The sequence below is a fragment of the Photorhabdus sp. S10-54 genome (assembly GCF_963878145.1).
GTDB lineage: Bacteria > Pseudomonadota > Gammaproteobacteria > Enterobacterales > Enterobacteriaceae > Photorhabdus > Photorhabdus kayaii.
Window position 1 is genome coordinate 117,784 of sequence record NZ_CAWNXG010000005.1, and the last position, 57,671, is coordinate 175,454.

General features: G+C 43.0%; 46 protein-coding genes (2 of these 46 only partly in view). 21 read left to right on the top strand and 25 right to left on the bottom strand.

Annotation, left to right across the window (positions count from 1 at the left end; genetic code table 11):
* The 16 genes from AACQ83_RS04565 to AACQ83_RS04640 form a co-directional block, all read right to left on the bottom strand.
* Window positions 1-93 carry the beginning of a DUF4255 domain-containing protein gene (locus AACQ83_RS04565; RefSeq protein ID WP_112876569.1) on the bottom strand. The gene continues 810 nt to the left of window position 1, outside the view, so the window shows 93 of its 903 coding nt (coding positions 1-93); its start codon is at window positions 91-93; the stop codon falls past the left edge of the window.
* Between the two features lie 24 nt (window positions 94-117).
* Complete coding sequence (locus AACQ83_RS04570; protein ID WP_112876568.1) at window positions 118-2,217, bottom strand: ATP-binding protein; 2,100 nt, start codon at window positions 2,215-2,217, stop codon at window positions 118-120.
* A 9-nt stretch (window positions 2,218-2,226) separates the two neighbouring features.
* Window positions 2,227-3,792, bottom strand: coding sequence for a contractile injection system tape measure protein (locus AACQ83_RS04575; RefSeq protein ID WP_112876567.1), 1,566 nt, complete (start codon window positions 3,790-3,792; stop codon window positions 2,227-2,229).
* 63 nt (window positions 3,793-3,855) lie between these two features.
* On the bottom strand, window positions 3,856-4,806 hold the full coding sequence (locus AACQ83_RS04580) for a phage tail protein (RefSeq protein WP_112876566.1): 951 nt from the start codon (window positions 4,804-4,806) through the stop codon (window positions 3,856-3,858).
* 89 nt (window positions 4,807-4,895) lie between these two features.
* Window positions 4,896-7,745: a hypothetical protein gene (locus tag AACQ83_RS04585; protein WP_112876565.1), complete on the bottom strand. Its 2,850-nt coding sequence runs from the start codon at window positions 7,743-7,745 to the stop codon at window positions 4,896-4,898.
* Window positions 7,738-10,473, bottom strand: a complete 2,736-nt coding sequence (locus AACQ83_RS04590; RefSeq protein ID WP_112876564.1) for a hypothetical protein — start codon at window positions 10,471-10,473, stop codon at window positions 7,738-7,740. The genes AACQ83_RS04585 and AACQ83_RS04590 overlap by 8 nt, the downstream gene beginning before the upstream one ends.
* An 85-nt stretch (window positions 10,474-10,558) precedes the next feature.
* A complete protein-coding gene (locus tag AACQ83_RS04595) occupies window positions 10,559-10,975 on the bottom strand; it encodes a hypothetical protein (protein WP_112876563.1) in 417 nt (138 codons plus the stop codon).
* Window positions 10,972-11,415, bottom strand: coding sequence for a GPW/gp25 family protein (locus AACQ83_RS04600; protein ID WP_112876562.1), 444 nt, complete (start codon window positions 11,413-11,415; stop codon window positions 10,972-10,974). The genes AACQ83_RS04595 and AACQ83_RS04600 overlap by 4 nt, the downstream gene beginning before the upstream one ends.
* Window positions 11,416-11,427: 12 nt before the next feature.
* Complete coding sequence (locus AACQ83_RS04605) at window positions 11,428-13,029, bottom strand: phage baseplate assembly protein V (protein ID WP_112876561.1); 1,602 nt, start codon at window positions 13,027-13,029, stop codon at window positions 11,428-11,430.
* Entirely contained in the window at window positions 13,026-13,709 is a 684-nt protein-coding gene (locus tag AACQ83_RS04610) for a CIS tube protein (RefSeq protein WP_112876560.1), read from the bottom strand. Before AACQ83_RS04610 ends, AACQ83_RS04605 begins: the two co-directional genes overlap by 4 nt.
* Entirely contained in the window at window positions 13,696-13,875 is a 180-nt protein-coding gene (locus AACQ83_RS04615; RefSeq protein WP_112876559.1) for a DUF5908 family protein, read from the bottom strand. The genes AACQ83_RS04610 and AACQ83_RS04615 overlap by 14 nt, the downstream gene beginning before the upstream one ends.
* Window positions 13,872-14,330, bottom strand: a complete 459-nt coding sequence (locus tag AACQ83_RS04620) for a phage tail protein (protein ID WP_112876558.1) — start codon at window positions 14,328-14,330, stop codon at window positions 13,872-13,874. The genes AACQ83_RS04615 and AACQ83_RS04620 overlap by 4 nt, the downstream gene beginning before the upstream one ends.
* A 13-nt stretch (window positions 14,331-14,343) precedes the next feature.
* Window positions 14,344-15,534, bottom strand: coding sequence for a phage tail sheath family protein (locus tag AACQ83_RS04625; RefSeq protein WP_112876664.1), 1,191 nt, complete (start codon window positions 15,532-15,534; stop codon window positions 14,344-14,346).
* 61 nt (window positions 15,535-15,595) lie between these two features.
* Window positions 15,596-16,975: a phage tail sheath family protein gene (locus AACQ83_RS04630; RefSeq protein ID WP_112876557.1), complete on the bottom strand. Its 1,380-nt coding sequence runs from the start codon at window positions 16,973-16,975 to the stop codon at window positions 15,596-15,598.
* An 11-nt stretch (window positions 16,976-16,986) separates the two neighbouring features.
* Window positions 16,987-18,051, bottom strand: coding sequence for a phage tail sheath family protein (locus AACQ83_RS04635; protein WP_112876556.1), 1,065 nt, complete (start codon window positions 18,049-18,051; stop codon window positions 16,987-16,989).
* 104 nt (window positions 18,052-18,155) lie between these two features.
* Complete coding sequence (locus AACQ83_RS04640; protein WP_112876555.1) at window positions 18,156-18,605, bottom strand: phage tail protein; 450 nt, start codon at window positions 18,603-18,605, stop codon at window positions 18,156-18,158.
* Between the two features lie 957 nt (window positions 18,606-19,562).
* Between AACQ83_RS04640 and AACQ83_RS04645 the strand changes: the two genes are divergently transcribed.
* From AACQ83_RS04645 to trbB, 11 genes are all read left to right on the top strand, one after another.
* The gene (locus AACQ83_RS04645; protein ID WP_112876554.1) at window positions 19,563-20,135 is read left to right on the top strand and encodes a type 4 pilus major pilin; all 573 of its coding nucleotides are present in this window, start codon (window positions 19,563-19,565) and stop codon (window positions 20,133-20,135) included.
* A gap of 165 nt (window positions 20,136-20,300) precedes the next feature.
* On the top strand, window positions 20,301-21,116 hold the full coding sequence (locus AACQ83_RS04650) for a prepilin peptidase (protein ID WP_112876553.1): 816 nt from the start codon (window positions 20,301-20,303) through the stop codon (window positions 21,114-21,116).
* Between the two features lie 109 nt (window positions 21,117-21,225).
* Entirely contained in the window at window positions 21,226-22,812 is a 1,587-nt protein-coding gene (pilV, locus tag AACQ83_RS04655; RefSeq protein WP_112876552.1) for a shufflon system plasmid conjugative transfer pilus tip adhesin PilV, read from the top strand.
* Between the two features lie 67 nt (window positions 22,813-22,879).
* Window positions 22,880-23,404: a hypothetical protein gene (locus tag AACQ83_RS04660; protein WP_112876551.1), complete on the top strand. Its 525-nt coding sequence runs from the start codon at window positions 22,880-22,882 to the stop codon at window positions 23,402-23,404.
* An 87-nt stretch (window positions 23,405-23,491) separates the two neighbouring features.
* A complete protein-coding gene (locus AACQ83_RS04665) occupies window positions 23,492-23,833 on the top strand; it encodes a toxin co-regulated pilus biosynthesis Q family protein (RefSeq protein ID WP_112876550.1) in 342 nt (113 codons plus the stop codon).
* Window positions 23,834-23,837: 4 nt separating this feature from the next.
* Window positions 23,838-25,457 carry a PilN family type IVB pilus formation outer membrane protein gene (pilN, locus tag AACQ83_RS04670; protein ID WP_112876549.1) on the top strand — a complete coding sequence of 540 codons (1,620 nt, stop codon included), beginning with the start codon at window positions 23,838-23,840 and terminating at the stop codon, window positions 25,455-25,457.
* 3 nt (window positions 25,458-25,460) lie between these two features.
* Window positions 25,461-26,762 carry a type 4b pilus protein PilO2 gene (pilO2, locus tag AACQ83_RS04675; RefSeq protein WP_112876548.1) on the top strand — a complete coding sequence of 434 codons (1,302 nt, stop codon included), beginning with the start codon at window positions 25,461-25,463 and terminating at the stop codon, window positions 26,760-26,762.
* The gene (gene pilP, locus AACQ83_RS04680; RefSeq protein WP_112876547.1) at window positions 26,749-27,291 is read left to right on the top strand and encodes a type IV pilus biogenesis protein PilP; all 543 of its coding nucleotides are present in this window, start codon (window positions 26,749-26,751) and stop codon (window positions 27,289-27,291) included. Before pilO2 ends, pilP begins: the two co-directional genes overlap by 14 nt.
* Before the next feature lie 22 nt (window positions 27,292-27,313).
* On the top strand, window positions 27,314-28,870 hold the full coding sequence (locus tag AACQ83_RS04685) for a GspE/PulE family protein (protein WP_112876546.1): 1,557 nt from the start codon (window positions 27,314-27,316) through the stop codon (window positions 28,868-28,870).
* A gap of 6 nt (window positions 28,871-28,876) precedes the next feature.
* The gene (locus tag AACQ83_RS04690; protein WP_112876545.1) at window positions 28,877-29,974 is read left to right on the top strand and encodes a type II secretion system F family protein; all 1,098 of its coding nucleotides are present in this window, start codon (window positions 28,877-28,879) and stop codon (window positions 29,972-29,974) included.
* A gap of 22 nt (window positions 29,975-29,996) precedes the next feature.
* On the top strand, window positions 29,997-31,127 hold the full coding sequence (gene trbB / locus AACQ83_RS04695) for a P-type conjugative transfer ATPase TrbB (protein WP_112876544.1): 1,131 nt from the start codon (window positions 29,997-29,999) through the stop codon (window positions 31,125-31,127).
* A gap of 679 nt (window positions 31,128-31,806) precedes the next feature.
* Here trbB and AACQ83_RS04700 read toward each other — a convergent pair.
* Window positions 31,807-33,120 (bottom strand): FAD-dependent oxidoreductase, encoded by a 1,314-nt coding sequence (locus tag AACQ83_RS04700; RefSeq protein ID WP_112876543.1) that lies wholly within the window; start codon window positions 33,118-33,120, stop codon window positions 31,807-31,809.
* 160 nt (window positions 33,121-33,280) lie between these two features.
* Here AACQ83_RS04700 and AACQ83_RS04705 point away from each other — a divergent pair, with 160 nt between their 5' ends.
* From AACQ83_RS04705 to AACQ83_RS04720, 4 genes are all read left to right on the top strand, one after another.
* A complete protein-coding gene (locus AACQ83_RS04705; RefSeq protein WP_112876542.1) occupies window positions 33,281-33,955 on the top strand; it encodes a TetR/AcrR family transcriptional regulator in 675 nt (224 codons plus the stop codon).
* 316 nt (window positions 33,956-34,271) lie between these two features.
* Window positions 34,272-35,996, top strand: coding sequence for a L,D-transpeptidase (ldtD, locus tag AACQ83_RS04710; protein WP_112876541.1), 1,725 nt, complete (start codon window positions 34,272-34,274; stop codon window positions 35,994-35,996).
* Window positions 35,997-36,074: 78 nt separating this feature from the next.
* Window positions 36,075-36,623, top strand: coding sequence for a YcbK family protein (locus AACQ83_RS04715; protein WP_112876540.1), 549 nt, complete (start codon window positions 36,075-36,077; stop codon window positions 36,621-36,623).
* 45 nt (window positions 36,624-36,668) lie between these two features.
* Window positions 36,669-37,316, top strand: coding sequence for an MBL fold metallo-hydrolase (locus AACQ83_RS04720; RefSeq protein WP_112876539.1), 648 nt, complete (start codon window positions 36,669-36,671; stop codon window positions 37,314-37,316).
* A gap of 307 nt (window positions 37,317-37,623) precedes the next feature.
* Here the strand turns inward: AACQ83_RS04720 and AACQ83_RS04730 are convergent, their stop codons facing one another.
* The 5 genes from AACQ83_RS04730 to pncB all read right to left on the bottom strand — a co-directional run bounded on the left by AACQ83_RS04730 (window position 37,624) and on the right by pncB (window position 45,031).
* Entirely contained in the window at window positions 37,624-38,814 is a 1,191-nt protein-coding gene (locus tag AACQ83_RS04730; RefSeq protein WP_112876538.1) for an amino acid aminotransferase, read from the bottom strand.
* 234 nt (window positions 38,815-39,048) lie between these two features.
* Window positions 39,049-40,224, bottom strand: coding sequence for a porin OmpC (ompC, locus tag AACQ83_RS04735; RefSeq protein WP_275658138.1), 1,176 nt, complete (start codon window positions 40,222-40,224; stop codon window positions 39,049-39,051).
* Window positions 40,225-40,728: 504 nt separating this feature from the next.
* Window positions 40,729-41,874 (bottom strand): porin, encoded by a 1,146-nt coding sequence (locus AACQ83_RS04740; protein WP_112876537.1) that lies wholly within the window; start codon window positions 41,872-41,874, stop codon window positions 40,729-40,731.
* Between the two features lie 337 nt (window positions 41,875-42,211).
* A complete protein-coding gene (gene asnS / locus AACQ83_RS04745; protein WP_112876536.1) occupies window positions 42,212-43,612 on the bottom strand; it encodes an asparagine--tRNA ligase in 1,401 nt (466 codons plus the stop codon).
* A gap of 204 nt (window positions 43,613-43,816) precedes the next feature.
* Complete coding sequence (gene pncB / locus AACQ83_RS04750) at window positions 43,817-45,031, bottom strand: nicotinate phosphoribosyltransferase (protein WP_112876535.1); 1,215 nt, start codon at window positions 45,029-45,031, stop codon at window positions 43,817-43,819.
* Between the two features lie 346 nt (window positions 45,032-45,377).
* Here pncB and pepN point away from each other — a divergent pair, with 346 nt between their 5' ends.
* The 4 genes from pepN to AACQ83_RS04770 all read left to right on the top strand — a co-directional run bounded on the left by pepN (window position 45,378) and on the right by AACQ83_RS04770 (window position 50,608).
* A complete protein-coding gene (gene pepN / locus AACQ83_RS04755) occupies window positions 45,378-47,990 on the top strand; it encodes an aminopeptidase N (protein ID WP_112876534.1) in 2,613 nt (870 codons plus the stop codon).
* Window positions 47,991-48,224: 234 nt separating this feature from the next.
* The gene (locus AACQ83_RS04760) at window positions 48,225-48,494 is read left to right on the top strand and encodes a DUF1640 domain-containing protein (RefSeq protein WP_112876533.1); all 270 of its coding nucleotides are present in this window, start codon (window positions 48,225-48,227) and stop codon (window positions 48,492-48,494) included.
* A 366-nt stretch (window positions 48,495-48,860) separates the two neighbouring features.
* Window positions 48,861-49,871: a quinone-dependent dihydroorotate dehydrogenase gene (gene pyrD / locus AACQ83_RS04765; RefSeq protein ID WP_112876532.1), complete on the top strand. Its 1,011-nt coding sequence runs from the start codon at window positions 48,861-48,863 to the stop codon at window positions 49,869-49,871.
* A gap of 191 nt (window positions 49,872-50,062) precedes the next feature.
* Window positions 50,063-50,608 carry a cell division protein ZapC gene (locus tag AACQ83_RS04770; RefSeq protein WP_112876531.1) on the top strand — a complete coding sequence of 182 codons (546 nt, stop codon included), beginning with the start codon at window positions 50,063-50,065 and terminating at the stop codon, window positions 50,606-50,608.
* Between the two features lie 352 nt (window positions 50,609-50,960).
* Here the strand turns inward: AACQ83_RS04770 and AACQ83_RS04775 are convergent, their stop codons facing one another.
* The 3 genes from AACQ83_RS04775 to AACQ83_RS04785 form a co-directional block, all read right to left on the bottom strand.
* Window positions 50,961-52,256 (bottom strand): glycosyltransferase, encoded by a 1,296-nt coding sequence (locus AACQ83_RS04775; protein ID WP_112876530.1) that lies wholly within the window; start codon window positions 52,254-52,256, stop codon window positions 50,961-50,963.
* Between the two features lie 224 nt (window positions 52,257-52,480).
* Window positions 52,481-53,779, bottom strand: a complete 1,299-nt coding sequence (locus tag AACQ83_RS04780) for a glycosyltransferase (protein WP_112876529.1) — start codon at window positions 53,777-53,779, stop codon at window positions 52,481-52,483.
* Window positions 53,780-54,023: 244 nt separating this feature from the next.
* A complete protein-coding gene (locus tag AACQ83_RS04785; RefSeq protein WP_112876528.1) occupies window positions 54,024-55,142 on the bottom strand; it encodes a YcbX family protein in 1,119 nt (372 codons plus the stop codon).
* Between the two features lie 102 nt (window positions 55,143-55,244).
* On the opposite strand from AACQ83_RS04785, the gene rlmKL reads away from it, so the two are divergent.
* Entirely contained in the window at window positions 55,245-57,362 is a 2,118-nt protein-coding gene (gene rlmKL, locus AACQ83_RS04790) for a bifunctional 23S rRNA (guanine(2069)-N(7))-methyltransferase RlmK/23S rRNA (guanine(2445)-N(2))-methyltransferase RlmL (RefSeq protein ID WP_112876527.1), read from the top strand.
* A 5-nt stretch (window positions 57,363-57,367) separates the two neighbouring features.
* Window positions 57,368-57,671, top strand: partial view of an ABC transporter ATP-binding protein gene (locus AACQ83_RS04795; protein ID WP_112876526.1) — the start only. 1,613 nt of this gene lie beyond the right edge of the window; the window shows 304 of its 1,917 coding nt (coding positions 1-304); the start codon lies at window positions 57,368-57,370; its stop codon lies beyond the right edge, outside the window.

Genomic DNA, 57,671 nt, shown 5'->3' on the forward strand with positions numbered 1-57,671 from the left:
ATTCTCTTTAGTATTTAAATACAGGGATAAAATAGTATTTAATGCCTTGTTAATTTCAATAATAGCATTGTCGGAAGCAATTATTGTTGTCATATTATCTCCAATTTTATGAAATGGTTAAAATACCAATCTGCCAGTTTTGTTTAATTCAAGTATCACAGCCCGTTCTATATGTTCATTTTCAATTTTATCACAGTTATCATCTGCTGATAATATTGATGATAATAAGGCAATGTTTCTGATATTCGCTCCTGTTAGGTCAGTTCGTTTAGCCAGATGGTCAAAATTAATTTCGTCGGATAATTTAAGTTGTTTCGGCCAAATGATTTGCCACATTTTTTTACGTAATGTTTCGTCGGGATAAGTAAAACGGGTAATAAAGGTAAAACGGCGATTAAACGCGTTATCCAAATGGCTGCGATTATTGGTGGCTAAAATGACTAATCCCGGATAATCTTCTAATCGTTGTAACAGATAAGAAACTTCAATATTGGCATGTCTGTCTTGGGCATCTTTAGTTTCACTGCGCTTACCAAATAAGGCATCAGCTTCGTCAAAAAATAGCACCCCAGAATCGGCTTCGGCTAAATCGAAAATATGCGCGATATTCTTTTCCGTTTCGCCAATATATTTATTCACCACGGTAGAGAGATCGACTTTAATCAGATCGACACCAAGCTGTTCGGCAATCACTTCTGCGGCCATTGTTTTTCCGGTTCCTGATTCGCCGTAAAATAGTGCGCTAATACCGGTACCATAACCTATTTTTTCCTGAAAGCCGGTCGCCAGAATTTGGTCACGGTAATGAATGGCGGCGATAATTTCTTTTAATTGCTGCGCTAAGGCATCTGAAATCACTAAATCTTTAAAGCTGCGTTTGGGGGTGATTCGTTGGGCTAATTTGCCAAAATTCTGTTGAGCGCGGAAATTTAATGCTTTACGTAGATCGGTTTCTTCTAATTGGCCTGTTGGTTGCCGGAGTATTTGATATTGATATGCTTCTTTAATAATGAGTGGTAATGTTTCTGCTGTAAATGAAAAACGCTGACATAGCTGAGTCATATTGATTTTCTGAGTGATATTATCCGGTAAATTTGCTTGCAGCATGGTTTTTCTATCCGCCACAGTGAGTGCTGGCATATTAATTTGTACCATTGGTAGATGTTTAATCCACATTAATGAATCTTGTGGTTCTGCCAGACAAATTACGCGTAATTTAGGTTGATTGAGTAGGGTGGATAATTCGTTATGCCATATTTTCTTTTCTTGCGTCAATAAAGAGAAGCTGCGGATTAATAAACAAGCATCGTGTAGACGGACTTCCCGTATTGCATTTGCCAGCAAGTTAGCTATTTCAGTTGGGTTCTCGTCATCTGGCAGACGGGCTAAATCAAGAGTTAACGTATTGATATCATGAGAAGCCATAATATTGATTACTGCTAATTCTTTGGCACTGTCCTGTTTTCCTCTAAGTATTACCAGTGGAAGAATCTCGTTGGTTTCATTCAATAATATCTTTTCCAGTGAATCATAAAGAATTGGTGGGTACCAATTTTGCGAGGCAGGAATGCTCCAATAAGCACAAGTTGTTAGAGGAGGTAAAATAACCCGCTGGCCTGATAAAAAATGCCAGATAGCACTGTGGGTTAAAAATTGCGTTTGTAACCAGACCGATTCTTGGTAGTTATTGAGCTGTAATAGGTGGCTGTTAATTAACGGTGTTTGTGGTAACAAGCTGTTTTGCAGTAATTGCCAATCACTTTGGCGTTGGCTAAATAATTCAATTGCTAAAGCAAAACTAGGCCACTGTTTTTTACTATTGCCATTTAGAGCAGAAAATAGTGAATGATAACGACTGTCAAAATGGGGCAATAAACCTAACAACAAGGTATCACGTTCAAATTCAGTGAGTTCAAAACGTTCGACCAGGAGTGATATTGGATCAAAGGCAGGGGGTTCCTCGGTTGTTTCTGAGCAGTGAATAGTCTTATCTGCTTTAGGTAGCCAGTGAGGAACACCGAATGGTTCTGCCAGACGTTGTTCTATTTCATCTTCGGCAAGTAAAAAACTCTCCGGCAATGAATCGTATCTGTCTCTTTTCTGGTAATAATAGTGCTGCAATCGCAGGTCAATCCGTTCCAGATGGGAATAAAGCCAGCGGAATTCAGGGGTTATAGGTTGAAGTTCACCGTGATTATTTGTTAGCAGGTAATCCATATAAACCTTTTAAATGTTTTGCCAGTCAATCCTTAAAGGGCGATCTAGCCAGGAGAATTTGGCGATATTTAATGGCCACGGCCAATCGGTTAATAGTATGTCAAATGGTTGTTGTTGTATCGTAATATTGATTTCCTGTTCATTGATTCGCAATTCACCCGGACGTTGTAAGAATAATTGTCGAACGTCATTGCGGCTTAGTTTTTTCCAGGCAGGAAGTTGGGTGATAATAGCATCCAGCCATTGTGTGGTTATTAATTGTTTTTCTGGTTTAATAGAGATTGATTCACTATTTTCATCAGCCATTAACCCACATAGAACGTTATTCAGCATTTTTCGTTCTGTCGGTGTTTCTTCGTTTTCCCAAATCAGGTAATTAAGGAAATTGACGGCACTAAACTGGGCCTGGCGATGGATAAATTTTTTCTCCTTAAGTAGGTCAAACTGATTAAATAGTGTGGACAGCACCGGCCATAGAATTAATATACCGGCATTATTGACTTGGCACGGTTCAGGTAATAAAACGGTTTTGGCGTGTGGCAGGTTAATTGTTTGAAGCGGGTTATTGTTATTGACTCCTGTAATGAAAGTGTTATCTGGCGCAGATTCTGCGTCAGATCTGTTTTTATTTAATTTATTTTTATTTAATTTATTTGAAATGAAGTATTCTGATAAGTACGAGTATTCATTAACTGATAAATATTTTTTACAGAGTTGTGAAACAGGAATAGTTTGCCAAAGATGTTTTAACCAACTATTTAATGGAAGTGGGTGAGTGATAATTTGGTGAAATAATTCAATAATAGGTGTTGCATTGAGTTTACCGTTATTCAGTTCAGTTGTGATGCGTGATATGACTTTCACATCAAGTTTAGGTATTTCCTGTGTATTGTGTCGTTGCATGTATCCCAATGCATTGAGTATCAATTGCCCGGGAGAGATAAACTCCTCCCGGTATTGTGGTCTGTTTGCTCTTTCAGATAATCTGTAATTGATGGCGTTTAATAAAGTGGATTGTTTGATTGCCAAGAGTTGTTTTAGGCTCGGTTCAGATAAACAGCTTTTTGCCAATAATAATGCTAGCTTGCTCTTTATCTGAATTATTTGGTTAGTTAAATGTTTAATATCACTATTTTTACTATTTATTATTGCCTCCATTTTATCTAATGTCGAGTCTTTTTGATATAAAGTGTGAATAAATTCCTCTGCATTGATTGGGCTATAATCGCCAAATAAAATAGGGTTGTGGATAATTTCATTTGGTATAGGTTCATTCAAACTAATTTTTTCTTGATGATTTATTTGATATTGATTTAGCGCTTTATTTAAAGCCATATTAAGCTGGCGTGGAAACACTGAATTGAAGTTATGTAAGCTTATTTCACCAAGATCTAAAGTCAATGTTTCTAGATATATATCCTGATTAATAGGATGTTGAGTAAAGAATGTATTGAATAAGCTATTTATATTGGCTTGATTAAGTAGGGAGCTATGCAATACTGTTTTAGCCACCTGTTGATTGTTAGCTTCAATAGTAATGGCAATCCGATTTAACAGATTTAGCTCCTGAGTCATATTAGTCTCGCTTTTGTCATTAGTAAATGATAGATAATTTAAATCTGTCTGTGAGAAATGACGTTAAATCTTCATAATAAATGCCAGAATATAATAAGGGGGGATAATATTAGCACTCGCATCAACATCATGGGTGTGTTCATTACCATCACCAACATTAGAGGTGTAGAAGTAATAAGAATAATTGTCTGCTTCTACAAAAAGGCTTCTGCCTTTGTTTGTTATATAGCTTGTAAAATCGTAAGAATTAGGGTTATTGTCAAGTCGTCTGGGGGTCATAGTATCATAAGGTTGAGTTGCATCATATCTTGCTCCTTCTCGGCTAAAGTAACCCGTTCCTCCTATATGATTATGTTCTGGTATTTGATCCAGGGACAGTTTTGTACCTTTTATGGTGATTGTAAGTTCTTTATTAGTAGTACTTATTTTAAATTGCTTATTACTAGCAAAAAGACCAGAAGCTTTTTTTCCATTATTTTTATTAATATCGGAAACTTTACCGCCTAAAATAAACCGATCGATTAAATCTGGTGTGTCATTCTTACCATCACACAGCGCCCAACCATCAGGAATATCACTACCAGAAAACATCACAATTATCCCTTTGGGGAGTACATTATTGGAATCAATACTGACACCGCTTGAATCAACAATGATTCCGCTACCTGCTTTGACTGAAACACCATTATTATCAACGTTAATCCCATCGTAAGGTTTAATTGCTAACGCTTTTTTATCAAAATGCAGTCCGCCAGTTGAATTAACAACTGTCTGTAAAGTTCCATTATCCGTCAAACTTAAACCATCACCAGGTTCTCCTGATTGTCCGGGGGCTTGCCCGGTTGCTTTGCGGCCAATGTCAGCAATATCAATCAGGTCAGAATAATCGGTTTGTAGGGGAATACTGCCTTCTTTAAAACGGCTTTTTAGATCATTTGTTGAAGGACCGGTTGATTTAATATTAGCATTTTCTAAATTGTTTTCTGAATTAGATGGGTTATCTTTATTTGCCATTTTATCACCTTGTATATAATATCAAATAATTCTATTTTTCTTGATTTCTCATTCGCAGGTTAAATCTGAAAATTTTAAAATGTCAGTATTTAAATATTTTTACTAGAATAGGGTACATATAATAATTGATTGCTGATAATGACTTCTGTATTCCATTCAGTTCCAGATTCACCAATTACCTCAATACGCTGCTGTGCGGTAGCGATTCGCATACTACCAATACCTGTTACCGCGGAAGGTACTCTTCCCAAGGTTAAGGTTTCTAAAATGTTATATGCCTCGTCTCCTAAAGGAGCGCCATTATTTTGCCAACGTTTATAGGTACTGGCAAAGTTATTAAAATGTTCCAGTGACAGCCAGTGAATAATCATGGAAAGATGGGCGGGAAACTCAGCTAAAATTTCGGTTTTCACCCAAGATTCCAATTTATAAGGATCAACACCTTCATTCTCAATGAGTTGGCGATTAATCACTACACTGACCACGAATGAAAAGCGATCGGCTAAAGCATATTTTTCGCTGGAGAAATACCAACGATAGCGCCATGCTTCTGCCTCTGGTGGAAAATTACCTGATGAGTCTTTATTGCGTTTAATGAGTATCTTTCCTTGAATGCGATCAAATTTAACGACTGTTGCCTTGAGTTCATAATTAGCTTCTTGGGTTGGTTTGGATGGGGTAATGACATATTTCAGTGTAATTTCATCTTCTTCTTCGATCATCGCTGGAAAGGGGCTTTGAGTGCTGGAAGTGATCCAGCGTTCATCTTCAACATCACTTTGATAGGTTTGATCGGTATAAACCAGTTGATAATCCATATCTTCCAGCCATACCGGGCTATTTAGCCAGCGCAGTTTATCTTGCTCAAATGCCTGTTGTACTCTGCTCAGATTGCGCTCCAGTTCGCTGCTGTTACTGATACTAAGAGAGAAGGTATCTTCTGTGACATCTGTAATCATTTGACCACGCAATACGAGTTTGTTATCACCTTCATAGACAATGAGATTTATTACCTGTCCTTGCAGTAACCGGCCTGCTGTACCTTGCTGGGTAATTTTTAACTGATCGCCTTCAATCGTTAGCGAATCAGGTTTTTGCTCGGTATCAAATGCTTTATCAGGTTTTACCGGTAAGAGTTGGCGATGTTCAATCAGATAGAAAGGCAAGTTAGCCAGATTAGGTGTTTCACTAAAACACTCTCCGCCCAGACCTAGCCGGGCAGCGATACGTTTCTGGAGTGCTGACACCTTATCGATACGAATATTGTTACGTTGATAGGCCAGTTCAGGTTGTTGAGCCAGGTATCCCCGTTGAGTAGATAAGAAATCCAGTAAATCTAGGGTAAGTGGCCGGGCTGCGCGCTGAGTACCAAAATAACCCAACAGATAATCTACAATTGTCAGCTCTTTTGCATAGTTTTTGGTTTGAATAACACTTTCATGAGAGATTTGTGAATCATTGTTGAGTTTTGCTATCAAATCAGGTTCTATGTTTTGATGGACTTGCTGATTGACCGTATTGGCTTTAAAAGGCCACTGAATACCGTAGACGTTATTTCCCCGTTGTTTAAATGCTAATAGTTTTGGCAACAAATCGAGTTCGGCGCAGCCATTAGCCAACATCTGTTCAAACGGCAGCATAAATTGGTGTAATTGTACTTGTTGTTGGCTATTGGCATAGGTCTGTAATCCATAGCAAGCAGGTAATTTATTGCTTACCGGATAGTAATCCAGGACTTTTCGATGTTTTCCCCAATTTAATAATTCCGGCTGTGTATTAATTAGCGGATCGGCAACGATTTTTTCCTCTATTTGTTGTTTGGAAACGATAATATTAATTCCACCTTTGGCGGTAATGGTGAGTGGGCTGTCTGATGAGGTAATTAATGCCAGTGGATCGCTGCCCCATAATCTGGGGTAATATCCCTGGGCGATTTCCCAGGACCAATTATCGTTCGGTAACGGAGAAATTATTTCATCGTGCTGAGTGAGGGCTAATTGGGTGACGTTTTGTACTCCTTTAATCGCCAGTAATTGGTTAACCAAATGGCTTAAATTTAATACGGTAGCGCTGGTGTAATCTTTGGCTTGCGGTAATGTCGGTATCCAGCCGTGATGTAAATAGGGGCCGGCAAATATCTCTTCGTTACTGTAACCCTGATCTTTTATGGTCTGCGTGGTATAACGTTCGGGCTTTGCCTGCACCATATTTTCCGCTGTCATATAAACTTGAGCAAATATGCCAGCGATATCGTTGACATCATCATCAAGTTCAATGTCAATTTGTAGAGGAAAATCGGTGGGTTGTAGCCAGATAATATGGCTGACGGATTCCCCCAAGTTACGATTATTTTTCAGGAAAGTCTGCAAACTTTTCTGAGCGGCAGCTTTGTTATTTTCAGTTTCCCGACTGGGGAGTAAATAGAGCCAATAATTTCCTCTTAACGTTAACCGTTCGCTATTCGGGGTTGAAGTAAAACTGTATTCACGTTTTTCTTTGTTATACCAGTATTCATAACGTTGATTTTCAGGTTCGCGAATAAGCTGTACATCGTTAAAGAAAAAATAACTTGTGCTTTTTTCACTAACGGCGTCGCTACTATGCAGGTCCAGCAAAGCCCGGCGATAATCCTCCGCGGTAATCGGTCCACAGGTCAGCATTTGCTGTGGTCCAAACTCTTGCGGGAAAATACCGTCACTGGGAGGCTGTTCCTCTTTTTTCGGGGTAAGCAGATCCCTGAGTGGCAGTGAATGACGATAGGCCAGATCGGAAGCACCATAGCAGCACGCTTCTAGTAAGGTGATTCCGGGATCACTTTCGCTGGTATTGCTCCAACATTGGCCCGATTGCTGCTCAATAACCGCTTTGGCCTGCGAGAGTAAGGTGTCAAAGGTAATGTCGTCTTTCACAATGGGGAATAGCGCATCCTGATTATTCATGATCAACTCCTTGGTTTGGGGAAGTGTCATCAGGCCAGACTAGAATCAGCACCTCGTTATCGGCAGCCTCGATACTTTTACCCACGGCATTTTCACCCACGGTACTGGCACCCACGGCATTGGTGAAGCGGTTGGCTACTGTCATGCTTAAGTCAGTGACGCGTTCTACCAGAGGGGATTGTTGGATGGTGGCTAACAAGGGGTAGTAGTCAATGCGATTGCCGGTTGTGACGCCAATAGCGGTATTTTCTCCCCACGGCATGTATTTTCGGCTTAGTTCTTGTTGTAGCTGATGATGACCGTAGTCAGGGTTAACGCCCGGGGCAAACACCAGTTGATAGTGGATCTGGACATCAATGTAGGTGGGATTGCTAATTTCAATGGTTGTCCAAGGGCTGCTGAGTCGAGCTAACCAATCGACCATCTCTGTCAATCGAGCCGGGTTTAGCGTTGGCCGTAATGCATCACCGTTATCTTTATAACGGCTGTCAGGGATCACAATCAGTCGTTGTATTTCCGGTGCCGGAATTTGGGTTAATTCATTGACGGAGGGGTATTGGACATCAAATAAGCTGACAAAATGATCTTTCAGTAAGGTGGCAATATTTCCCCAGCTAAGTACCCGGTTACGGTGGGACAAGCGGGCAGGGATGCGTGTCAGGAAGGATTGTTCGGTTTCTTGTGGACGACCGTTCCAGGAGGCCCAGGGTTGTGTGACGCTACTGATTGCAACAGATGCGTTGACCGGTTGTTTAATGCTGTTGGCGGTTAATCCGTTGATAAAGTGATCTTGTTCAATGGTTTCTGTCTTGATTAAGGTGGCAGTGGTGGTGTTATATAGCAGGCCCTTAATACGTGGGTAATCCTGAGAATCAGTCTGATCAGTTATCACTGCTTTTAGCCAGTATCGTCCCGTCGGCATCAGGGCGGCCTGATTTGAAGCATCTTGTGGCAATAAGGTGCGCCAGATACCCCGGTCAAATAGGTGATGAGTTTTATCATCAACTAATTTATCCAATTTGCTCCAGTTATTGCTAGTGTTGAGGTAAAACCAGGATAAATTGAGCGCCTTAAAACCGACTAATTGCCAATAGAGAGATAAAGTTTGCCCCGGCAATACACCCGTAAAGCCTAAGTAGAATGCTTCGTGAATGAGTGTTGGCGTTTCTGTGTTTGCATTCCCCCAACCAAAAGGAGTCAGAGGATAGATGGTGAATTGCTCGGGTTTAATTTTGGCACAGAATTGAATCTGCAAGGCACTGATTTGTGGAGTATAGGGGACGTTTTTGCCGGTAGGATTTTGCCAATATTGGGCATGCATAAAATCTTGTCCCGCCAATTCTATGCGTACTGACGCAGGCCAGTCATTGGGGGATGGGCTGTCTGCGAGAGGGTACTCCATTTTCGGTAAGGTAAATTTCAGGCTTTGCCCTTGCGGTTCTTTATCTCCACTAAATAATGGTTGAGCCTCATTAAGTTTTTCTCTCGTTTGAGGTGTAACTAAATAGCCTTGGACTTTAAACGCGCTATTATCAGGTTCAGGAGTGTACCCTTTATACCATGCTTTAAAACTCATTGTGGGCAAGCCAATCCATTGAGGAGTCAGGGAAAGCGTTGCATTTTCGGAACCATACCATTCTGGAGCGATCAGATTAAAACCGGAGCCTAGCAATGGCGATTGACCAAAGGGGAAGCTGGTGGTATCCGTTTGTTCAATACCACTGTCAGAGTCATAGTGCACATTACGGTTGCCGTTAATATTGATCTCAATGCCGGTAATTTTGGGCAACATGGGCTTCTGAGTAGTGCCTAATGTTAATACCGGTGAGTCGAATGTCATGCCATCAAGGTTATCTGGCGGGCTGATAGGATCGTCAGTGGATGATAATTTAAGCTCAATATTCTTTTTGTCGATAAGTTTTACCGACAACGATAACCAGTGATCTTCTGCACTGATTTTAGCGGTGAGGTATTCAGCTTGACCTTCCCAATCGTTTTCCAGCGTCAATGTGATATGACGTTCTCCAGCGGACATAGCAAGTAAAGATGAGGTGATCAGATAACCGGATAGCACCGGCACATCATTGGCTGTTGGGCTAAAAAGTTGAATGCCATTTTCAGGTAATGCAATGTTATCCGAAAGGTTAAAAGGTATTGCCGATTGCCAGCCGTTGTCACCGTTTTTTCGATACCAACGTAAGTCGGTTAGCTCCCCTTGATTCGCCAATAAATCTATGTCTGACGCATATTGTAACGGGTTTCCGGCGCTATCCTGTCCGGCATCAAACAGGGTGCCTTGTGGTACCAGAAATTCCGCGTTATTCGTGTTCAGGGTAATGCCGATGGCAACACTATCCGCTTGCGCACTTCTGGGTTTTAGGCCCAATAATTGCCGATAGTAAAGATCACGATGACGGGCCGGGAAGGTATTCAATAATCGGTTGGTTGTTTCTAATAGTTTTAAAAAAGCCAGTACAAAAACTTGGTGTGCGGGTAAAAGTCCATCCGCTTTGTTAGCGTGTTGGTAAATATCAGCTAGTTGCTGAGGACTATTTTCTTGAATAAAGTAAAAACTATCCCAGAACTGTTTTTTCTCTTGATCGAAAGGGATGATTGCGGTGTATTCTTTAAGCCAGTTTAAAATATCCAGCGTACTTCTTTCATCAAGTTTAAATTCAGTATCTGGCACAATAGCAGAGAGTTTATTGTCTAACTCGGCCTGTCCCATATTTATTACCACCTGTTATTTGAATATATTCCTGATAGTTTTTCAGGAGATCGTTGTTATTTAAAAATAAAGTTGAAGCGGTTATTTATCCGGCACTGACAGTATATTGACTGGCAATAAAACGGCCTTTTCCCATACTCGGCGTTGTCACATCGGGGCCACTCGATGGATTATTTGCCGGTTGCGTCGGGGTGAAACGGGCAGTAAATTGTTGCCCGACAATAATCACTGTGGCGGGAGTGCGGCAAAAGTTTACCTGCTGGTTGGTATCTAATTGAGCAATGGTGACTATGCCCATGCCGGGTACCGGATGGCTAGGGGTAATATATTGCGCTTGAAGCTGTACTGTTTTTTCGTCACCCACAATAACGATTTTTTTGCCTTGGATTTTGGCGTGTCCGCTGCCTCGAATGGTTGCAGGCCCCAGAATTGTGACTTGCCGGTTGCCAAACAACGGTTCGAATAGCAGGTTGTCGCCATCAACTACCAGTTGTTTACTCATAAGCTCACCCGTACCAGACCCTCATTAACCTCAAGGACGCCTTCAATCTGTTGGCTGATGTCGCTGCCTCTCAACGCATAGGTAACCTGAACATGTAGAGTGTTGGGCAAGTTTGTTCTCTGGTTCACTTGAATCTCGGTAATTTCCGCGCGCGGTTCATAGCGTAATACCCGTTCTTCAATACGGGTTTGAATTTCTGCCATCAATTCATCACTGATATTGGCAAACAGATAATCATTCAGACCACAGCCATAGTCTTCACGCATAATCCGTTCGCCGGGTTCAGTGAGAAAAAGAATATTCACACTTTGGCGGACATTTTCTGCTCCCTCAGCCATGATGACGCCAGATTGTATTTCAGGCGGGTTATCATTGATAAAAAACTGTGGTGGAAATGCCCAGCCGCGACCATAAATATCGGTCAATATTTTATTTGTCATCTTATTGCCTTGTTATTGTGTTAGGTTAATTTTAGCCCCTTTAATATCAACTCCGGATTTTCCAGCGGCAGAGAGGGATTTTTCAGCCTCTATTTTAATTTCTTGCGCATGAGTAATGAGATTCTTAGTTGAATTAAGCGTGATATCTTTATCCTGTTGCAGAGATACGGTATTTTTTCCGCTATTCAATGCGAGGGTTTTATTTTGATTATCGAAGGCTAATGCTTGCTGATTATTTCCTTGTTTAATCACTAAGGTTTTTATCGGATTTTTTTCACTCGGCTCTAGCGGGGATTTATTTTTAGGGTTGTGCATCGCGCCTAATATCACCGGGAAGCGCGGATCGCATTCAAAGAAACCGATAATCACCTCATCCCCCGGTTCCGGGTAGAAGCAAAATCCGCTTTCATGACTGGCGTAAGGTTTACCTAAACGGGCGAAAAGTACCCCATTAGTTAAGTTTAGGGCCGGTATCCTGACGGGAATACGGTCCGATGATTGGCGGTCTTGTTGGTATTTTTCCACAATGCCGATGTGTAGCTCTTTTACTGGCGGTACAGCCTGTTCCGTTTCCGGCAATAAGCCGAGTATTAACCGGGTACGCCAGCCTTGTCGCTGAGAAATCGTTTGGCTCACGCCAGTGATAATGGCTTGACCATCCATCCCTTGCCCAAAGCCGCTTAATGCCAGAATATCCCCCGGCTGATAACGATCATTGCCTTCGACTTCAACATTGCCGGATATGTTATGACTTCGCCGGTTATCCATGATGCCTTGAGCAAGATGTCTGGCTTGTTCATTATCCAGCGGGTAGCTGAAAGTCCATTGCCAGTCTTGATTGGTCAGATCTGACAGGCCATCTATGGCAAGTTGACCACCGCCAAGGCCGCTGTTTTTTGCTTGAATTGCCTGAGATAGTTTTTGTTGGGTAATGTCCCAAGAGTGTACGCTCACCGTTTTAGGGCTATATTGGTTGTCCCATTGTAGATTCGCTTCAAACAGCACAATGTCCTGATCGTTGGCCCGCTGACGAACAGTATGCACGGTTGATTGATTAAGCGCTTTCGGCGTAATCAGTGTGATCGTCTCATTACCAGGCAGCAGCCAGGTATTCGTGGCCAGCAGCCGATTTTTTAAAAAGGCCCAGTCATTGCAACGGAACTGCACCATTTGTTCATGCACTGTTTTAAGTTGAGGTGCTTGTTTTATCGTTGCGGTTATACCTATTTGGCTGAATAACTTTCTGATAATCGCCTCATCACTTTGTTGGCTGAATAGTTGCGAATGGAGGCCATGAGTGAGTTTTTGTAGCGCATGCTTGGCCGTCAGGGTAATTAGGCTGTCTTGACCTTTTAGCCTCAGCGTTTGCCGAACAATGATCCCTTTAAACAATACCGTTTTTTCGAACTGCACGATAAGTTCATGATTTGGACGGCAGTTTGCCAGCTCAGCCTGTGCCTTGGCATCAAAAATTTGGCTGGCATCACCAGCTATGTTTAGAGTGATGTTGGCCGAAGGGATACCATTGATGTGATGGTTGACAGTAAGCGTGATGACAGAGAATTGGTTGAGTGTTTTTCCATCTATTTTAATGGTTATTGCGGGTATCTTCATTCATCCCCCTGCGCTTGCAGTGTTTGACCGGGAGTGAAGTCATCAAGATTATCCAGGTCGTTTTGCCAGGCGAGGGAGAGATAATCAATGCCGCCAGCCAGAGAGGCGCCAGCACCTAAGGCAATCAAGGGCAGGGAGATCATATCGGTTACGCTGACTGCGGTAACGGGCGGCGATTTTAATTGGTGCTCGGTGGCTTGAATAACCAAGCTTTCGTCTGCGACTAAGGATAAGGTGGCGCTAGCCCGCAATGGAGTCGCATCACGATCGAATAGGGTGTAATTAATCGCAAGGCCGCTGGCTCGGCAGGCAAAATAGCCTTTGTTTTCCCAGCGCATTTTGCCCCATTTGATTTTAAGGAAGTGGGGGACGTGAGTGCTGGCATCGACTGCGCACAAAGATTTCAGGGTCGCTAGTTGGGTTTCTACCGGCGTGTTATTGCCGGGCATTGTGGCGTCAAATAACAGGGCCAATGACAGGCCGGCAGGTTGCGATAATACATAGCGGCTGCTTTGACTGGCACTGTTAACGCTTTCATCTTGTTGATAGCGAGTCTGATAATCGAGTTGGATGGCGTCGGGGTTATACATGGCTTGTAAACTGCCTACCGAGACTTTACCTTCCCGGTCTTTGAAGGCGGTGAGTGTGAGTCTGGATAGGCTACGTTCAATTAAGCTCATAGTGACCTCCGGCTTCACGCAATGCGTCTAATACTTCCTGTTTCACTATTTCAATCAGGCGGGCATTATCCAGCGTTTCTTGAGCTAACGTCCGTGGAGGGACGAGATCGTTCACTGAATCGGTGACTTTGACTTGAATAATCAGTTCCTTAATTTCTACGGTCATATTTTCACTCCTAACCAGCGCATATCCTGATAACGTAATTCCAGTGAGTTCACCAAAACGGCATTGCTATTGGCATCAAAGTCACTCGTAGACCAGCTAACCGGCAATGCATTACTTAGTGTCCAGCTTGCCACCGGTAACGCATTTTCATTCAGTAACATGATGACAACATCGGCATAGACCGCTTTTTCACCACGCAGGACGCGATCAAATACCAAAGTCAGCGGTGTGATTGTCATAACACCGCGTTCCAGAAGCAGACTGCCATGCTGGATTTTCTCGGCCAGCCAGATGTTTCTGGCGTTTTCTCCACCTTGACTGTATTGGGTGGTTTGCAGTTCACGGCTCAGGCCCGATATTCGCTGAAAGGCAATATCCAGTGGGCTAGGGATATTGTTAAAAAGAAAACTGGCGATAAAACGGTGTGATACTGACGGGGTATAGAGGTTATGCATGTTTTGCCCCTGCTTAACTAGGTATGGTACCGGTACGGGTATCAAATGTCAGATTCAGCTCAATGAATTCCGCCGGAATTAAAACGGCCAGTCTGATCTTGATGATCATTTTCCCGGCCCGCAGATCCGCTTCACTCATTGATTCGTCAACGCCCAGTAATATTTCAAATGCTTGATCTTCTTGGGTGCCTCGTAGCCCACCTTTTAGCCATAACTGACGTAGCCAGTTGTGGGCCTGACCTTTAAATTTCATCCAGGTAATGGCGTTATTCGGCTCAAAGACAAAGGCTCGGCCCAATTGGGTCATATGGGCTTCGATATAGGAAACCAAACGGCGGATCTGAATATAGCGCCAGGGAGAACCGGGGATGTTTTCCAGCGTGCGACAGCCCCAAATTTTAATGCCTTTGCCGGGGAAGCTGCGAACCAGATTTAACGAGGCGCCATCCCGATTAAAGAGCGCATCGGCTTCAATATAAGAGCGTACCGGGCTTACCACTTTAGCTAATGCGACGTTCGCGGGTGCATGCCAGACGGCCATTTGGTTATCGTTACGCTGAATGACGGCAGCCACTGCCGCAGTCGGTGAAAGCACAATAGGTTGGCCGTTTTCTTGATAGGCACTGTTAATCCCCGGCCAATATATGGCGCCCCATTGTCGATCATTGGAAGAAAACTGCGCTAAACATTTGGCGGCCAGTGCCGGGTTATCTGGCGCATCCAGTAATCCCATAATGCCGCGTCGGCTTTGACAAAGGTCAAGCGCTGATTGCCAGAACTGTAACCAAAGATCTATGTTGGCACTGGGATCGCCTCTCTGATTAAAGTGGGCAATGTCAGGAATAACAATTAGTGTGATTTCACTCTCTGTGGAGATCGCTTGTTTTACCCAATCCTGTTGTAGTGCTTTGATCAAGGAAGAAAAATTTTCTAAGGGTTCGTTAGAACCTACTGACAGCACATAAGCTTGCTGACCGCCATTTTCAAAAAAGTGGCGCACGGAATAGTACATTAACCCTGACTTATCCCAGATCAGGGGAAAATCGGCCAGGCTGTTTAGTTTGATTGTGATGTTATCGTTAGTATTTTCGTTTGTAACCGGTCGGGTATAACCAATAAAGACCGGTACGCCGATAAATGCATTCTCCGGTTTTTGGGATATTAGGTTTTCCGTTATCGTAACGCTTGGCTGTTTTATCTCCATTAGCATTATCGTCTCCTCAAATGGCTGAATAGACGCGGTGTTAAGCCGCGTCTCGGTACGGTTACTGGGCTACATTTTGGCTAAACTGGAGGATAATAAATTCAGCCGGGCGTACCGCCGCTATACCAATTTTGACGATCATTTTCCCTTGTTTAATATCCGCATCGGACATAGTGATATTTTCACCAATCTGGACAAAATAGGCTTCTTGTGGTTTGTTCCCCGCTAACGCTCCTTGCTGCCAAAGTTGATGGAGATAGTTGTCAATGGCTGACCGGACTCGTTCCCAAGTGGGTTGGCTATTGGGTTCAAAGATGGCAAATCGCATTGCTTGCTTGATGTCCCGTTCTGCCGCATTAAATAAACGCCGAACTGGAATGTAGCGCCAGTTGTCATCGTTTTGCAGAGTACGTGCGCCCCAGACGACAAAACCTTGGTGGCTGAAATAGCGAATAGCGTTGATGCCTTTCGAATTCATCTCCCCTTGTTGATCGTCAGTAAGCCGTTCGGCCACATCACTAATCCCGTTAAGTACAACATTCGCTGGTGCTTTCCAGACGCCACGGTTGGCATCAGTGGCGCAATATACGCCTGCTATAACTGCGCTGGCAGGAATGATGTTGTCATGAGATGTTATGGTGTTATTTATTGCATCAACGACTTGCTGGTGGACATTTTTGTTCTTCTCTTTGAGTTGTGTCAGATTTTTGACTGCATCTGGTTTTGTTGTTGCATCTTCATAACCTGAAACGGTTATTACACTCTCTTCTGCTTGAATAAGTTGTGAGACTTTTACTGCGGGATAATAGGTTGCGGTTTGTGAAGGCACGTTAGCGCTGATGGTGGATGTTTTATCCTGATTGTCAGCGATAAGGAAATAGCCCTCATTCAATAATGAAGGTGTCAGACTGTTATATATTTTGCTCTGGTAATCAGAATCTTGTTCAGGGCAGACGATTAAAGTGATTTCTAAAGCTTGCCTAATTAACTCAGAGATTAATGCCAAAGTCGTATCTTGGGTATCGGTAATTGGCAGGATATAACAAGGTCCGCCGCCATTCTGAAAATAAAGTTTTAAAGCATCACTGCTCGTTGTGTAAGTACCGACAGTCACCTCGTAAGTGTAATCTGTGCCGGTATCGTCTGCATCAGGAGCGATATCGGTTATGGCGGCAATTTCTGTATTGCTGTCCACTTTTTTAGGAGACGATGGCGTAGACGCAGTTGATTTGATTGTTATTGAGGTAATACAACCCACATTAAATAATTGAGTGAAATCCAACCAGTTACTAACGCGTGTCGCTTGTGGCGTTGTGCTGGTTTTTTTCGGTGAGAAACGGCCAATAAAAGCCGGGATTGCCGTATTTCCCTGGCTAACAGAAAGCGCCAGTGATGCATCTTCTTCAATATAGACGCCGGGATAGGTTGGTGTTGTTGGCATTCTGCCTCCAATTATTGTGCGATATCCTGCGTGAACTGCAAGATAATGAACTCGGCTGGACGAACCGCCGCCAGACCCACTTTGACAATCATTTTGCCTTGTTTGATATCGTCATCGGTCATGGTGATGCCTTTACCGATTTGGACAAAATAAGCCTGCTCGGCTTTGTTGCCCATCAGTCCGCCTTGTTGCCAGAGGGCATAGAGATAATTATCGATAGCCCGATAAACGGCTTTCCAAGTGGGTTGGCTGTTAGGTTCAAACACCGCGAAACTCATGGCATTTTTAATGTCTCGTTCTGCGCTGTTAAACAGGCGACGAACGGGGATATAGCGCCAGTGATCACTGTCATCAAGTGTGCGGGCGCCCCAGACTGTGGCGCCAGTATTCGGAAATTCGCGGATGATATTAATCGCTTTGCCGGTGTTATAGATGCCTTGCAAATCATCGGTAACTTTAAATATCGGTTTCATCCCACCTTGTAACACGACATTTGCAGGTGCTTTCCAAACGCCACGGGAGCGGTCAACCGAGCAATAGATGCCGGCAATGGCAGCGCTTGGGGGAATGAGAGTATCGGTTGCCCAATCTGCTGTTAGCCAGGGATAATAAACGGCAGCAAACGGGTTTTGATCATAGTTATCTCGGGATGTGCCATCTGATTTTAACGCGGCCGTTGGGCCATCAAAAATGGCAAATAGGGCTTTGCCCGGTTGGCAAAGTGTGCTGACGGCATTGTTGATGGTTTCTCCGGCGGCAACCAGTAATGTCACATCGTCAAGTATTGGGAGCTGTTTTTCTAAATCTTGAGTTCTGATGAGATAGCCATATCCCCCGCCGTTAATAAAATAGGCGCGTAGTGAAACGTCAACGATATTTTTAGGATCAAATTGCTCACCTTTTAGTGTCAAATAATCCAACCAGCTATTAATACGGGCAGGGGTATCTGTGGGTAAAAATGCATTGTCATTCGCAACGGCAAAGACAGGCACTGCTGTTGATCCTGAGCTAACCGAGAGTGCGAGTGAGGCGTCTTCTTCAATATAAACACCGGGATAGGTTGGTATCGTTGGCATATTGCCTCCAATTATTATGCGATATTCTGTATGAATTTCAGAATGATGAGTTCAGCGGAACTCATACATTGTAATGATCATTTGTCGGCGTATTGGCAGCCTGATTAGGCCGCTTGAATTGTCACTCGATCGGCTGTCAGAGTGATTTCCTGAATTGCAATTTCATTACTGGCGGCATCGAAAGCAGGGGAGGTTAATGAGGTTGGAAAGGCATTTGCCACGTTCCAGGACATTAAAATTTCAGTACCTGCGTCATTGGTTAAGCTAATAGCGATATCTTTCTTTTCAACCTGATTAAGCTGAATAGAATTAATCCAGTCAAAAAGTTTGGTATCGCCAGAGAATATACCTTTGCGTAAAGTAATATTAATCGACTGACGTTGGCCTGGCATTTTATAGTAATTACCGATGCCATCTTTATACTCTATTACATCATGGGAAATATCGAGTCCTGAAACGCTGGTAAAAGGGATTTGCTCATCACCAATCGACACAACAAATCGATAAACAGGAATGGGATAGTCAACAGCAATTTGTTCTGGAGTTATAGCCATGATTTTTTCCTTTGTTTATTATTTACATTTAAAATATTAATAAAGCGTTTTTACTTTGTTTTTATTAGTCATGAATTATGGGTATAGCTACCGCAACAACCTGAAATTAAAAGGTTATTATCCATGATAAATATTTGTTTAGTGATTTATTTAAATCACTTGTAGTTAAATAGTGAAATTATAGGTGATAAGGTATACATATAATTTTTATTTTATGAGTATCATTAATTAATAGGAAGCGCAAGATGAATTTATTAATGATGTTACATATCTACATATTTATATTGTTCTTGTAATTCATGAAGGGTAATTAATAGAGTTATTTTCTATTTATCTGGATTAACGACCTAATTATATATTTTTATCTGATCAACTTATGATCATTATGTGTATTTCGTTCTGTTATTTAAAAGATGAGGTTGGTATTATTTTGCTTTAATTGAGTATTTAATTCCCTATTTCTTTCTCAATAGATAGTTAGCAAAAATTCGCTGTCCATGTTTAAAAAGCCTGAGTCAATGAAAGGTATTTTTCCTTAGCAAAAGACAGTTTTGCATACCCCATTTTTACAAAAATGTGATCTGTGACAGGCTCGGTACAACAGTAAGTCTTAACAACAAATTAATTTAATATATAAAAAATATTTATTTATTGTTACTTGCAGCTAATTGACAGAATAAAATTCATTGATTTTTTAATAGGCTATATTATCAATTTTAATCGATATTCACGATTGAAATTAAAATATTTGATAGTTTTTGACGATCGTTTGTGTGATTTTTGAACGTTTTAAACAATTTTATTTTTCAAATTGTAACTCATAGAATTAATTTCAACACGAAACACTAAAATGTTTTAAATATTTTTATGTATGTTATTATTGCGTTAATATTTTATTTCATTTGGTGAGTATGTGAGTGGTAATGCGTCTCTTATTTTGATTTTGGAGTGATTAGCATGAACAAGAAAGTCAATGTACTGCGTAGCGCCAGGTGTCAATCGGGTTTTACGCTAATTGAAGCATTGGTTGTGATGATTGTTGGCATTGTGATATTGGCCGCAGCCGCAGCCGGGATTGGTAAGTTGTTTCGGGCTTCGGAAATTTCAACCGAATCGTCGAATATTACTCAGATGGCCGCAAATTTGAAGTCAATTAAAAATGGCGCCAAAGGCTATGACAGTTTGGATAACAAGATTGCCATTAATTACAAAGTCGTTCCCGCCAATATGACTCAGGATGGTAAGAGCGGGATTATTTTTAATAGTTGGAATGGCAAGGTAATCATTTCTCCGGGCGATGCCACCGCTCAGACCTTTAAGATTGAGTATCAAAATGTTCCTGATGAGGCTTGCCAGCAACTTTCGCTGAAATTGCGGGTTGCGGGTTGGTCGAAAATGACCGTGGGTGGTGGAAGTGGGAAAGGACAGCAATCTGGCATGGAAATTAAACCAGATTCGACTTTGGCGCAAATTGAATCAGCATGTAATGCCAATGATGCAAATACCGTGACGCTTGTTTCTGCCAGTTAGGGCATTGATTGTTTTGATGTGATATGTGGCTTGGCAGGCTTGGTGAAGGCTTCTCAAGCTGCATTTTTTGGCGAGGGAAGTAGCCGGTTTCGCTGGCTTTGGTTTTGTTGTTGTTTCCCTTATCCAATGCGGTTCGTTGTGTGCTGAATCTGCCGGGAGATCATCATGATGATAGGGTGGTTGCAATCTTCTACCGGATGTCTGGTCTTGGCGGCTGGGTTGCTAGGGTTGCTAGGGTTGCTAGGGTTGTGTGTCGGAAGTTTTCTTAATGTGGTGATCTGTCGCCTGCCGATGATGATTTTCTCTGAGATCAATAATGAGGCTGCCGACTTTAATCTCTATTTTCCCCGTTCCCATTGTCCACGTTGCCGTCATGTGTTGGCGGCCCGCGATAACATTCCCCTGTTGAGCTATTTGTACCAGAAAGGGCTCTGTCGGTACTGTAACGGTACGATTTCTATACGCTATCCACTGGTTGAAGGCGCGGTAGCGGTACTCTTTTCTTTACTGGCTTTGGATCTGGGGTGGAGTTACTGGTTGTTGGGGTTATTGGTGCTGAGTTCGATGTTGATCGCACTGGCGATCATTGATTTCGAACATATGCTGCTGCCCGATCAACTGACGCTTTCGTTGCTGTGGCTAGGGTTGCTGTTCAATCTGCATTCTGCTGGATTTGTGGCATTACCTTTGGCCGTCAGTGGCGCGGTTTGTGGATATCTGTTTTTCAGGCTGGTGGCGTGGATTGCCCGGAGATGGGTCCAGCGTGATGCGTTGGGAATGGGAGATGCTAAATTTCTGGCGGCGCTTGGCGCCTGGTTGGGGGTGGAAGCGCTCCCATTCATGATTTTGCTTGCAGCAAGTTTCACACTAATAAGTTATCTGACGATTTGGCGACTATGCAGAATGAGAGCGGCGCCACAGATACCTTTCGGCCCAGGTCTGGCCGTGGCTGGATTGATTATGGCGCTTTTCAATAGGTAGTCAGGCATGAGTGAGCCGCAGTGTAGTTCCCTTGGGCGGGATCGCTTTTGGGGTAAATAGTTTATCGGATGGAGTAAATTTTCTTACTTATTATTAAGAAGGACTATTTATGCATGATGATGAGTCTGTATCTGGATTGATGATAAGCCGCCATGATGCAGGTTTCACTTTGCTGGAAGTGACTGTTGCACTGATAGTACTGGCATCAATGATGGTGGTTGGTGTGGTTTATCTAAACAGACAGAGTGACATGCTGGTGAACCAGGTAGTCGCCGGGCAGATCCAACATCTTGGTGATGCGGTGGTGGATTATGTTAATGACAATTACGTCGCTCTAAGTCGTGGACCCACTCCAGCGCCAATTAATTGGGCAGAGTTGACTCCCTATTTACCTCCGGGGCTTGACCAGAATACGGTCAATCCGCTGGGTCAGAAATATGATGGCGTATTACGTGTTGTCATGCTGCCTAATGGCAAAAAACGTATTGATCCGTTGATTTATACCGTTCCGGTAGTGGCTAATGGAAAACAGCCAAATGTTGCTAAACATTCGATGAGGATTGCGCAATTGATTGGGGTTGGTGGCCTGTATCTGGATTACAGAAATCGGGATCATCGTAATCCGGCCACTTATTGGAATAGTTATGGTCAGGTCAATGCGCCTGAATCTTTTGCTGGTTTTTTCAATGAACAACCCAAGGAAATTGGCCGTATTTTTTATGCTCCGTTCATGCGGGATGCGTCAATCTATGGCCCAGGGACATTGGCGGGCGACTTGCTTCATCGACAAAAAATAGGCGGGCATCCAGAGTGGAATAGGATGGAGACCAGCATCAATATGGGCGGTAATGGTCTTGAGCAGGTGGGTATGCTGTCGATGCAAGGCCCCGGCATGGTTAATGGTGTGAATAAGATCGCCTTTTCTTCCCGCTCTCAGGGAAAACCCTCCTATATTGAACAAAATAGCGACGGTGAAGTGGTTGTCAATCCAGAGCATGGCACGTTGTTTATTCTTGATGGTAATGCCAATCCCGGTAGTAAAGGTACTTTGGCTGCCGGTGATATTCATGCAGATAAGAACGTCGTTGTTGGCAATAATTTAGTGATAAACACTCAAACTGGAAATCTTGTCGGCGGCAAGTGCCCTGCGTTAGGTAACCTGTCCATGAGCAAGCAGGGGGAACTGCTGGTGTGTCAGGGAATTAATGTTGATAAGTCAGATTTGGAATGGAGAGATGCGAGTGGAAGCAGGCGGTTATTGGCAAATCAAACGGTAATCAGCAGTGGCTATTGGCTTGCATCGGGAATGTCGTCAGGGATAACAAGTAAGACAGGCACCTATTATGTTAGCGGTGGCGGTAAAGCAAACAGTCGGAGTCGGCCTTTTTTTAACAATTCAAATGCCCCTGTGTTAGTCACCGTCTCTACACCTCCGATTTCTAATAACTATCGTATGCGTTGCGTGTTGGCGGTGTATGAAGCGGATAAAAATGGCAACAGCCAGGAATCTGATTTGCCGCTTGTTTTTCAACGATCTGGGCTGGTGGATGATCCAGAAGCAAGTTCCAATGTAAATCTACAGAATACGAGAACTTGCATAGTGACATTCATTGCTGGGCCACATCGCAAATATAATATTGCCAGCGTGTTCCATTCTTCTAAAAACAGGTCCCATATTTTGAGAAGTCATAACTGATGAGCAACAACATCTTGTGTATCTGATGATTTGGCATTAACCAATCTAGAGTAATAGGAGAACATAAATGTGGCCATTAGCGATTGTTGGGATTGCCATCGTATTTATCATGCAACTGATTTTTGGTGAGTTGTTGTATGAAGTGCGTGTGCAGTCAGTGCGCGCCAAGACTGATGTAGCCGCGCTGTTTCGTAGCTATGCTTCAGCCGGTGTGCAATTGCTTAATAATCATTCCGTTGGCGTGATCAAGAGTCGCAAGATGCAGCAGGCATTGACCACTCTACATATGACGTGGGTGAATACCGATGCCTGGTGTGACAACGCTGCCAGTCAGTGTCTCTGGGGGGGATTTATTTCAGGGGCTCATGTCTATATTTTCCGCAAAAATAGCCTCTCCGGCGACAATGGGTTATTGCATGGCACTTTCGGTGAATTGCTTAAATGGAGTGCTGAACCCGATCAGATTGGTTTTAAGTATGGTTCCAGACTTATCGACGGTAGAGGAAAACGGGTAGAGAGTCTGCTTGCCAGACAATTACCGGATGATGTTCGGAAGTTTGTATCTGACGGAGCGCTGGTGGAAATATTGTAGTTGTTGTTTCGCAAGCGGGATTTCTTCGGGTCACTGGGCTTTGTTAATAGGTTGTTTGGCTTACTTTTTTTCTTTTTGGAAAGATCGATGAACAAAATAATCACATATGTTTTTACGGTACTTGTCTGTATGTCAAGTGTCGCCGTTTATGCAACACCGATGCGTACACCCGTTCCTGTGGCAGCGGTATGGACAGCAACTCCGGGACAAACTCTGCGTGATGTTACACAAGAGTGGGCTAGTAGGTCTGGCTACCAGGTGGTATGGGATGCTTCCTATGATTTCCCTATCCGAGCTAGTCTGCGTTTTAATGGCACCTTTATCCATGCGGTAAGCGAGCTGTTCGAAGCCTACGCGATGGCGAATCGGCCTTTCGTTGTCGATATTTATCAGGAACAGCGGCTTGTTCATGTACAGGCTCAGGGGTAATAACATGCATATCCAGTTTTTGACGTTTTCCAGATTGATATTGCTGCCCTATATAGTGACTGGCTTGGCAGGTTGTGCAGCAATCTCTAATGTTGATCGGCAGGCAGATGTTGAGATGGCAAATGCTACCAGTATTATTAAGGAGTTACGCAATACTGCCGCCATGACGGCGGTGCATGTTCACGAGCATGGTTATTGGGTATCAACCAAGGAGATTCCATCAAAGAAGGAGGGTGAAACTGTTTCTTGCATGTTGACTCTGGAGGAAGCTGAGCCGATGACGCTGAGTCAGTTTGCGGAAAAGATCAAGCGTATCTGTGGCGTGCCGGTGTTGATCAGTGCTGATGCACGGTTTGCAGTGTCTTCCAGTTCGGTATCGGATTTGGCATCGGAGGTGAAAGAAAATGGTCAGGAGGTTGTTGTTGCCAATTCGAACGCGCAGTCAGTATCTGAAGGCGGTGAGCCAGAAGAGATGAAAATAAACGTGAATTGGCATGGCTCCTTGGCAGGTTTGCTTGATTCGGCCATTTTGTCGTCAGGATTGCATTGGAAAGTACACAATGGAGCAGTGCATATTTTCAAAACAGAGACGCGAGTGTTTCAAATATATGCATTGCCGGGTACGGATGCATTATCTTCCAGCGTGACAGCGACGACCAATGCAACGTTCGGCGGTGGCTTAAATGGAAGCGATAGCGGTAACGGTAACAGCGGTAGTTCCCAAACTCTCGCGACTTCTTTGACCCGTTCGGTTATGGATGAGATCCAAAAAGCGGTGTCAAATATGCTAACGCCTGGTGAAGGTAAGTTAACTTTGTCTATGGCGACGGCATCATTGGTGGTAACTGACTCACCTGAGGTACTCGATAGAATTAAGGATTATATTGATCAGCAGAACAAATTATTGACAACGCAGGTGGTGCTTAATGTCAAGATCCTTAACCTGACGTTCGATAGGGCTGATCAGTATGGCGTTGATTGGTCACTGGCCTATAAAGACGCTCATATAGGCGTGGGTGGTGCGGGCAGCGGTGTCACTGAGGGGCGTGATATCAGTACTAATATTCATATTCTTAAGGGGCCATTTAGTGACAGTAATTTACTGATCAAGGCGTTATCGACCCAAGGCAAAGTCTCTATAGTGACTCAACCTTCTGTGACTACACTGAATTTGCAGGCGGTACCGATGCAGGTTGCAACGCAGACCGGTTATGTTTCATCAACTTCTAGTACCTCGACGCCACAAGTTGGCATTTCAGTAGGGATCGAGCCTGCGACAGTGACGACGGGTTTTAATATGTTGATGCTGCCTTATGCAATGGCCGACAAGCAAATATTGTTGCAGTACAACATTAGTTTGAGCGATTTAAAGAGGCTGGAGAAATTCGGCGAGAAAGAGACCGGTCAGGTGCAGTTGCCGACAATAGATTTACGCGCATTCAGTCAGAAGGTGAGACTGCATTCAGGTGAAACTCTGGTGCTATCAGGGTTCGAGCAGCAGTCAGATGACAGTGATCGTAGTGGTTTGGGTAGCCCGGATAATCAATTCTTGGGTGGGAGCCGTCAGGGCAAAAGAAACCATAATGTGATCGTAGTCATGATTACTCCTATAGTGGTAGATTAAAAAATGACCCAGACTGAAACAGGCGCGGAGCGCACTATGCAAATCAAGCTATATGGTAAGACTTTGGTCGCAGGCATTATCTGGCGACCGCCTGTCACTGTGTTAACACGTTCTCACATACGTAAAAATGGGATTGCCGCAGGGTTTACCTTGGCTGTCCGACATCGTGTTGGACGAAGTATACAGGTCGGGTATGTACCAAAGGAAGCAGGAGTACCGGGGTGTTATTCATTGGCGGCCGTTCTGGCTAAAGCGGTGGATAAACCTAACTGGATAGGTGCGTTTCATTTGCCTGATGGACATTATGCATTGGTAGCGGTACATCGGGGCGCGATAATGGCTGGACGTGATTTGATCGGCACTCGTGAAGAAATCGAAGCGAAATTGCGTGATACGGTGCAGTTGGTCGAGGGCGCCAATGGGATGTGGAATGCGATTTATGCGCCGAAGGAGTTTGAATCGCCGTGGTTGGAGGTACCATTGGCGCAACTGTTACCGCAGTCCGCATTGAAAAAATCGGTTGGTCAGCTTGAGAGTTTAACTGGCGAAATGTCGAAGTACCAGATTAAGGTCTTTGCCATGACCGCAGGTACTGCGTTCTTATTAGCTGGTGGTTGGTGGATGTGGCACATCTATAAGCAGAATACAGAAATAAGGGTACCGGATTTATCCAATGAGGTGGTGGAAATTCCACCGCCGCATCCGTGGCTGGCACAGCCAACAATGGAATGGCAGTTTTCTGCATGGAATAAAGCTTTAGCCAAGGTTCCCTTATCGCTCGCGGGTTGGCAGATTGAAGTCATTATGCTGGATGCTAATGCGGTTTCTGTGAGTTATCAGCGTCATGATGGGATGCCAATCAATGTCTTCCAGGTTGCTGCTATTAATATTTTCCGGGCTGGCCCGGTGATTTCCAATGGTGGGGAGCAGGCACAGGTATTGATACCGTTTGAGCCGTCGCAGGATCATGATCAGGAAAACAATGACGATGTGTTGCAGTCGTCGGATCAGGCGCTGGTTGAGCTGATGTCTTATTTTCAGGCGCTAGGTTTGCCCCCTCCAACTTTGACTGAGGAAGCTTCCGTTTTACCGCCGCCTCCGCCCCCTTTGCCGGAAGGCGAAACACACGTGTGGGCCAATCCTGACTGGCAGACTTATAACTGGACACTGACTTCTCAATTAGCGCCAGATGCACTGTTTTCAGGTAAGCCGCTCCCCGGATTGAGAGTGACCAGTGCCAGAATTGTGTTATCTGATGGTTTTCCTGAGTGGAAGCTGAGTGGAGTTTTCTATGCAAAAAATTAGCCAGCTTATAATCAGTCTATTTGTGGTGTCGGTATTTTCCCCGACATATGCGCAAACATCACCTACTGAGTTACCGGCAGCTCAGGCGAAGCGCCATGTTGTACAGAAGCCTGCATTGCCAGCGGCAACGACTGACAGCGTTGCTGCGCAACTGGAAAAGTTACAGACGGATTTGATGTTACTTAAAGCTGAAACCGCAAGGGCAAATGCTCAGGCTGAATTCGATAAAATTTCCAGAATGGTGAATAAAAGAGATGCCGTTAATAATGGCCTGCCTTTGGTTAAGTCAATCTTCGGGCGCAATGGGGCTCTGACTGCTACGCTCCGGCTTCGTTCAGGCGGTATCATGGATGTGAAAGCAGGTGAACAGTTGCCGAATGGTTATAAAGTGGTCCGCATTGATACCGGGGTCGTGACTTTCTCCAAACAGGGACGATTTTATGAGGTAGGTCTTACTGCTACCAATGATGCATCGTTGCTGGATGGCCTTGACTTGATGGTTGCACCGCCGCTGCCGTTAAGCCGTTAATGACTGATGGGTGAAGATATTTATGGAAATAACATGCTCCGATCTGTTGTGTATGGTCAGGCAGGGGGCAAAAGTTTTATCTGCCTTGAGCGGCGCACTTGAAATAGAGTTAGCTAACCGCAGTTTGATATGTCTTGTTGAGTTACCTCAGCAGAAGGGGCAATGCGTACTTGCCGTGTCTGCCTCCCATCGGCTTGATCCCCATGTGCTGGCCTATGAAGAGACGGTTAAAAGGCATGGTCTTATCTATCAGATTGTCACTTGTGGCATGGGGAGCATATTGGAGTTGTACCGTCTCAGTAAGAGCGAGAGCCATGGACTGGGAGGGACTGAATCGGATGTTCAGCGTTATATCATTCACTTAATCGGCGAAGCGACTGAGGAACGTGCGTCAGATTTGCATATCGTTGCTCGCCGTAATTATTGTGAAATCCGTTGCCGTATTAATGGTTATTTGCGGTCTATAGGACAACTGCGGCCAGAAGAAGGGTTACGATTATGCGCGACTATCTATCAAAGTATGTGTGACGTGGCAGAGCCAACTTTTAAACCGATGCAGGCGCAGCGCGCGCGAATGAAAGATGAGTTTCTGGCCGAATGCGGACTTTCCGGGGCGCGTATTAATACTCGTCCACTTGATCGTGGCATGTTGATGGTACTGCGATTGTTGTATGCGGACAGCCCCGGTACGGTGTGCACCTTAAGCGATCTCGGCTATTTGCCGGAACAGTGTCAGATACTGGAAGAGCTTATGGAGCATCGGGCCGGTGTGGTTCTTTTGTCTGGTGCGACCGGTAGCGGAAAGAGCACTACTTTGAAAGTGGTGATGCAGAAGATGATAGCTGAGCAAGCTGGCATCCATCTGCTCACGCTTGAAGATCCACCCGAATATGAAATTGAAGGCGCTAATCAATCACCCATCACCGGAGATCGAGGTGATAGCATCATTGTCGAACAGGAATGGGCGATGGCAATTGCTGATGCAATGCGACTCGATCCTGATGTGATTATGGTCGGTGAGATACGCGACGCAGTGACTGCAAAGATGGCATTTCGTGCAGCAATGACCGGCCATCTTATTTGGACCACGATACATGCAAACGATGCTTTAGCGATCTTGCCCCGCTTGCAGGATGAGGCTGTGATGGAGTCGCTATTAATGGATTCGCGGCTGGTGATTGGTTTGGTTAGCCAGGCGCTGATTCAGGTGTTATGTCCTCATTGTAAAGTTCCCCTGCGAGGGCATGAGCAAGAAGTCTCCGGGCGTCTGTTGAAACGACTAAATCTTTATTGTCAGCCGGAGTCGGTTTATCTACAGGGGGAAGGTTGTGACCATTGCAAACAGTGCGGCACCTTGGGCCGAACAGTAGTCGCTGAAGTGATACGCACTTCCCCTGGCTTAATGCAAGCTTATCGAATGGGCCACCATCACGAAGCGACTCGATATTGGATCTCGGAGATGGCGGGATTAAGCAAGATCGACGCACTTATTCGCAAAATAAATGACGGAATAATCGATCCCCGTGCCGCAGAACGTGTGATGGGGCCGATTATTCCTGCGATCCATCAAATAGAGTGAAACGCTATGTCCATGACCGATTTTGTTGAAAGACTGAACTATCGATTAGCGAAGATCCAGTTTGGTAAGAAAGCACGGATTCGTTTTTACGGGCATCTGATCATGATGCTGGAAAATCGTATCATGCTGATTGATGCATTACGTGAAATGTATAATATTGCCAGCAACGAAGGCCATAAACCCAACAATGGTTGTGCATTGGTATTGAGTAGTTGCTATGAATCTGTCAGTCAGGGCAGTACTTTGGCGGAGAGTTTACAGCGATGGATTGGTCCCAATGAAGTCGCGGTGATTGCTGCGGGTGAGCGCTCCGGTGACATACGTAGCGCTTTTATGGATGCGATCGCCATGATCGAGGCGGGCAGCAAGATCCGCAATGCTGTGATTGGTACATCTATTTATCCACTTATACTTATTGGGATGATATGTGTATTGCTGCATATTGTGGCAGGTAGTTTGGTGCCCAAACTGGCCGCTGTTTCTAAGCCGGAAACATGGGATGGGGCGGCTTATACCCTTTATTTGATGGGAACATTTGTCAACGATTATGGATTTTATTCGCTGATATTTTTGATGATATTGATCATTCTATTGTTGTTATCGCTGTCTTTTTTGGGGGGGCGACTGCGAACGGTGCTTGACCGGTTTCCGCCGTGGTCACTGTACAGAACCATTCATGGCAGTATGTTCATACTGAATGTGTCGTTACTAATCCGTTCAGGGATGATGTTGCAATCGGCGCTGGAGTTGCTGTTGGAACAGGCGGGGTCCCGTTGGTTGTATGTGCGAATCGCGGCTACGCTCGAACATATTTCAATGGGGGCTGGTTTTGGTGAGGCATTGCGCGATACCGGTTACCGTTTCCCGGATGACGAGGCGATCAGTTATTTGAGGTTATTGTCACGATTGCAGGGTTTTGATCAATCAATGGCGAAGTTTGCACGGCACTGGTTGGATGAAACGATAGTTAAGGTTCAGATAGTGACGCGTGGATTTCTGTTGGCTTCAATTCTTATGATTGGTGGCATGTTGATGCTGGTGGTTACGGCGGTATCGGGCATTGAAAACGCTATTGAACAGTCGTTATCTATGCCATCTGTTTAGCGGTTCCAATAGGCAATACTTAATGTTGGGATTAACGATGAAAATCAGGCAGAACATTGAAGCTGGAATCAGTGAAATTCAAGGAACAGGCAGCGTATGTCGTGATAAAGTGTTGAATGAGCTGAGAAAAGCTTGCGGACCGATTATCCTCCGAGCGCTTGATGACAAAGACGTGGTGGAGATCATGATTAATCCTGATGGAAAACTGTGGATTGAATCGTATAACCAAGGCATGAGTGAAGCACAATCTGATTTTCCGGCAGAGGCGACAGAGCGGATTTTACTGATTTCGGTAGCACTGCAAAAATCGGATATTGGGACTGATATGGGCCTCATTGAAGGGGAATTTCCGTTGGGGAGTGCTCGTATTGCCGGTGTTTTGCCTCCGTTGGCAAATGCTCCGACTATTGCCATTCGTAAACACTCTCCGGTGGTATTATCGCTGTCTGATTACCGCAAAAGCGGCATTATTAAACCGATAGGCTTTACCGCCATGCGGTTGGTATCCGGGATAGCGAGCTATAAACGCAGTTTTGAACATCCCATTGAAGCAATTCGCGAAGCCGTGGTTATGCGTAAGAATATTCTAATCGTTGGGGGGACCGGCAGTGGGAAAACGACGCTGGCTAATACTATTTTGCACGAGATTAGCCTGCAATGCCCGCATGATCGTATCGTGGCGATTGAGGATACGATGGAATTACAGCTTAACAATGCTAACCGAGCGCTGTTACGCACCAGTAAGGATGTGGATATGCGTCGTTTGTTGCGGACTACGATGCGTTTGCGTCCAGATCGTATTGTAGTGGGGGAGATTCGCGGCGGTGAAGCTTATACTTTGCTCAAGAGCTGGAATTCCGGCCACCCTGGAGGGGTAACAACCATGCATGCTAATTCATCTGAAGAGGGGCTACAAAAACTGGCGCATTACATTTATGAAGATGAGACTGCACAGGGTTTTACTCCTGATACTATCGGTTGGATGATCGCCAAAAGTGTGAATTTGGTGGTGGTAATAGAAAAGATCGCAATGGAACCGGGAAGAATGGTGACAGAAATTTGCGAAGTTTCCGGGTTTATGAATGGTCGTTACAATATGAATGTTTTATGTTTACAGAGTAATGGGTATTGTGAATTCAAACCACGTATTTAAAGGTGTGATGTTATAAATAATTCTGGAAATGATGATGAGAATATAATAATGATAACAAATCTATTTATAATTAATTATTTTCTTCTATTAATTGAATATTCGTTATTTTTAAGATGATGATATTCCAGGTTAAATAATTAAATGCTGTTGAATATTGATGTTTGTGGCTAAGGATGATAATTGAATTTTAAGTGTAAAAATACTGTGAATTATGTACAGATTCTCAGAGAATTAAATGTAATGAAATGAAACTAATAAGGGTTTCTATTCTGTTTTATTGGTTAAAATAATTTACTTACATTTTATTGTATGATTTTAATTGTTTTTATTAATTGCTAATGAATTATCTAGATATTATAAATGACAGAATTAATAGGTTAAAAAACACATAATTCCCTTAATATTTTGTAGCCCGGATAATACAGAGTTAAGGCTATGTAAATTTGGCAAAAATCTGCCAAATAATCCGGGCATGGATTTTTATTATTTTTTTAGACAAAAATCTTACGGTCGATTCGATAGAAAATAATCGTATCTCCCTGATTAAGTCTTTATTTTTCAAAAAGAAATTCTCACCGGTTTACCAAAACCAGACTCTATTCTTGAGCCGACGCAATATTACCGCAAATTCTTTGCTAATCGTTCATTTAAATTATCTGGAGGTAAAGTGAAAGCCTCTTTATTGCGTACTACTAAGAGAATGTGTAGTACCTAATTTTATTTTTCCCTGGTGTTGCGCAGATTTTGTTATCGGGAATAGCACTCGCTTTATTGGCGGTAAAGTTTGTGCAACCCGAAGTACAGTTCGAAACAGTATTCGCTTGATCATTGAGCGATCGGCTGCATTTAGCGCGGCACGTAACGAAATCTCAACGGCCTCATTAGCATATGTCCGCATTTGTTGTTCATAATCTGAAATCGCCTTGATTAAGTTTTCATGACCAGATGCTACGCGAGTTAGCGTCTGTGTGAGTAAAAGTGCGTCTCGAAGCGCTATGTTTGCTCCCATTCCTACCATTGGCGTCATGTTGTGAATAGCGTCGCCAAGTAGAGTGACAGCACTGGAACGCCAGGGTAAGAGATGCTCCATACTGCGTAACGGAATCACAGAGATGTTTTCCATATCACTCTGCTTAATCAGGGTATGCAGGTTTGGATCCCATGAAGCAATATGGGAGCGGATCAGATTACACAGAGATTCAGCAGGAAAATCAGTAATCGCATTCGGATAGCTATTCGTTGCTGTTGCATAGGCCCACATGACAAAATCACCAATTTCTGTCGATGTGGCCTTTACTTGAGTATTGATCGGAGCACGCCATAGGGAGACAAACAACCCTCCAGGCCTTTTAGGCACGATATTGTTGGGTGATCCATCTAGCAAATATTGCGGCAATGAGGCAGCAAGAGCCGGGGTAAGGCGTACACGGCCAACGATGAGGGTGACACCAATATCAAGCCTTTTTATCGCGGGGAGGTACTGCTTGCGTACTTTTGAATTGCTTCCATCTGCACCAATAAGAACATCAACATCTTCGTGACTTCCATCAGTGAAAAAAAGCCTGACTTTACCGTTTTGCATGTGTTCATAACGCTCGAACGTTTTGTTCCATTGAACGGTATCTGAGAGCCCCTCGTTTAGTACTTCTATAAGTTCAGATCTGCTGATTGACATCCGATCTTCGGTAATGATCTGTCCATCCTCCTGATGAATATCTCTCTGAGCTGAGAGAAGAAGACGTAGATGTTCATCATAGAATCTTGTCTGTCCACCAACAGGCTTTGAAATCTTTTTAAAGGTTAGCCAGTTGGTTTCTGGGAGGCATTCCTGCATTGCTTGCTGGCCGAATGTATCGACGTAAATTCCATAACCGGGAAGTATGGATGATGTAGCAGAACCTCGTTCATAGACTTTCACTTTTATTCCGTTTTTGCGCAAGCCATGTGCCAGGCATGCTCCACCAATCCCTGAACCAATTATTCCAACGTTCATTTCTTTTTTCTCCATAAGTAGTACGATGTGATTCTGAAAGAATCATGGTGACTGTAGCTGGCCAGGACCATTTGATCACAGCCATCGGTTGTGTTACTGCTATAGTCTTAATAATAGTATACCGTACCGTTCGGTACCAATAAAAATTTAGGTTTTTTACATGACAAATACACCTAAAGCCCAAACAGATCACAAAAGAACCCGTTCGTACTCTAGAATTTCAGGAGAACGAGTTAACGAGCTGTTAAAGATTGCTGCTCAGGTATTTGCAGAACGGGGTTTTGATGGTGCCAGTATCAATGAGATGGCGAAACGTGCTAATGCTTCGAAGGGAACCTATTATAGTCGATTTCCTTCTAAAGAAGAGCTGTTAGTCGCTGTTGTTAAGCAGAGAATAGAAGAAGTTGAGGGCGGTCTGGACAAGACCATGAATCCCGAGCCAGATATTGGGAAAGCATTAACCATTTTTGCAGAGGAAATTTTCACGGTAATTCTTTCAGAAACAATGATTGCAAATTACCGGGTGGTCACTCTGGAGGCCCAACGTTTTCCGCAATTAGGTAAAATCTATTATGAAAAGGGTGTCAAAAAGATAGTAGATTTTCTTGTCGAATATCTGGTGCGAAAGATGAAGGAGGGAAAATTGAACATAGTAGACCCGAAAATCTCCGCAGAGGTGTTTATCGATGGCATCATTGGAACGCCAAGGCTTAAGGCTACTTTGGGCATTGGTTTACCTACTCCAGAGGAGCAATCTCAGCGAATTGCCATCGCTGTTCAGTCATTTCTCGCTGCATATGGTACTTCCTCATGTGATAGCACTTCTTCATCATGATAGTCGCGCTGTAGTAAACCAGATGTAGTAAATCAGAAATTATTGTTCAGAAATTATCATAGGAATAGCGTTGAATTAAGGGCCTGCCTGTTATCAGGTAGGTCTTTCTGCTGGATTAAGAAAGCGGTTTGAATGCCTTGGATATAGACGAAATGCTTTGGCGTCTTTTTGGCTTGGTTGGTGATGGCTTATTATATTCCCTTTGTAAGTAAATAGTTTACAATGTAAATAACTTGTTGTTTTTCTTTGATTAGAGTTTGAATTTGTCATAATTAAAATTAACTCATGAGAATGTTATGAAGGTGGGTATGTTGATATGGTAAAAAGAGCGATAAAGCCACTGTGTATTTCGGTTATTTGTAGCACATCGATAATAGCTGGATATGCTTTAGCTAATCATCAGAATAGGCTTATTGAAGGTGATATTCAAAATCTGCCAAAAATGCAGCTTGAAAAGATATCTGAGACAACAACACCTGAACAAGTACAAATTCAAACTGCTACAATTTCAGAAACAGAACGCCGTGAGATGCTGCGAAGTTGGATACCAGCACAAATTAAGCCCGTTTTCTTTGATCGATTGGTTAGTTTGTACTCCTCTAACCAGATGCAACCTTTGTGGCAAGATAAACTCGCGGTTCAACGCTTTGAACAACAACTTTCAGAACTGGCTTTGGCTGGGTTTCAGCCGCAATTTGGTCAATGGCTGATTGAACTCAATGATGCTCAATTGAGTCAGATGGGACGTGATCTCATCTTATCGGATGCTATGCTAGGTTATTTACAATTTGTCTCAGATGTCGGCCATCAGGGCCAAAGCTGGCTCTATCGCACTATACCATACAAAATACCATACAAAATTGTATTACCTTCACCAGTCGTTATAGATCAGTGGCAGCAAGCTATTATCGGTCACAATGTGGCCGCTTATGTCGCAGCACTGGCACCACACCATCCTCAATATGAAAATATGCGCAAGGAGATGATGAAACAACTGGCTGATAGTAAACTGTGGCCACAGCTTTCTGACAAAAGTGCGCTAAAACCGGGACAGAGTAGCGCTGATGTCGCTGTGTTGAAGGAAATACTTATTCGTCTTGGTATGTTGAGCGAACTGACAACTCAATCAGATAATATCTATGATCCTGAACTGGTGACTGCGGTAAGAAATTTCCAGCATTGGCAAGGGTTGGCGCCGGATGGTGTAATCGGTAAACGCACAAGAGATTGGCTAAATACTTCGCCTCAAACCAGAGCAGGATTGATGGCGCTTAATATCCAGCGTTTACGTATTATCCCAGGATATGTGTCCACAGGAATTATGGTCAATATTCCCGATTATTCATTGCATTATTATCTTAATGATCAGGAAGTATTGGACTCGAAAGTGATCGTTGGTCGCCCAAGCCGTAAGACACCCATTATGAGTAGTGTGTTGAATAGTGTGGTGATTAATCCTCCCTGGAGTGTGCCAACTAGCCTGGCAAGAAAAGATATCGCACCACGGGCGGTTGATGATCCCGGATATTTTCAACGGCGAGGATACGTTATCTTTTCAAATTGGCGTGCTGATGCCAGTGTCATCGACCCTTACACTATTGATTGGAACGTGATTACGCCTGCTAACTTTCCTTATCGAATATGGCAAGCTCCGGGGCCGACTAATTCATTAGGCCGTTATAAATTTAATATGCCAAATTCTGATGCTATCTATTTGCATGATACGCCGAACCATAACCTGTTTAACAAAGACATTAGAGCGATCAGCTCTGGTTGTGTGCGGGTTAACAAGGCTTCAGAATTAGCAAGTATGTTATTGGAAGATGTAGGTTGGCATCAGAGTAAAGTGAATAATACCCTGAAACAGGGTAATACCGTTTATGTTAACATCCCACAGCGTATTCCAGTTTATTTGCATTATTTAACTGCTTGGGTAGATGAGCAGGGGGTACCTCAGTACCGTACCGATATTTATGACTACGACAATAGTGTGAGACAAGGTACCCAGTTTTTGTCAAAGTTGTTACCTTTACAAAACTAAATGCAACTAATTTTTGTTATTAATTGTCATAGTGACCAGTTGGCCTATTTTTTCTATAATTTGGGTAGATGTTTCTTCATGGATATAATCGATCATAATCGCCGCAAGTGGCTTAGTGCGGGAGCCGCTGCTTTAGGCTTGAGTTTGTTGCCGGGGCATACTTTTGCGACTCTGGCCACTCCACGCCCACGAATTTTACGTTTTGATAACTTACATACGGGTGAAACGATTAAAGCTGAATTTTTTGACGGTTATCGTTACAACAAAGAAGAGCTGGCCCGTTTGGATCATCTGTTTCGAGATTACCGTCAAAATAGAGTTAAGACTATTGATCCTAAATTATTTGATCAGATTTATTTGCTGCAAATGATGATAGGGATTAATAAGCCTGTACAACTCATTTCTGGTTACCGTTCACTGGTAACCAACAATCAGTTGCGCAAGCAAAGTAAAGGCGTGGCTAAACAGAGTTACCATACTCGCGGGCGGGCGATGGATTTTCATATTGAAGGTATTGAGCTTAGTCGTATCTGCAAGGCTGCTCTGAAAATGAAAGCGGGAGGGGTAGGATACTATCCACATAGTAATTTCGTTCATATTGATACAGGTCCCGTCAGGACGTGGTAATCTGGTGAGTAACTATTTTGTTTTGACTATGGAGTAAATGAAATAATGAAATACCAAATTATTCCTGTTACTGCTTTTATGCAGAATTGTACCCTTATTTGGAATGAAGAGAGTAAGGAAGCGGCAATTGTTGATCCGGGTGGTGAAGCAGAAAAACTGATCGCCGAGATAGAACGTCGTGGTCTGAAATTGACTCAGATTTTATTGACTCATGGTCATTTTGACCATGTTGGTGCAACAGCGGAGGTCGCTGAACATTTTAATGTGCCGGTCTACGGGCCACAGCAGGAAGATGCTTTCTGGATCGAAGGCTTGCAAGCTCAAAGCCGGATGTTTGGCATTGAAGAATGTCCATCATTTGAACCTGATCGCTGGTTAAATGAAGGTGATGAGCTGCGGGTGGGGGGCGTTGATTTATCTGTATTGCACTGTCCGGGACATACACCAGGGCATGTTGTGTTTGTGAATCATGTAGATAAGCTGATTTATATGGGAGATGTTCTATTTAAAGGAGGGGTTGGGCGTAGTGACTTTCCACGCGGTAATCACCGGCAGCTAATTAACTCAATTAAAGATAAACTTTTGCCACTTGGTGATGATTATGAATTTATTCCGGGGCACGGACCAATGTCGACGCTAGGTCATGAGCGGCAGACTAATCCATTTTTACAGGATGAAGTACCAGGTTGGTGATGTGGCGTAGCGTTTATATTCAATATAGTGTCAATCTGAGGGCTGGCTGATAGTTGTTTGATGGCAACTATAACTGATTGGAGACTTCAATTAGATTTTGATCCGGATCACGGAAATAAATGGACATAATAGCTCCGTTTACTCCGGTATGTTTAACCGGCCCTTCAAGGATTTCAACTTCATTTTGATGCATCTAATAAGATTAATATCGCAATTGTGTCGGATGTCGAGTCTTTTGAACGATAAAAGCCGCTGAAATTCAGCGACTTTTTCAGAGTAAAGTAAATATAGTAAGGTAAATGTTAACTTAGAGTACTGCAACAATGGCTTCACATAATGGAGCCATGTTTTCCAACGTCAAACCAGCGACGTTAATACGACCGGAACTGACAGCGTATATACCAAATTCCTCACGCAAACGTTCTACTTGTTCTTTTGTCAGCCCACTGAATGAGAACATACCATTTTGGCTAATAATAAAGCTGAAATCCTGTTTTGCCCCTTTTTCCTGCAAGGTATTGACAAACAGTTGACGCATGCGCTGGATACGTTCGCGCATGGTGGTTAGTTCCTGTTCCCAAGCTGCTTTCAGATCTTCATTTGACAAAATGGTAGTGACAACAGATGCACCATGAGCGGGTGGGTTAGAATAGTTCGCACGGATAATCGCTTTTGCCTGGCTGAATGCTTTTTCTGCTGTATCACTGTCACTAGCAACAATAGTACAGGCGCCAACACGTTCATTGTACAGGCCAAAGTTTTTGGAGTAAGAGCTGGCAACGATCAGTTCATTATGATTTTTCGCAAAAATACGTAGGCCTTCTGCATCTTCATTCAGGCCCTTAGCAAACCCTTGATAAGCGAAATCAAAAATAGGCAACCAGCCTTTCTCCGCAGACATTTCTGCCAGCTTAGCCCATTGTGCCGGGGTTGGATCAATGCCCGTCGGATTGTGGCAGCAACCGTGGAACAAAACAACATCACCTGCCTGAGTTTCAGACAAGCTTGCCAGCATGCTTTCGAAATTCAGTGCGTGTTTTTCAGCGTCATAGTATTTATATTCGCAGACTTCCAAGCCGGCGGCGGAAAAAACGTTTTTATGGTTTGGCCAGGTTGGGTTGCTAATCCAAATGCGTTTAGCATTAGTCTGTTTGGCAATGAAATCCGCAGCAATACGTAAAGCACCTGTACCGCCTGGGCTTTGTGCTGTGCGGGCGCGTTTATCTGTGACGACTGGGTGATCTTTGCCAAACAGTAATTCCTGAGTTACGCGGCCAAATTCAGCTAAGCCGCTAATTGGCAGATAATTCTTTGTTGTTTCGTTTTCCAGTAAATATTGTTCAGCTTTTTTAACACTGGTCAGAATAGGGGTTTTTCCTGTTTCATCTTTATAGACACCGATACCAAGGTTAATTTTATTTGTACGAGGATCAGAACGGAAACTATCGGCTAAGCCAAGAATAGGGTCGGCAGGCGCTGCTGTGATTTTCTCAAACATGTTTTTGATTCCAAAACTCAGAGTTAAGCCCAAAAGGGCAGTCAGGGTAACGTCGCTGAAACAGTTTGCCAACTATTTGTCGTAAAAAGAAGATAATCTTGTGAGGCAGTTTGCGGAGTGAGAAAAAGTTGGAATAGTAGAGAGAAAACACAAGACTAAAAAAGCAGCACCTAAGCGCTGCTTTCTCTTAATGATGCTTAACTTGTTCAGCTAAATCTAATTTACCAACGGTAATTAGAATTGGTAAACCATACCTACGCCAACAACGTTGTCAGTGCTGATACCCGTTGCTTTGGTGAATTCATTGCTATCCAGCAGGTTGATTTTGTAATCAACATAGGTAGTCAAGTTTTTGTTGAAGTAGTAGAAAGTACCGACCGAGATATATTTTACGAGATCGTGATTGTCGGATTCTTTCTCGTCATTACCGAGGTCACCGAACAGATTTTTACCTCTGGACTGAACGTATGCCAGAGACGGACGTAAACCGAAGTCGAACTGATATTGGGCGGTCAATTCGATGTTCTGGGTTTTGTTAGCGATACTTTCCCAGTTTACACCGTCAACATTTCCACCGAAACGAGTCATATTACGGGTTTCACCGTACATGGCAGCCAAGTAGATGTTGTTGGCATCGTATTTGGCGCCAATGTTCCATGACTCAGCGCGATCACCCAAGGCAGTAGAGCCAGTAAGTTTGTCTTTTTTCCCTTTTTCCTCAACAATGCTAAAAGCAGTTTTTTGCGCAGAAGTACGAGCAGAATTAGAGTACGAGCCACCGACGCTAATACCGTAACCTACGTCATAAGTTGCAGAGAGACCGTAACCTTCACCATTATCCTTACGATCAGCACGGCTATTAGCCGTGTTGTTGCTGTTCTCACCCTGATATTGCAGAGCAAAGTTCAGGCCATCAACTAAACCGAAGAAATCGGTATTGCGGTAAGTCAACAGACCAGTAGAACGGCCAGTCATGAAGTTATCAGTCTGCGCCATTGAGTCGCCACCGAATACTGGCAACACATCGGTCCAAGCGTTGACATCATAAACCACACCGTAGTTACGGCCATAGTTCATTGAACCGTAGTCGGACAGTTTCAACCCAGCGAAAGCCAGACGAGTTTTAGTTTCTTCGCTAACACCTTCTGCGCGGTTACCTTTGATATTGTATTCCCAACGGCCAAAACCGGTCAGTTGGTCATTAACTTGAGTTTCACCTTTGAAACCCAGACGGGCGAAGGAGTTATCGCCATCTTCGCCGCTTTTGTTGTTAGCGAATTTGTGCTGGACTTCAACTTTACCGTATAGGTCCAGTTTGTTGCCGTCTTTGTTATAAATTTCAGCCGCATTTGCTGCGCCAGCAGCTAACAGAGCTGGGATTACTACTGCAAGAACATTGCGTTTCATCATTATTATTACCCTCATTGGTGTTATTCGGACACCTGCCACTGCCAAAAATAATTCTTTAAAAATCTACGGAACTATTTGTGAGAGTTTAGTGTCGTCTGTTTCGCTGTCAAGTGTTTCATTGGTTGTTATTTTTATCCACTCACAAAATGCTATAAAAAAGAAAATTTAGTAAAAATGTGAAATAAAGTGTTTCAAAATGTAAATGAGAGATTGTTTTTTAATCTCTGGTTGGTCCAGTTGATCAAAAAAGTGAAAAATGACTCGCAATTAGTGGCGGAAGAAAATTACCTGTTGATCTTAATAAAAAGAGTAAAATGTGGTGTTTATTTCATCAATCATATTTCTTATATGTAACTTACTGATATGCTTGTCGATGTGTTGCATATCATTTTTTAACAGATACCTGATAATGATTCTTCTTGGAAGAAGTAGTGCCCACTTTAAGTGAGCACCATAACACGTTAATTGGATTTTCTATTAATCTACCTAATTTATTTCAGACTGTTAGAATTGATATACCAAACCTATACCCACAGCGTTATTCGTATTGACATCGAGATATTTGGTGAAGGGGGTGTCATGTACTAAGTTGATTTTGTAATCAACATAGGCAGACAAATTTTTGTTAAAGTTATAATAAGAACCAATAGAGATATATTTTACCCAGTCTTGATGAGTGAAAAAAGTTGTTCCCCTGGATTGAACATATGCCAGAGATGGGCGCAGACCAGAATCCAACTGATATTGGGCAGTTAATTCGATATTACGAGTTTTTGCAGAGACAACATCTTGGTAGCCGAAAGAGGTCATATTGTGAGTTTCGCCATACATGGCAGCCAGATATAGGTTATTTGCATCATATTTGGCACCAACGTTCCATGCCTCAGCCCTTTCACCACGAGCGACAGAGGTAACGAGCCTTTCATGTGTAATAGGGCGGTCAGCATTGGAGTAGGCTCCTCCTAAGCTGATACCATTACCGATATCATAAGTAACAGAGAGGCCGAAACCGTCACCGTTACTACCACCGTTAGGCTTAATGCGATCTCCGGGTTTATGAAGTGAATTACGGCCGTTTTTGCTGTCTTCGTCGTTCTTACCTTGGTATTGCAGGGCGAAGTTCAGACCATCAACCAGGCCAAAGAAATCCGTATTACGGTAAGTCAGGACACCGGTAGCACGATTAGTCATGTAGGTGTCAGCCTGCGACATGGAGTCAGCACCGAATACTGGCAGTACATCGGTCCAGGCATTGACGTCATAGAGAACACCGTAATTACGACCGTAGTCTAGAGAACCATATTTAGCCAATTTTAGACCAGCGAAGCCCAGACGGGTTTGATTACCTTCGGAATCGTTTGCCTCGGCTTTGTTAGCCTGAATATTGTATTCCCAACGGCCATAACCGGTCAGTTGGTCATTGATTTGGGTTTCACCCCTGAAACCCAGACGAACGTAGCTTGCATCACCATCTTCACTATATATAGGATATGTATCTGATTTTTGGGTAATTTTAGCGAATTGATGACGTACATCAACTTTGCCATAAAAATCCAGTTTATTACCGTTTTTGTTATAAATTTCAGCGGCATTTGCTACACCAGCAGTCAACAGCACTGGGATGACCACGGAAAAGATACTACCCTTCATTATTGTTACCTTCATTTAATTACTATTGTTAATGACCATCATTGGCGTTATTCGGACATCTGTTACTGACAGAAATAATTCCTTTAAGAAACTCGTTGAAATTATTTATGAAAATATCGTGTTGTCCGAGTTGGGGCACAGTCTTTCATTAGCTGTGGATTTTATCTATCATTTAATTGATACAAAGTGACGATTTTTGTAATAAAGTGAAAATAATATATTGCAAAATGTAAATGAAATAGGATTTTTGATCGTGTCTTGAATTGGAAGCATAAAAAAAGCCAGCTTTTGCTGGCTTTATACATAATGATTTTTTAATGTTTGTTTTACGCAATCATTAGAAGTTTGCGCTTCTTGGTGTCCGTGGGAATGGGATGACATCACGTACATTTGATACACCAGTCACGTAAGCAACCAGGCGTTCAAAGCCCAGCCCGAACCCGGCGTGAGGTACGGTGCCATAACGACGCAGATCACGGTACCACCAGTAATCTTCTTTATTAAGCCCCATCTCTTCCATACGCTTATCCAGCATATCCAGACGCTCTTCACGCTGTGAGCCACCGATAATTTCGCCAATGCCTGGTGCAAGTACATCCATTGCCGCGACAGTTTTACCGTCGTCGTTCATTCGCATATAGAAGGCTTTAATATCTTTTGGATAGTTTTTCACGACGACCGGAGCTTGGAAATGTTTCTCTGCCAGATAACGTTCATGTTCCGAAGAAAGGTCAACTCCCCAGAAGACTGGATTTTCAAATTTCTGGCCGCAGTTTTGCAGAATTTCAATGGCACTGGTGTAATCAATCTGAGCAAAGTCAGAATTGATAAATTTTTCCAGGCGGGTGATAACATCTTTATCTACGCGTTCAGCGAAGAATTGCAGATCATCAGCACGCTCTGCCAATGCGGCTTTGAAAACATATTTCAGCATATTTTCAGCTAATGTGGCGGCATCATTGAGGTTAGCGAAGGCGATTTCTGGTTCAAGCATCCAGAATTCTGCCAGATGGCGGCTGGTATTAGAGTTTTCAGCACGAAAAGTCGGGCCGAATGTGTAAACTTTGCTTAATGCACAAGCGTATGCTTCACCGTTCAATTGTCCGGATACGGTCAGAAAAGCTTCGCGGCCGAAGAAATCTTGGTTGAAATCCACTTCACCTTTGTCAGTTAAAGGCAGATTTTGCAGATCCAGCGTAGAGACGCGGAACATTTCGCCAGCACCTTCTGTATCAGCAGCCGTTATCAATGGGGTGGAAACCCAGAAGTAACCATTTTCATGGAAGAAACGGTGTAGTGCTTGAGCAAGGGTATGGCGCATACGAGCAACGGCACCAATCAGGTTGGTACGTGGACGCAGGTGAGCCACTTCGCGCAGGTATTCAATGCTGTGGCGTTTAGCGGCCATGGGATAGGTGTCAGGATCTTCAACCATACCGATCACGACAATTTTCGTCGCTTGCAGTTCAAAGTTCTGCCCTTGACCAAGGGAAGCAACGACTGTTCCTGTTACTTCGACAGAACAACCGGTAGTTAAATGCAGAACTTCATCCTGATAATTGGGCAAATTATTATTAACGACGGCCTGTAATGGATTAAAGCAGGAACCGTCATAGACGGCGAGGAAAGAGATGCCAGCTTTAGAATCTCTCCTTGTACGTATCCAGCCGCGAACGGTGACTTCACTATCAACCGCAACCCGGCCTTGCAGTACGTCGACTACAGGCGCTACGCTCATAGATTTCTCTCTTCTTTATCAGTTCAAGTTTATGAAAATGAATATCCCCACAAGGGGCAACTTATTCTATGTTACTTGCCCTGTTTCAGGAAACAAGGGGAAATCATCAATTTAAACGGTGAAATAGAGGGGAAAGCGCACTTTTCAGATGTGCTGCTGCCTTATCTGCCAGCAGCACAGTGATATTTTTTAATGAAACTTGAGTTAACAAGCTTGTTTAACCTGGGGTATATCAAAAGCGGCGCGTAGCCTGTTAACAAACTCGTTATCTTCACAAATGGTTTTGCCAGGGCTGTCTGAAAGCTTTGCGACTGGTTTGCCATTACACTCGACAAGTTTGATGACGATGTTCAGTGGCTTAACCCCTGGGATATTGCAGGTAAGCTGTGTACCGATACCGAAAATCAGGTTTATTCTGTTGTGGAAATGACGATAGAGCGCTAGTGCTTTTTGGAAGTCTAGGCTGTCAGAGAACACGAGGGTTTTCGTCATTGGGTCGATACCCAGTTTTTGATAGTGGGCGATCGCTTTTTCACCCCATTGAACAGGATCACCCGAATCATGGCGTAAGCCTTGATAATTTTTGGCAAACTGGGCATCAAAGTCCCGCAGAAACGCGTCCATTGTAATGCAGTCAGTCAAGGCAATACCTAATTGGTTAGGATATTCTTTCAGCCAACTCTGTAATGCTTCTCGTTGACTGCTAGCCAGATCCGGGCTGATTTGCTGATGAGCTTGAAACCACTCATGCGCTTGTGTTCCAACAGGAGGGAGCCCAAGCTGTTGTGCAAGTTGGTAATTGCTAGTGCCAATCAGATAAGGGAAATGCTGTTGCAGCTCACTGACGACAGCGTGTTGAACTCGGTGTGAGAAACGACGACGTGTACCGAAATCCATCAGTTTAAAACTGGAGAGATCGATTCCTTTATTTTCAGCATGTTGATAGAACAGTTTGATCAACTTGCGTAGCTGGTTGACTGCATTTTCCACCGCGTTATCTGGTAAGTGATGACGATGAATTAATTCACTGATTAACGCCAGTAATGGGACTTCCCACATAATCACTTCATGCCATAATCCTGAAATATGAATAGCTAATTGGCCGCCATTTGTAACAGAAATATTGACTTGCTGTGGGTTAAAACGAAAGGTTTTTAACCAGCCCAGATAATCAGCCTTGAAAAAAGGCAGACTGGAAAGGTAATTAAATTCAGCATCGGTTAATGCCAGATCAGCCATCATATTAACTTGATGACGTAATTCTGCGGCATATTCACCTAGCAGTTCGTCGCCGCGGCAGCGAAACTCTGCAACAACAGGAATGTGGTTGTAGCGGTGGTATACTGCTTGTTGCATATGAAGTTTATAAGCGTCAGTATCAAGCAGTGATTTAATAATTGGGGTAGCGTCTAGTGTCATAGCGCGTTATGCATCCTCACGGAGCGTATTCGTATTAGCTAAATCGATAAAGTTGGAAGAGTATACCGGGATTATTTTGTTATTGAAGTCACATAACGTCATATAGTTCACCAAAATATCGAAGCTAAAAAGGGTCTTTGGTTAAATGTTATCATGTTATTTGATCATTAAGTGATAACAAGCACCAAAGAGTAAACATATTCCTTACATAACATCATACTCGTTCTTAATGAATGTTAAACGCCAGAAGATGCGTTATTCACTCTTGAAATTCAACCTCTTTCTATGGCAGCGTAAGGCCTAGTATTGAATTAATTCCATCAGGCATGAAACAAAAAGGTTTCTTATGACACAACAGCGACAAGCTAAGTACCGCCGGGATTATCGCGCTCCCGACTATACGATTTCTGATATTGAACTCGATTTTAATCTTGATACCGATAACACGGAAATCACCGCAATCAGCCAGATAAAACGTCTGAGTCACGAAATAACGCCATTAGTGTTGGATGGTGAAGACTTGATACTGAAAAGTCTTCATGTGAATGGTCAACCGTGGGCGCATTACCGTGAACAGGAGGGGGCGCTAGTCATTGAGCAGTTGCCAGCTCAGTTCACTTTGAAAATTGTCAATGAGATCCATCCATCGAAAAATACGGCGCTGGAAGGCTTGTATGTTTCTGGTGATGCACTTTGTACTCAGTGTGAAGCAGAAGGGTTTCGCCACATTACTTATTATCTCGATCGGCCTGATGTATTGGCTCGTTTTACAACACGTATCACAGCCGATAAAGCCAAGTATCCGTATCTGCTTTCAAACGGTAACCGGGTTGAGCAGGGAGAAACCGATGATGGATGTCATTGGGTGAAATGGCAAGATCCATTCCCAAAACCATGTTATCTGTTTGCTCTGGTCGCAGGTGATTTTGATGTATTGCGCGATATTTTTACGACGCGTAGTGGCCGTGAAGTTGCATTGGAGCTGTTTGTTGATCGTGGCAATCTCGATCGCGCTGATTGGGCAATGACTTCCCTAAAAAATGCTATGAAGTGGGATGAAACCCGTTTTGGCCTTGAGTATGACCTCGATATTTATATGATTGTTGCGGTGGATTTCTTTAATATGGGCGCTATGGAAAATAAAGGGCTGAATGTCTTTAACTCCAAATATGTGCTGGCAAAATCTGAAACTGCGACTGATAAAGATTACCTTAATATAGAAGCTGTGATCGGCCACGAATATTTCCATAACTGGACTGGGAATCGTATTACTTGTCGCGATTGGTTCCAACTGAGTTTAAAAGAGGGATTGACGGTATTCCGTGATCAGGAATTTAGCTCTGATCTTGGCTTTCGTTCTGTTAATCGTATTAATAATGTGCGTGTTATGTGTTCGGCACAGTTTGCGGAAGATGCCAGTCCAATGGCCCATCCAATTCGCCCGGATAAAGTGATTGAGATGAATAATTTCTATACCTTGACTGTGTATGAGAAGGGCGCGGAAGTTATCCGTATGATTCATACCCTGCTAGGTGAAGAGCAATTCCAGGCAGGGATGCAGCTTTATATCCATCGTCATGATGGTAGTGCCGCAACATGTGATGATTTTGTTCAGGCAATGGAAGATGCATCAAATGTGGATTTGTCACTTTTCCGTCGCTGGTATAGCCAGTCTGGTACACCAGTATTAACAGTCCGCGATGAATATGATGCAGAAAAGCAGCAATATAAGTTGCATGTCAGCCAGATGACACCAACTACCGCCGATCAAAAAGAGAAGCAGCCTTTACATATTCCCCTGGATATTGAACTTTATGACAGCAAAGGTCATGTGATTCCGTTACGTTATGATGGTCAACCGGTTCACAATGTATTGAATGTGACTAATGCAGAACAGACGTTTGTATTTGATGATGTGCCATCACTGCCGGTTCCCTCTTTATTACGGGAATTCTCAGCACCAGTGAAACTGGATTACAAATTCAGTGATCAGCAATTGGCATTCTTGATGAAACACGCTCGCAATGCGTTTTCACGTTGGGATGCGGCTCAGTCGTTGATGGCAAACTATATCAAACTGAATATTATCCGTTACCAGCAGAAGCAGCCGATCGAACTGCCAATGCATGTGGTGGATGCTTTCCGCGCGGTGTTATTGGATAAAGAGATTGATCCGGCTCTGGCTGCTCATATTCTGGCTTTACCATCAGAGAGTGAGATAGCAGAACTGTTTACGATTATTGATCCTAAAGCGATTCATGAAGTTTTGGATACCATCACCCGTACTTTGGCTCAGGAAATGGCTGATGAATTTGCGGTGGTTTATAACGCTATCAAGATCGGTGCATATCGCGTCGCTCATCAGGATATTGCTAAGCGCTCTCTGCGTAATATCTGTCTATATTATTTGGCTTTTGGTCATCAAGAGCAGGTTGATAAAGTGGTATCAAATCAATATTATCAATCTGACAATATGACTGATGCACTGGCGGCATTATCTGGCGCGGTGCTGGCAGAGTTGCCTTGCTGTGATCAACTCATGGCGGAATTTGATGGTAGATGGTATCAGGACGGCCTGGTGATGGATAAATGGTTTAGCTTACAGGCAAGTAGCCCGGCGGTAGATGTTTTGGCTAATGTACGCCATCTTCTGAATCATCGTTCATTTAGTATGAGTAACCCAAACCGGGTGCGTGCTCTGATTGGGACATTTGTTAACAATCCGGTTGCATTCCATGCTGAAGATGGCAGTGGTTATCAATTCTTGATGGAAATTTTAACTGATCTTAACAGCCGTAACCCACAGGTTGCTTCCCGTTTAATTGAACCGCTGATTCGTCTGAAACGTTATGATGAAAAACGTCAAAACATGATGCGTAGTGCGTTGGAACAGTTAAAAGGATTGGAAAATCTGTCTGGTGATCTGTTTGAAAAAATTACCAAGGCATTAGAAAGCTGATAACTATTTATTGGGTTATCGAGTTATCGAGTTATCGGGCTAATGGTTATTTAGCCCGATATTTTTTCCAATTTATCTTCTGGATAATAAATTTCTTCTTGCAAGCATTGGGTTGGAAGTAAAATGCAGTGGTCAGTATCTTATGGTAAAACTGATATGTGGTTAATTTTTATGTCTCTATGGTATTATCGTTAATTTAAGGGCGGTCAACCAGTAACTTTAGAGGATAAAAGAATGGCTTTACTTACAATGGATACACATACAGCAGTTAAGGCACTCAAAGCGTCTGGTTTTAACGATGAGCAGTCTGAAAAAATCGTTGAAGTTATTACAGAACTGCAAAACATAAGTGTTGTCACCAAAGAAGATCTAACAGTTGCTACTGAGAGCATTAAAACCGATATTGGTACTATAAAAACAGATTTAGATTGGATTAAGAAACTGACATTAGCAGTTGGTATTGCTGTTGTTATTGCGGCATTGAAATACATTTTTATTGGTTGATGCTTGATACCTATAGTATGAAAATTGCTCAAGATATTAAAGAACATCCATTGGTTTGCTCTCCTTTGAGTTGTTCGAGGGAAGCAAAGTATCTTGGGCAAAGAAGTCAACGATTGTAGTCACTAGTGTATTCTTGTTATACCAATGCATTTTCCCGATTCTCACGCGCAACATCTGGGAGAGATTTCTTCTAATTAGCATATTTCTGTAGATTCAGCCCATGTCATTCGGTTACTCTACTTGCCGAAATATTTTTGGGGATTAAAAATGAGTGTTTTTTAGCTCAAAAATCTTCAAATGGTATCTGAGTGTGTATAGAGACATGTGTAGTTTAATGTTTATAAATTAATTAATGGGTTTAGAATTATGTGCTACCCACTAGTCAGGAAAGCGTTGTTCCAGCTTGATCCGGAACGGGCACACGAATTAACCTTCCGCCAGCTCAAGCGTATTACCGGTAGTCCTTTCGAGTTTCTGATCCGCCAGTCAGTTGCGACGAAGCCTGTTACTTGTATGGGCCTGTCATTTAAAAATCCCCTCGGTCTGGCCGCGGGCCTTGATAAAGATGGCGATTGTATTGATGCATTTGGTGCAATGGGATTTGGTTTTATTGAAATTGGCACCGTAACCCCACGCGCTCAGGCAGGAAATGATAAGCCGAGATTATTCCGTATCGTTGAAGCAGAAGGGTTAATTAACCGTATGGGCTTCAATAATCTTGGTGTTGATAACTTGGTAGAGAATGTTAAAAAGGCAAAATATGGCGGAGTTATTGGGATCAATATTGGCAAAAATAAAGATACACCAGTAGAGCATGGAAAAGATGATTATTTAATCTGCATGGATAAAGTCTATCCTCATGCTGGCTATATCACAATTAATATCTCTTCACCTAACACACCTGGCTTAAGAACGCTTCAATACGGCGAAGCGTTGGATGATCTATTATCGGCGATTAAAAATAAACAGAGTGAACTTCAACAAAAATACCAGAAATATGTCCCTGTTGCGGTAAAAATTGCGCCAGATCTTTCTCAAGAAGAGTTGATTCAAATTGCAGATAGTTTAATTCGTCATAATATCGATGGTGCTATTGCAACTAATACAACGTTAGACAAGAGATTAGTTGAAGGGCTTAACTATTGCCAACAAGCTGGTGGGTTAAGTGGTCGGCCGGCCCAGTTGCGTAGTACAGAGATTATTCGTCAGCTCTCTCAGGAATTAAGAGGTAAAATTCCCGTTATCGGTGTTGGTGGAATAGATTCACTTGTCGCCGCCAGAGAAAAAATAGCAGTAGGGGCTTCTTTGATACAGATTTTCTCTGGATTTATCTATCATGGTCCAAAATTAATCAAAGATATCGTCAATCATATCTAGATCTTTCTGTTAATTTATCATTGGGGGTTTATTTTTGCCCCCAACTCGTCTATATTCACTCTGATCGCCTAAATTTTATCTGTATCTTTGCATATCTTTTAATTATGGCAGGATTTATTTTACTGAATAGCGGGCAAGTTATTTACAATCTGTTTGACGATGTAAACTTTCCTGGCATAAAAGGGTAATTCATGAACATTAAACCTGATGATCAATGGCGCTGGTATTTTGATGCTGACCATGACCGTGTAATGCTCGATCTGTCTAATGGTATGGTTTTTCGTTCCTGTTTTCCTGCTAAGATGCTGATACCCTATGCAATGGGAGAAACTTCATTTTCTGTAGAAGATGCGACGCTTTATTATTGTTTTGAAGAGCAGACACGCCGAATTAATATTTCAGATGAATCCAGGGCTGAATTAGTTCTTAATGCATTAGTGGCGTTCCGCTTTATTAAGCCACAAATGCCAAGAAGCTGGTATTTTTCTCGTTTTGCCATGATAGAGAAGCCGATACAAGGAGAGCTGATTCAGGTACGGCTCCAGGATTGCGGGACAGATGCTATATTCTTAGTAGTAGAGGCCGGGGATAGTGCGAGCCTTTGTTTGCTAGCTCAATCGCAATTAAAGTTATCCGATCGGGTAATGAATTTTTGTGATCCAATTAAGATTATGAATGATCGATTGATGCCATTTGTGGAACCTATTTATACGCCAATTTATGGCACTGCGATTTGATTTGGGTTTAAGATCCCATTGTTTTGTGATTTCCAAGAGTAAAGACACTTTTTGAAAATAGAACGACAAGTCAGAAGATAATCACTGTTTTTAATTAAGAAAATTGTTCTTTATCATTTGAGGAAATTTTATCTCATTCACATCTTCCCACCTGATTATGAGTAAGTCACTCTTTTCTTGTCTTGTGTTCTAAAATCTCCTGTTGGCTATTATCACAGAAATTTGCTTATTATATGTAATAGCTACAGCTCACTCATTTGAAGCAGGCATGAAAAATAGATAAGAAGCGCTTTTATAATTTCCTCCCCTCTGGATAACATTAGTTCCGAGATGGGGAGGAGAGATAATGAAGTTAATTAGCACGATTTTCGAAGATTAATTGTTCTGCGTGATGGGATATTGCTGCTAATGCGTCGTGATTGGAGTAATCGTCTTGGACGATTTGTGCGCGTTGTTTAAACAAGTTTGTACGTAGCATATTTTCCACTGTTTGCTTAAGCTGAGATTCAGTAGGTTGTGCTGTATCCAGATTAATACCGCATCCAGCCCATACGACGCGAAACGCTGTTTCCTGCTTACCTTCTCCTGTATCGGCAATGAGCACTGGTGTACCGTGGTTGAGGGCGTAATTAATGGTTCCGTAACCCCCGTTGGATATTAGCAATGAAGCTTTTGGCAGCCAGTGCTCAAATGAGATAAATTCTTCGATACATGCGTTGTCAGGTATGTTCTCTGGCTGTATTTCTACTGAACTACCACCGGTGGTTGCTAATACACGTACAGGTAATGCAGCCAGTGCACGCAATGTGGGGAAAATTAACTGGTTTAGATCGGTATTAGACATAGTACCTTGAGTGACTATAACCAATGGGCGTGGATCACCTTCTTCCCATAATTGAGGTGATTCTGTTATCGGAGCAGGGTTGGGAAGGGGGCCAATAAAATGGACTGTATCAGGCAATTCTTCTCGTGGGTACTCAAATGCCAGGGTTGAAAGTTGCAAAAAGCGGTCAGAACCCAAAATGACTTCATCGTTGAAAAATCTGGTTAACGTAGCGCATCCTGACTGAGCTAACGCATCATTAAAGCTATCCTGTACTTCGGTTATTAGTTGTCGGGTTTCCTCATCTACGAGTTGTTCATGTGTCAATTCTGATGGTAATAGTGCGGGTGGGATACGTGGCCCCCAGAAAATTGAATCTTTCGAAGAGTAAGCCAGAGGCGTTATGCCAATTATGATCACGGGAAGGCGATGAGCTTTTTCTTTTTGCAGTAGTGGCAATATGCCATAAAAGCAATTCTCGGCTATCAGTAATTCTGCTTGCTGTTCATGGATGATTTGTTGTAGTTGGCGGTCGAGGAAGGGGATTGGAGTACAGAAGAAATCTTTAAACGCTAGCGCCATTTGCAGATTTCCCGGAGGAAGATGCGCTCGGTCAGGAAAACGTTGTTTTAAGTGGCGGTAATCAAAGTCTATCTGCTCATCAAAAGGGATAAATTGTGCATTTAAAGCCTCTACTTGTTGGCGAAACAACGCGCCAGTGAAGACAGTTACCTGATGTCCTTGTGCTATCAGTGATTGAGTTACCTTTAACATCGGATAGACATGCCCTGGTGTTGCAACTGCAGCAATGACAATTCGTGCCATAATTTGCTCCTTTGTACTGTTTTGATTTAATTACGCTAGTTAGCTCCTGACTCAGGGGTGATTATTTTATGACTACTATTATAAAATAATTACAGAAATAATAATTAATTATTACAATAATAACTTTGATTTATTTTTTATGATGTAATGAAATATGCCGATTTCCTCTCCCTGTCGGTCTGTGTTAGCACCAAAACGGAGAGGAAAGAAGAAGGTATTTGGGTTTAGTTAATGTGGTTTTGTTCGAGAATTAATTGTTCTACGTGACGGGATATTGCCGCTAATGCATCGTGTTTTGCGTAATCTTTTTGGACAATTTGCGCACGTTGTTTAAACAAGTCTGTACTCAGCATATTTTCCACTGTTTGCTTTAGTTGAGATTCAGTGGGATGTGCTGTATCCAGATTAGTACCGCATCCAGCCCATACAACACGAAACGCTGCTTCCTGCTTGCCTTCTCCTGCATCGGCAATAAGTAATGGTGTTCCGTGGCTGAGAGCATAATTGATGGTTCCGTAGCCCCCGTTGGATATCAGCAATGAAGCTTTCGGCAGCCAGTGCTCAAATGAAATAAATTCTTCGACGCGCACGTTTTCAGGTAGATCTTTACTCAGTGTTTCTACCGATCTGCCACCGGTGGTTGCCAATATACGTACCGATAATGTAGTCAGTGCACGCAATGTGGGGAGAATCAACTGATTTAAATCGGTATTGGAAATAGTACCTTGAGTAACTATAACTAATGGACGTGGATCATCTTCTTCCCATAATTGAGGTGAGGTTGTTGTCGGTGCAGGATTGGGGAGGGGGCCAATAAAATGGACCGTATCAGGCAATCCTTCTCGTGGGTATTCAAATGCCAGAGTTGAGAGTTGCAAAAAGCGATCAGCACCAAAGATGACTTCATCGTTAAAAAGTCTGGTTAATGCAGAGCCTCCTGACTGGACTAATGAATTATTGAAACTATCCTGCACTTCGGCTATGAGTTGTTGGTTGGCTTTATCGACGAGCTGTTCATGTGTCAATTCTGGTGGTAATACCGCAGGTGGGATACGTGGCCCCCAGAAAATTGAATCTTTCGAAGAGTAAGCCAGAGGTGTTATGCCAATGACTATCACTGGAAGACGATGGGTTTTTTCTTCTTGCAGCAGGGGTAATATGCCATAAAAGCAGTTCTCGGCTATAAGTAGATCTGCTTGTTGTTCATGGATAATTTGCCGTAATTGGCGGTCAAGAACTGGGATTGGGGTGGAGAAGAAATTCTTGAATGCTAGTGCCATTTGTACATTTCCCGGAGGAAGTTGAGCACGGTCGGGAAAATGCTGTTCTAAATGGCGGTAGTCAAAATCTACCTGTTGATCAAAAGGGACAAATTGTGCGCTTAAAGCTTCTACCTGTTGGCGAAATAATGCACCGGTAAACACGGTTACCTGATGTCCTTGTGCTATTAGTGATTGAGCGATCTTTAACATTGGATAGACATGTCCAGGGGTTGCGAGCGCTGCAATGATGATACGTGCCATGACTTTACTCCTTTGGTGTTTTGTCTGAGTGACTTAAGCTCCTGATTAGAGTGTAATCATTTTATGACAGTAGTTATAAATTCATTATGGTAATAATTAATTCAGTATTGCAATAATCATTATGCTCGATTTTTTCAGAGAATTGTGCAATGACAAATAGTTTAAGGCATGTAGTTCAGTCATGTTTTGTCGAGTCAGCCCGCGTGCCAATTTACGGCACTGCGGTTTGATTTGAATTTAAGATCTATTCTGCGCTATTACTTTTAAGAATAAGATTATTCTTTGGAATACAACAACAGGCCAGAATATGGCCATTATTTTTAATTGCCGTGGCTTTTAAAGGAAAAACATCCCCTTTAATTAAAGAAATTTTACAGCATCCACATAGGCCCGCCCGACATGAATAGGGGACTCTTATTCCTTGTTGTTCCAGTTGCTCTAAAATAATTTGTTGATTATTACCTGTGAAAGTTTGCCCATTATATTCGATAATGACAGATTGCTCATTTGTTTTTGGTGCAGTAATATCTTCAGCTTTTTCACCACTGCCATATTTACAAGGATCTTTCTTAGCTAATATAATGATATTATCCCCGATTCGAATAATACCACTTGAACGAGCAATTAAATTCTGACCAAAATCGACATCACCATTCTCTGCTGTACGGAATGATTGCAATGTCGCTAATGGCTCTCCATTTGGATTTTTAATGCCTTTATCAATGCTGACGGTGGTCAGAATACAGCGGCTGCATGGTTTAGGTAAATCAAAAATAACCTCGCCAATCTGAATTGATTGCCAACTGTCTTCTGCAAATGCTTCTGCACCGGTAATAACAATATTTGGACGAAATTGCTCTAATTTAATACTGGCCGGGCAACGTTGTTGTAATAAACGAAATGAGGCTTCATTAATCAGTAAAAATGGATAACCATCCGCAAATGATAATGGAATTTCGGGGTGTTTTTTTACTCTGCGGGTTAATTCATGGCTTAACCAGCGTAATTGCACCGGAATGCCAAAGAAACGACTTAGCCATTGGTTAACGGTTTCTGGTGCAATGAGAGCCGTAAAATGGTTGCCCCATACTTCCGTAGGTTGTTGTTCAGGTAGGAAATCGCTGTAAAGTACGGTGGCATTTTCTCCGTTGGGCGCACGTAGATAAATACCGTTATTTAACATAGCCGGAGTAAATAACAACATCTGAGGATATTTACGGGCGGTAATAAAAGTCCCGTCTGTCATGGTGATCATAAAATTGCGATCAAATATAAGGCCGCTTTCACTGACTAAGGCATGGGAGAGTTGCAAGCCACGCATAGATTTCACTGGGTGGGTATACAGGCGAGACAGAGTGATCATCCATTAATCTCCACAAAATATTTTTCTGACATGAGCAACTTTATGACATGTCACTCGGATTGGCTATAATGCGTAACAATTTTCTTTTTGGTGATATGTCATATGAACTCTCTGTTTGCCAGCACGGCGCGTGGATTAGAAGAATTGTTGAAGAACGAACTGGAAATGCTGGGTGCGCAATCATGCAAAATTGTGCAAGGCGGAGTTCATTTTCAAGGTGATGGCAAAGTGATGTATAAAAGTCTGATGTGGAGCAGGCTGGCATCACGTATTTTGCTACCGCTAAACGAATTTAATGTTTATAGCGATTTAGATCTCTATCTTGGAGTTCAGTCTATTGATTGGAGCCAGATTTTTTCTGTAGACAGTACTTTCTCTGTGCATTTCAGTGGCACAAATGAAGAAATACGTAACACGCAATATGGTGCGCTAAAAGTTAAAGATGCCATTGTCGATAGTTTTACTCGTAAGTTGGATCAACGCCCCAATGTGGCAAAGCAACAGCCGGATGTTCGCATTAATGTTTTTTTGAATAAAGAGAAAGCCAGTGTTGCATTGGATTTGAGTGGTGATGGTTTGCATATCCGAGGTTATCGCGATCTTGCTGGTCAAGCCCCACTGAAAGAAAATCTGGCTGCTGCGATTATTCTACGTTCAGGCTGGCAGATTGGTACTCCGATGGTCGATCCTATGTGTGGTTCCGGCACATTATTGATTGAAGCTGCAATGATGGCGGCTGATCGTGCTCCTGGGCTTCATCGTAACCACTGGGGCTTTATTGCTTGGTTGCAACATGATGAAGAAATTTGGCGTGAGGTGACCACAGAAGCGCAGATCCGCTTTTGTAAAGGTCTTCAGGAGACAGCTTCCCGTTTTGTTGGTTCTGATATTGATCGCAGAGTGCTGGATATGGCTCGGTCAAATGCTCGTAGAGCCGGGGTTGCGCAGTTGATAACTTTCCAGCAAGGTGATGCCAGTCGTCTGGAAAATCCGTTACCAGAAGGCCCTGCTGGAACAGTATTAAGTAATCCACCTTATGGTGAGCGTTTGGAAAGTGAGCCGGCATTGATTGCACTACACAGTTTGTTTGGGCGGATAATGAAAAGCCGTTTCCCTAGCTGGCGTCTGTCTCTATTTAGTGCGTCACCTGAATTGTTGAGCTGCTTGCAATTACGGGCTGAACGTGAGTTTAAAGCTAAAAATGGTCCATTGGATTGCGTACAGAAAAATTATCAGTTGTCAGATAAACCGCATTCATCAGAGGTGAATGTGGCGGAAGATTATGCCAATCGTCTGCGCAAAAATGAAAAGAAATTAACTCACTGGGCAAAACAGCAAGGGATTAATTGTTATCGTCTGTATGATGCTGATTTGCCAGAATACAATGTGGCTGTTGACCGTTATGCGGATAAAGTAGTGATTCAGGAATATGCTCCGCCAAAAAGTGTTGATGCTAATAAAGCGCGTCAGCGTTTATTTGATGTTATCAGTGCAACGATGCAAATTCTTGGACTTTCATCAAATCAATTAGTACTTAAAACTCGTCAGCGTCAGAAAGGCAAAAGCCAGTATGAAAGAATGGCAGAAAAACAGGAATTCTTTCTGGTAAATGAGTATGACGCAAAATTCTGGGTCAATTTAACTGACTATTTGGACACTGGCTTGTTCCTTGATCATCGTATTGCCCGAAAAATGCTAGGTGAAATGAGTGAAGGAAAAGATTTTCTGAATCTGTTTGCCTATACCGGAGCAGCGACGGTACATGCTGGATTAGGAGGCGCACGTTCAACAACGACGGTTGATATGTCTCGCACTTATCTTGAATGGGCTGAACGGAACTTACAGGCTAATGAATTAACCGGGCGTCAGCATCGGTTGATTCAGGCAGATTGTCTCACTTGGTTGGCACGGGCCAATGAACAGTTTGATTTGATTTTTATTGATCCGCCGACTTTTTCCAATTCTAAACGGATGGAAGATACATTTGATGTACAACGCGACCATATCATGTTGATGAGACAGCTTAAGCGCTTGTTGCGTCGTGGAGGAACGCTGATGTTCTCTAATAATAAACGTGGTTTTAAAATGGATTTTGCTGAGCTGGAAAAAGCAGGCTTGGTGGCAGAAGAAATCACCAGTAAAACCCAGTCGCAGGATTTTGCCCGCAATCGTCAGATTCACAACTGCTGGCTATTACGTCATGCTGGTGAGGAAAAATAATTACTATGTCATTGATAAATTTATCTGGTGCGTGGTTGTCGTTCAGTGATGCACCATTACTTGATAATGCAGAATTGCATATAGAAGAAAATGAAAGGGTTTGTCTGGTTGGCCGTAACGGTGCTGGAAAATCTACTTTGTTACGGGTATTAGCAAAAGAGCAGCCGTTGGATGATGGTCAGGTTATTTACGAACAGGATCTGGTTGTCGCCCGCTTACAGCAGGATCCCCCCCGTAATATAGAAGGGACGGTTTTTGATTTTGTTGCCGAAGGCGTTCAGGAGCAGGCCGAATATATTAAATCTTTTC

Coding starts and splice junctions, on each gene's coding strand:
- AACQ83_RS04570 (WP_112876568.1), bottom strand. CDS start 2,217: ATGGATTACCTGCTAACAAATAATCACGGTGAACTTCAACCTATAACC.
- AACQ83_RS04575 (WP_112876567.1), bottom strand. CDS start 3,792: ATGACTCAGGAGCTAAATCTGTTAAATCGGATTGCCATTACTATTGAA.
- AACQ83_RS04580 (WP_112876566.1), bottom strand. CDS start 4,806: ATGGCAAATAAAGATAACCCATCTAATTCAGAAAACAATTTAGAAAAT.
- AACQ83_RS04585 (WP_112876565.1), bottom strand. CDS start 7,745: ATGAATAATCAGGATGCGCTATTCCCCATTGTGAAAGACGACATTACC.
- AACQ83_RS04590 (WP_112876564.1), bottom strand. CDS start 10,473: ATGGGACAGGCCGAGTTAGACAATAAACTCTCTGCTATTGTGCCAGAT.
- AACQ83_RS04595 (WP_112876563.1), bottom strand. CDS start 10,975: ATGAGTAAACAACTGGTAGTTGATGGCGACAACCTGCTATTCGAACCG.
- AACQ83_RS04600 (WP_112876562.1), bottom strand. CDS start 11,415: ATGACAAATAAAATATTGACCGATATTTATGGTCGCGGCTGGGCATTT.
- AACQ83_RS04605 (WP_112876561.1), bottom strand. CDS start 13,029: ATGAAGATACCCGCAATAACCATTAAAATAGATGGAAAAACACTCAAC.
- AACQ83_RS04610 (WP_112876560.1), bottom strand. CDS start 13,709: ATGAGCTTAATTGAACGTAGCCTATCCAGACTCACACTCACCGCCTTC.
- AACQ83_RS04615 (WP_112876559.1), bottom strand. CDS start 13,875: ATGACCGTAGAAATTAAGGAACTGATTATTCAAGTCAAAGTCACCGAT.
- AACQ83_RS04620 (WP_112876558.1), bottom strand. CDS start 14,330: ATGCATAACCTCTATACCCCGTCAGTATCACACCGTTTTATCGCCAGT.
- AACQ83_RS04625 (WP_112876664.1), bottom strand. CDS start 15,534: ATGGAGATAAAACAGCCAAGCGTTACGATAACGGAAAACCTAATATCC.
- AACQ83_RS04630 (WP_112876557.1), bottom strand. CDS start 16,975: ATGCCAACAACACCAACCTATCCCGGCGTCTATATTGAAGAAGATGCA.
- AACQ83_RS04635 (WP_112876556.1), bottom strand. CDS start 18,051: ATGCCAACGATACCAACCTATCCCGGTGTTTATATTGAAGAAGACGCC.
- AACQ83_RS04640 (WP_112876555.1), bottom strand. CDS start 18,605: ATGGCTATAACTCCAGAACAAATTGCTGTTGACTATCCCATTCCTGTT.
- AACQ83_RS04645 (WP_112876554.1), top strand. CDS start 19,563: ATGAACAAGAAAGTCAATGTACTGCGTAGCGCCAGGTGTCAATCGGGT.
- AACQ83_RS04650 (WP_112876553.1), top strand. CDS start 20,301: ATGATGATAGGGTGGTTGCAATCTTCTACCGGATGTCTGGTCTTGGCG.
- pilV (WP_112876552.1), top strand. CDS start 21,226: ATGCATGATGATGAGTCTGTATCTGGATTGATGATAAGCCGCCATGAT.
- AACQ83_RS04660 (WP_112876551.1), top strand. CDS start 22,880: ATGTGGCCATTAGCGATTGTTGGGATTGCCATCGTATTTATCATGCAA.
- AACQ83_RS04665 (WP_112876550.1), top strand. CDS start 23,492: ATGAACAAAATAATCACATATGTTTTTACGGTACTTGTCTGTATGTCA.
- pilN (WP_112876549.1), top strand. CDS start 23,838: ATGCATATCCAGTTTTTGACGTTTTCCAGATTGATATTGCTGCCCTAT.
- pilO2 (WP_112876548.1), top strand. CDS start 25,461: ATGACCCAGACTGAAACAGGCGCGGAGCGCACTATGCAAATCAAGCTA.
- pilP (WP_112876547.1), top strand. CDS start 26,749: ATGCAAAAAATTAGCCAGCTTATAATCAGTCTATTTGTGGTGTCGGTA.
- AACQ83_RS04685 (WP_112876546.1), top strand. CDS start 27,314: ATGGAAATAACATGCTCCGATCTGTTGTGTATGGTCAGGCAGGGGGCA.
- AACQ83_RS04690 (WP_112876545.1), top strand. CDS start 28,877: ATGTCCATGACCGATTTTGTTGAAAGACTGAACTATCGATTAGCGAAG.
- trbB (WP_112876544.1), top strand. CDS start 29,997: ATGTTGGGATTAACGATGAAAATCAGGCAGAACATTGAAGCTGGAATC.
- AACQ83_RS04700 (WP_112876543.1), bottom strand. CDS start 33,120: ATGAACGTTGGAATAATTGGTTCAGGGATTGGTGGAGCATGCCTGGCA.
- AACQ83_RS04705 (WP_112876542.1), top strand. CDS start 33,281: ATGACAAATACACCTAAAGCCCAAACAGATCACAAAAGAACCCGTTCG.
- ldtD (WP_112876541.1), top strand. CDS start 34,272: ATGGTAAAAAGAGCGATAAAGCCACTGTGTATTTCGGTTATTTGTAGC.
- AACQ83_RS04715 (WP_112876540.1), top strand. CDS start 36,075: ATGGATATAATCGATCATAATCGCCGCAAGTGGCTTAGTGCGGGAGCC.
- AACQ83_RS04720 (WP_112876539.1), top strand. CDS start 36,669: ATGAAATACCAAATTATTCCTGTTACTGCTTTTATGCAGAATTGTACC.
- AACQ83_RS04730 (WP_112876538.1), bottom strand. CDS start 38,814: ATGTTTGAGAAAATCACAGCAGCGCCTGCCGACCCTATTCTTGGCTTA.
- ompC (WP_275658138.1), bottom strand. CDS start 40,224: ATGATGAAACGCAATGTTCTTGCAGTAGTAATCCCAGCTCTGTTAGCT.
- AACQ83_RS04740 (WP_112876537.1), bottom strand. CDS start 41,874: ATGAAGGGTAGTATCTTTTCCGTGGTCATCCCAGTGCTGTTGACTGCT.
- asnS (WP_112876536.1), bottom strand. CDS start 43,612: ATGAGCGTAGCGCCTGTAGTCGACGTACTGCAAGGCCGGGTTGCGGTT.
- pncB (WP_112876535.1), bottom strand. CDS start 45,031: ATGACACTAGACGCTACCCCAATTATTAAATCACTGCTTGATACTGAC.
- pepN (WP_112876534.1), top strand. CDS start 45,378: ATGACACAACAGCGACAAGCTAAGTACCGCCGGGATTATCGCGCTCCC.
- AACQ83_RS04760 (WP_112876533.1), top strand. CDS start 48,225: ATGGCTTTACTTACAATGGATACACATACAGCAGTTAAGGCACTCAAA.
- pyrD (WP_112876532.1), top strand. CDS start 48,861: ATGTGCTACCCACTAGTCAGGAAAGCGTTGTTCCAGCTTGATCCGGAA.
- AACQ83_RS04770 (WP_112876531.1), top strand. CDS start 50,063: ATGAACATTAAACCTGATGATCAATGGCGCTGGTATTTTGATGCTGAC.
- AACQ83_RS04775 (WP_112876530.1), bottom strand. CDS start 52,256: ATGGCACGAATTGTCATTGCTGCAGTTGCAACACCAGGGCATGTCTAT.
- AACQ83_RS04780 (WP_112876529.1), bottom strand. CDS start 53,779: ATGGCACGTATCATCATTGCAGCGCTCGCAACCCCTGGACATGTCTAT.
- AACQ83_RS04785 (WP_112876528.1), bottom strand. CDS start 55,142: ATGATCACTCTGTCTCGCCTGTATACCCACCCAGTGAAATCTATGCGT.
- rlmKL (WP_112876527.1), top strand. CDS start 55,245: ATGAACTCTCTGTTTGCCAGCACGGCGCGTGGATTAGAAGAATTGTTG.